This window comes from Bremerella cremea (assembly GCF_039541315.1).
Classification (GTDB): Bacteria; Planctomycetota; Planctomycetia; order Pirellulales; family Pirellulaceae; genus Bremerella; species Bremerella cremea.
Map to the genome: position 1 here is coordinate 1,959,085 of NZ_BAABFZ010000003.1, position 57,022 is coordinate 2,016,106.

Annotated in this window: 50 protein-coding genes and 1 tRNA gene (2 of these 51 running past the window's edge); 33 read left to right on the plus strand and 18 right to left on the minus strand. The window is 57.5% G+C overall.

The genetic code is table 11. The features are described 5' to 3' along the window. The 4 genes from ABD890_RS10150 to ABD890_RS10165 form a co-directional block, all read left to right on the plus strand. On the plus strand, nt 1-1,234 hold the 3' portion of the coding sequence (locus ABD890_RS10150; RefSeq protein ID WP_345088430.1) for an alpha-amylase/4-alpha-glucanotransferase domain-containing protein. 941 nt of this gene lie to the left of the window's left edge; the window shows 1,234 of its 2,175 coding nt (coding positions 942-2,175); its start codon lies off the left edge, out of view; it ends in the stop codon at nt 1,232-1,234. A gap of 264 nt (nt 1,235-1,498) precedes the next feature. Beyond that, complete coding sequence (locus ABD890_RS10155; protein ID WP_345088431.1) at nt 1,499-2,698, plus strand: TlpA family protein disulfide reductase; 1,200 nt, start codon at nt 1,499-1,501, stop codon at nt 2,696-2,698. Nucleotides 2,699-2,813: 115 nt separating this feature from the next. Next, entirely contained in the window at nt 2,814-3,947 is a 1,134-nt protein-coding gene (locus ABD890_RS10160; protein ID WP_345088433.1) for a TlpA family protein disulfide reductase, read from the plus strand. A 193-nt stretch (nt 3,948-4,140) separates the two neighbouring features. Then, the gene (locus ABD890_RS10165) at nt 4,141-5,301 is read left to right on the plus strand and encodes a TlpA family protein disulfide reductase (protein WP_345088434.1); all 1,161 of its coding nucleotides are present in this window, start codon (nt 4,141-4,143) and stop codon (nt 5,299-5,301) included. Nucleotides 5,302-5,521: 220 nt separating this feature from the next. On the opposite strand, the gene ABD890_RS10170 is transcribed toward ABD890_RS10165, so the two are convergent. The 4 genes from ABD890_RS10170 to ABD890_RS10185 form a co-directional block, all read right to left on the minus strand. Further along, nucleotides 5,522-5,794 carry a hypothetical protein gene (locus ABD890_RS10170; RefSeq protein ID WP_345088436.1) on the minus strand — a complete coding sequence of 91 codons (273 nt, stop codon included), beginning with the start codon at nt 5,792-5,794 and terminating at the stop codon, nt 5,522-5,524. Between the two features lie 133 nt (nt 5,795-5,927). After that, nucleotides 5,928-7,397 carry a DUF1501 domain-containing protein gene (locus ABD890_RS10175; RefSeq protein WP_345088438.1) on the minus strand — a complete coding sequence of 490 codons (1,470 nt, stop codon included), beginning with the start codon at nt 7,395-7,397 and terminating at the stop codon, nt 5,928-5,930. An 84-nt stretch (nt 7,398-7,481) separates the two neighbouring features. Next, nucleotides 7,482-10,247 carry a DUF1553 domain-containing protein gene (locus ABD890_RS10180; RefSeq protein WP_345088440.1) on the minus strand — a complete coding sequence of 922 codons (2,766 nt, stop codon included), beginning with the start codon at nt 10,245-10,247 and terminating at the stop codon, nt 7,482-7,484. Nucleotides 10,248-10,402: 155 nt separating this feature from the next. After that, a complete protein-coding gene (locus ABD890_RS10185) occupies nt 10,403-11,236 on the minus strand; it encodes a TerC family protein (protein WP_345088442.1) in 834 nt (277 codons plus the stop codon). Nucleotides 11,237-11,450: 214 nt separating this feature from the next. On the opposite strand from ABD890_RS10185, the gene ABD890_RS10190 reads away from it, so the two are divergent. Continuing rightward, the gene (locus ABD890_RS10190) at nt 11,451-12,404 is read left to right on the plus strand and encodes a sugar phosphate isomerase/epimerase family protein (protein WP_345088444.1); all 954 of its coding nucleotides are present in this window, start codon (nt 11,451-11,453) and stop codon (nt 12,402-12,404) included. Between the two features lie 99 nt (nt 12,405-12,503). Here the strand turns inward: ABD890_RS10190 and ABD890_RS10195 are convergent, their stop codons facing one another. The 5 genes from ABD890_RS10195 to hisF all read right to left on the minus strand — a co-directional run bounded on the left by ABD890_RS10195 (nt 12,504) and on the right by hisF (nt 17,717). Continuing rightward, nucleotides 12,504-13,256: a DUF4190 domain-containing protein gene (locus tag ABD890_RS10195; RefSeq protein ID WP_345088445.1), complete on the minus strand. Its 753-nt coding sequence runs from the start codon at nt 13,254-13,256 to the stop codon at nt 12,504-12,506. Nucleotides 13,257-13,298: 42 nt separating this feature from the next. After that, a complete protein-coding gene (locus ABD890_RS10200) occupies nt 13,299-13,868 on the minus strand; it encodes a hypothetical protein (protein WP_345088447.1) in 570 nt (189 codons plus the stop codon). An 83-nt stretch (nt 13,869-13,951) separates the two neighbouring features. Beyond that, a complete protein-coding gene (locus ABD890_RS10205) occupies nt 13,952-15,652 on the minus strand; it encodes an ATPase, T2SS/T4P/T4SS family (protein ID WP_345088449.1) in 1,701 nt (566 codons plus the stop codon). Between the two features lie 80 nt (nt 15,653-15,732). Beyond that, nucleotides 15,733-16,881 (minus strand): type IV pilus twitching motility protein PilT, encoded by a 1,149-nt coding sequence (locus tag ABD890_RS10210; RefSeq protein WP_345088451.1) that lies wholly within the window; start codon nt 16,879-16,881, stop codon nt 15,733-15,735. Nucleotides 16,882-16,949: 68 nt separating this feature from the next. Continuing rightward, the gene (gene hisF, locus ABD890_RS10215) at nt 16,950-17,717 is read right to left on the minus strand and encodes an imidazole glycerol phosphate synthase subunit HisF (protein ID WP_345088453.1); all 768 of its coding nucleotides are present in this window, start codon (nt 17,715-17,717) and stop codon (nt 16,950-16,952) included. Nucleotides 17,718-17,957: 240 nt separating this feature from the next. Here hisF and ABD890_RS10220 point away from each other — a divergent pair, with 240 nt between their 5' ends. The 3 genes from ABD890_RS10220 (at nt 17,958) to ABD890_RS10230 (ending at nt 21,239) form a co-directional block, all read left to right on the plus strand. Beyond that, nucleotides 17,958-18,617, plus strand: coding sequence for an FMN-dependent NADH-azoreductase (locus tag ABD890_RS10220; protein WP_345088455.1), 660 nt, complete (start codon nt 17,958-17,960; stop codon nt 18,615-18,617). A gap of 125 nt (nt 18,618-18,742) precedes the next feature. Next, the gene (locus ABD890_RS10225) at nt 18,743-19,828 is read left to right on the plus strand and encodes a hypothetical protein (RefSeq protein WP_345088457.1); all 1,086 of its coding nucleotides are present in this window, start codon (nt 18,743-18,745) and stop codon (nt 19,826-19,828) included. A 607-nt stretch (nt 19,829-20,435) separates the two neighbouring features. Beyond that, entirely contained in the window at nt 20,436-21,239 is an 804-nt protein-coding gene (locus ABD890_RS10230) for a hypothetical protein (RefSeq protein ID WP_345088459.1), read from the plus strand. A 29-nt stretch (nt 21,240-21,268) separates the two neighbouring features. Here ABD890_RS10230 and ABD890_RS10235 read toward each other — a convergent pair whose 3' ends face one another. Continuing rightward, complete coding sequence (locus ABD890_RS10235) at nt 21,269-23,293, minus strand: ATP-dependent DNA helicase (RefSeq protein WP_345088461.1); 2,025 nt, start codon at nt 23,291-23,293, stop codon at nt 21,269-21,271. Nucleotides 23,294-23,493: 200 nt separating this feature from the next. Between ABD890_RS10235 and ABD890_RS10240 the strand changes: the two genes are divergently transcribed. The 7 genes from ABD890_RS10240 (at nt 23,494) to ABD890_RS10270 (ending at nt 29,982) form a co-directional block, all read left to right on the plus strand. Continuing rightward, nucleotides 23,494-24,186 carry a hypothetical protein gene (locus ABD890_RS10240; protein ID WP_345088463.1) on the plus strand — a complete coding sequence of 231 codons (693 nt, stop codon included), beginning with the start codon at nt 23,494-23,496 and terminating at the stop codon, nt 24,184-24,186. Nucleotides 24,187-24,237: 51 nt separating this feature from the next. After that, nucleotides 24,238-24,975, plus strand: a complete 738-nt coding sequence (locus ABD890_RS10245; RefSeq protein WP_345088465.1) for a hypothetical protein — start codon at nt 24,238-24,240, stop codon at nt 24,973-24,975. Between the two features lie 33 nt (nt 24,976-25,008). Next, nucleotides 25,009-25,737 (plus strand): hypothetical protein, encoded by a 729-nt coding sequence (locus ABD890_RS10250; RefSeq protein ID WP_345088467.1) that lies wholly within the window; start codon nt 25,009-25,011, stop codon nt 25,735-25,737. A 76-nt stretch (nt 25,738-25,813) separates the two neighbouring features. Continuing rightward, nucleotides 25,814-27,010: a Gfo/Idh/MocA family protein gene (locus tag ABD890_RS10255; RefSeq protein ID WP_345088469.1), complete on the plus strand. Its 1,197-nt coding sequence runs from the start codon at nt 25,814-25,816 to the stop codon at nt 27,008-27,010. Between the two features lie 93 nt (nt 27,011-27,103). Further along, complete coding sequence (locus ABD890_RS10260; protein ID WP_345088471.1) at nt 27,104-27,493, plus strand: VOC family protein; 390 nt, start codon at nt 27,104-27,106, stop codon at nt 27,491-27,493. Between the two features lie 98 nt (nt 27,494-27,591). Continuing rightward, a complete protein-coding gene (locus ABD890_RS10265) occupies nt 27,592-28,797 on the plus strand; it encodes an FG-GAP repeat domain-containing protein (RefSeq protein WP_345088473.1) in 1,206 nt (401 codons plus the stop codon). Nucleotides 28,798-28,974: 177 nt separating this feature from the next. Beyond that, complete coding sequence (locus ABD890_RS10270; protein WP_345088474.1) at nt 28,975-29,982, plus strand: Gfo/Idh/MocA family protein; 1,008 nt, start codon at nt 28,975-28,977, stop codon at nt 29,980-29,982. 116 nt (nt 29,983-30,098) lie between these two features. Here the strand turns inward: ABD890_RS10270 and ABD890_RS10275 are convergent, their stop codons facing one another. The 3 genes from ABD890_RS10275 to ABD890_RS10285 form a co-directional block, all read right to left on the minus strand. Then, nucleotides 30,099-30,569 carry a hypothetical protein gene (locus tag ABD890_RS10275; RefSeq protein ID WP_345088475.1) on the minus strand — a complete coding sequence of 157 codons (471 nt, stop codon included), beginning with the start codon at nt 30,567-30,569 and terminating at the stop codon, nt 30,099-30,101. Between the two features lie 111 nt (nt 30,570-30,680). Then, complete coding sequence (locus ABD890_RS10280) at nt 30,681-31,721, minus strand: DUF1559 family PulG-like putative transporter (RefSeq protein ID WP_345088478.1); 1,041 nt, start codon at nt 31,719-31,721, stop codon at nt 30,681-30,683. A 406-nt stretch (nt 31,722-32,127) separates the two neighbouring features. Beyond that, nucleotides 32,128-32,649 carry a hypothetical protein gene (locus tag ABD890_RS10285; RefSeq protein WP_345088480.1) on the minus strand — a complete coding sequence of 174 codons (522 nt, stop codon included), beginning with the start codon at nt 32,647-32,649 and terminating at the stop codon, nt 32,128-32,130. Nucleotides 32,650-33,006: 357 nt separating this feature from the next. Between ABD890_RS10285 and ABD890_RS10290 the strand changes: the two genes are divergently transcribed. Then, complete coding sequence (locus ABD890_RS10290; protein ID WP_345088482.1) at nt 33,007-34,515, plus strand: WD40 repeat domain-containing protein; 1,509 nt, start codon at nt 33,007-33,009, stop codon at nt 34,513-34,515. 16 nt (nt 34,516-34,531) lie between these two features. Here the strand turns inward: ABD890_RS10290 and epmA are convergent, their stop codons facing one another. Further along, on the minus strand, nt 34,532-35,515 hold the full coding sequence (epmA, locus tag ABD890_RS10295; RefSeq protein WP_345088484.1) for an EF-P lysine aminoacylase EpmA: 984 nt from the start codon (nt 35,513-35,515) through the stop codon (nt 34,532-34,534). A gap of 140 nt (nt 35,516-35,655) precedes the next feature. Continuing rightward, complete coding sequence (locus tag ABD890_RS10300; protein ID WP_345088486.1) at nt 35,656-36,432, minus strand: NRDE family protein; 777 nt, start codon at nt 36,430-36,432, stop codon at nt 35,656-35,658. 258 nt (nt 36,433-36,690) lie between these two features. Here ABD890_RS10300 and ABD890_RS10305 point away from each other — a divergent pair, with 258 nt between their 5' ends. The 9 genes from ABD890_RS10305 (at nt 36,691) to ABD890_RS10345 (ending at nt 44,914) form a co-directional block, all read left to right on the plus strand. Next, nucleotides 36,691-37,812 (plus strand): Gfo/Idh/MocA family protein, encoded by a 1,122-nt coding sequence (locus ABD890_RS10305; RefSeq protein WP_345088487.1) that lies wholly within the window; start codon nt 36,691-36,693, stop codon nt 37,810-37,812. Between the two features lie 152 nt (nt 37,813-37,964). Beyond that, the gene (locus ABD890_RS10310; RefSeq protein WP_345088489.1) at nt 37,965-38,324 is read left to right on the plus strand and encodes a DUF2750 domain-containing protein; all 360 of its coding nucleotides are present in this window, start codon (nt 37,965-37,967) and stop codon (nt 38,322-38,324) included. 121 nt (nt 38,325-38,445) lie between these two features. Then, nucleotides 38,446-39,507, plus strand: a complete 1,062-nt coding sequence (locus tag ABD890_RS10315; RefSeq protein WP_345088491.1) for a beta-ketoacyl-ACP synthase III — start codon at nt 38,446-38,448, stop codon at nt 39,505-39,507. A 208-nt stretch (nt 39,508-39,715) separates the two neighbouring features. Next, nucleotides 39,716-41,545 (plus strand): oligoendopeptidase F, encoded by a 1,830-nt coding sequence (gene pepF / locus ABD890_RS10320; RefSeq protein ID WP_345088493.1) that lies wholly within the window; start codon nt 39,716-39,718, stop codon nt 41,543-41,545. Between the two features lie 137 nt (nt 41,546-41,682). Then, nucleotides 41,683-42,087 (plus strand): hypothetical protein, encoded by a 405-nt coding sequence (locus tag ABD890_RS10325; RefSeq protein WP_345088495.1) that lies wholly within the window; start codon nt 41,683-41,685, stop codon nt 42,085-42,087. Between the two features lie 269 nt (nt 42,088-42,356). Next, nucleotides 42,357-43,460, plus strand: coding sequence for a cis-3-hydroxy-L-proline dehydratase (locus ABD890_RS10330; protein ID WP_345088497.1), 1,104 nt, complete (start codon nt 42,357-42,359; stop codon nt 43,458-43,460). A gap of 118 nt (nt 43,461-43,578) precedes the next feature. Beyond that, a complete protein-coding gene (locus tag ABD890_RS10335) occupies nt 43,579-44,082 on the plus strand; it encodes a hypothetical protein (protein ID WP_345088499.1) in 504 nt (167 codons plus the stop codon). 106 nt (nt 44,083-44,188) lie between these two features. After that, the gene (locus ABD890_RS10340) at nt 44,189-44,464 is read left to right on the plus strand and encodes a hypothetical protein (protein WP_345088500.1); all 276 of its coding nucleotides are present in this window, start codon (nt 44,189-44,191) and stop codon (nt 44,462-44,464) included. A 249-nt stretch (nt 44,465-44,713) separates the two neighbouring features. Beyond that, a complete protein-coding gene (locus ABD890_RS10345; RefSeq protein ID WP_345088502.1) occupies nt 44,714-44,914 on the plus strand; it encodes a hypothetical protein in 201 nt (66 codons plus the stop codon). 129 nt (nt 44,915-45,043) lie between these two features. Here the strand turns inward: ABD890_RS10345 and ABD890_RS10350 are convergent, their stop codons facing one another. Next, a complete protein-coding gene (locus tag ABD890_RS10350; protein WP_345088504.1) occupies nt 45,044-46,504 on the minus strand; it encodes a hypothetical protein in 1,461 nt (486 codons plus the stop codon). Nucleotides 46,505-46,622: 118 nt separating this feature from the next. After that, nucleotides 46,623-47,651, minus strand: coding sequence for a hypothetical protein (locus ABD890_RS10355; RefSeq protein ID WP_345088506.1), 1,029 nt, complete (start codon nt 47,649-47,651; stop codon nt 46,623-46,625). Between the two features lie 220 nt (nt 47,652-47,871). Between ABD890_RS10355 and ABD890_RS10360 the strand changes: the two genes are divergently transcribed. From ABD890_RS10360 to ABD890_RS10380, 5 genes are all read left to right on the plus strand, one after another. Further along, nucleotides 47,872-48,876, plus strand: a complete 1,005-nt coding sequence (locus ABD890_RS10360; RefSeq protein ID WP_345088508.1) for a sugar phosphate isomerase/epimerase family protein — start codon at nt 47,872-47,874, stop codon at nt 48,874-48,876. Nucleotides 48,877-49,076: 200 nt separating this feature from the next. Then, complete coding sequence (locus ABD890_RS10365) at nt 49,077-50,894, plus strand: hypothetical protein (protein WP_345088510.1); 1,818 nt, start codon at nt 49,077-49,079, stop codon at nt 50,892-50,894. 58 nt (nt 50,895-50,952) lie between these two features. Then, on the plus strand, nt 50,953-51,762 hold the full coding sequence (locus ABD890_RS10370; RefSeq protein ID WP_345088512.1) for a creatininase family protein: 810 nt from the start codon (nt 50,953-50,955) through the stop codon (nt 51,760-51,762). A 91-nt stretch (nt 51,763-51,853) separates the two neighbouring features. Then, nucleotides 51,854-51,927 (plus strand) — tRNA-His (locus ABD890_RS10375). 64 nt (nt 51,928-51,991) lie between these two features. Continuing rightward, nucleotides 51,992-52,231 (plus strand): DUF1653 domain-containing protein, encoded by a 240-nt coding sequence (locus ABD890_RS10380; protein WP_345088514.1) that lies wholly within the window; start codon nt 51,992-51,994, stop codon nt 52,229-52,231. Nucleotides 52,232-52,401: 170 nt separating this feature from the next. Here ABD890_RS10380 and ABD890_RS10385 read toward each other — a convergent pair whose 3' ends face one another. Then, nucleotides 52,402-53,826 (minus strand): hypothetical protein, encoded by a 1,425-nt coding sequence (locus tag ABD890_RS10385; protein ID WP_345088516.1) that lies wholly within the window; start codon nt 53,824-53,826, stop codon nt 52,402-52,404. Between the two features lie 374 nt (nt 53,827-54,200). On the opposite strand from ABD890_RS10385, the gene ABD890_RS10390 reads away from it, so the two are divergent. From ABD890_RS10390 to ABD890_RS10400, 3 genes are all read left to right on the plus strand, one after another. Continuing rightward, nucleotides 54,201-55,055: a sensor histidine kinase gene (locus tag ABD890_RS10390; protein WP_345088518.1), complete on the plus strand. Its 855-nt coding sequence runs from the start codon at nt 54,201-54,203 to the stop codon at nt 55,053-55,055. Nucleotides 55,056-55,151: 96 nt separating this feature from the next. After that, on the plus strand, nt 55,152-55,901 hold the full coding sequence (locus ABD890_RS10395) for a (Fe-S)-binding protein (protein ID WP_345088520.1): 750 nt from the start codon (nt 55,152-55,154) through the stop codon (nt 55,899-55,901). Next, nucleotides 55,898-57,022, plus strand: the 5' portion of a protein-coding gene (locus ABD890_RS10400; RefSeq protein WP_345088522.1) for a LutB/LldF family L-lactate oxidation iron-sulfur protein. It continues 273 nt past the right edge of the window; only the first 1,125 of its 1,398 coding nucleotides appear in the window; the start codon lies at nt 55,898-55,900; its stop codon lies beyond the right edge, outside the window. Before ABD890_RS10395 ends, ABD890_RS10400 begins: the two co-directional genes overlap by 4 nt.

Consider the following 57,022-nt stretch of genomic DNA (forward strand, 5'->3'; position numbering starts at 1 on the left):
TTACTGGCGTAACTTCAAGGTTCGCTATCCCGAAACGGACGAAATGTACTGCCGTGCCTTGGGCATCAGCAATCGTCTGGCCGCTGCCGAAGCCAACGGCTGCGACGCGCAACTGCTGGCCCAGGCCAAGACCGAGCTGTATCGCGGTCAGTGCAACTGCAGCTACTGGCATGGTGCCTTCGGTGGCACCTACCTGCCGCACCTTCGCAACGCGGTTTACAAGCATCTGATCGCTGCCGACAACCTGCTTGATCAGGCCGAACACAAGGGCGGCAACTTTATCGAAGCGGAAGTCGCCGACTTCAACCTCGATGCTCGCCAGGAAGTTCGCCTGGAAGACGACAAGCTGATCGCTCTGCTGGCTCCGGCCACCGGCGGCATGCTGTACGAGCTCGACATCCGTTCGATCTGCCACAACCTGCTGGCCACCTTGTCGCGTCGTCCTGAAGCGTATCACCGCAAGGTGCTCGCTGGTCCTTCGTCGGGCCATGGCGAAGTCGCGTCGATCCACGATCGCGTGGTCTTCAAGCAGGAAGGCCTCGACAAGATGCTGCAGTACGACAACCACCAGCGCAAGATGTTGGTCGATCACTTCTTCGACAACAACGCTTCGCTGGAACAAGTCGCGCTGAACAACGCCATGGAACGTGGCGACTTTGTCGGATCGCCGTTTGAAGCGAAGATCCGCCGCAACCCTGATCGGATCCAGGTCCAGATGTCGCGTAGCGGCAATGCCTGGGGCATCCCGCTGAAGATCACCAAGGGTGTCACCATGTCGGCCGGCAGCAGCACGCTGGAAATCGCCTACATGCTGGAAGGCCTGCCGCAAGATCAGGTCCTGCACTTCGCCGTGGAAATGAACATGGCCGGTCTCCCATCGGGTGCCGACGATCGTTACTTCCACCAGGCCAACGGCAACAAGCTGGGTCACCTCGGTACCAACCTCGACCTGCACGAAGTCCAAGACCTCGGTCTGAAGGACGAATGGCTTGGCGTCGATTGCCGCTGGAGTGCCGATCGCCCGACCAGCGTGTGGACCTTCCCAATCTCGACCGTCAGCCAATCGGAAGGTGGCTTCGAGATGGTTCACCAGAGCGTGTGCATGATGCCTCACTGGTGGGTCCAAGGCGATGCCGAAGGCCGCTGGAGCGTGGTGATGCAGTTGGAAATCGACACCGCTCTGGCCGAAAGCCGCATGCCACAAGACGTCCGCGAAAGCGTCAACGCCGGCTAATCGCTGCTTGCCGCCTGTCAGGGGGAACCCACCCCGCTCGAAACGACCAGAACATCCCATCCATCGTGGTGGGATGTTTCGTTTCTTGCGATCTTGAATTGGCCACCAAGGTGAAACAGGACACCTTTCTGGCATGACTTACGCAAAATCGTAAATATCGTAGTTGGTATCCAGGCCAACCACTTTTACAATGTCGTGTATTAAATAGCGCGAGGGCGGACGCGTTCGTACTCTTAGCCAGAAACCAGAAACAGGGAGTTAGCGATGAAGTTCGCTTGGAAATTGAGTTGGTCCACGACGCTGGCCATCGGTCTGCTGGGTAGTGCCAGCCTTGTTCACGCTGCCGAAGAAGATGCCAAGCCGGCAGCAACGGTCGAAGCAAAGCCCGAAGCGGCCGCCGAAGCTGATTCGGAAGAAGCCAAGAAGCCTATCGACGTCATGAACGAAGCCTTTGCTGTGGCCCGCACCGGTGGCCCCGATAAGCTCCCGATTCCAGCACGTTTCGCCAAAGCGGCTGAAATGTTCGATGAAGTCTGGACCATGGATCTGACGCCGGATGAAAAAGTCCGCGCGATGAACATGAACGTCAGCTTGCTGATGGCGCTGAAGAACTCTGGCGATGCAGAAGCGGGTAAGAAGGCGATGGCCATGCTCGAAAAGTTCAGCACCAGCGAAGATGAAAAGGTCGCCGCATCGGCTACGACCGCGCTGATGAACATGAAGCTGGGCATGCTTTCGGAACTGCCACCAGCCGAACGCGAAGAAATCATCAACGGCATCAAGAAGCCAATCCTCGAAAGCGAACCATCGCCAGCAACCGCTCAGCAGGCCGCTCAGTTGGCTCGTGCTTTGTCGCGTGGCATGGAACCAGCCGCCGCCGCCGCGGAAGTGCTTGTCCTCGCCGACCACTTCAAAGACGCCGACGATCCGAAGCTGGCCAAGGCTTACCAGCGTCTGGTTGGTCTGAGCAACCGTCTGCTGCTGCCAGGCAACCCAATCGAAATCACCGGCACCACGCTGGATGGTGAAGACCTGGCGTTTGCTTCCAAGTTCAAGGGCAAGACCGTCGTCGTCGACTTCTGGGCAACCTGGTGCGGTCCTTGCATCGCCGAGTTCCCAAACATGAAGCGTCTGTACGAGATCTATCACCCACACGGTTTTGAAATCGTCGGCATCAGCCTGGACGACACCCGTGAAAAGGTCGCGACCTTCGTCGAAGAACGCGAACTGCCATGGACCATCGTCTATACCGAACGTGGCGAAGGCGAACGTGGCTGGGACGACAAGAACGCCGTGTTCTACGGTGTCGACGCGATCCCCACGATGATCTTCGTCGGTAAGGATGGCAAGGTGCAGTCGCTGACCGCTCGTGGTCATCAGCTCGACGAACTGCTGGCCGAAGCCTACCCAGACGTCGAAGTTCCAGCCGAAGAAGAAAAGAAAGAAGAAGCTGCCAGCGAATAAGCCTGGCTTCCGTCGCCCAATTCGTTGAGTGACGACGCTTTCCCCGATAAGCTGAATGGCTGCTTGAGTTTTCAAGCAGCCATTTTTCATGCCTCGATGGAACCGAAGGATCGTCATGATGTTCGGCCTCTCTCCCCTGCTCCGAGTCTTGCTGACCGGTTGGATCATCGCGTTTTCGTCCGTCGGCTTGTCGGCCGAACCTGCAGCCGACCAGCCCGCCGCCGAAGAACCTTCGCCAGTCGAAGCCGTTTTAATCAAGGCCCGCCAAGCCGCTCAGCCACGCACCGGCGACGACCTGCTGGAAGCGGCCAAGCTGATCGATCAGGTCTGGGACCTTCAACCGACGCCGGAAGAAGAGATTAAGGCGATGAAAACGAAGGCTCGCTATCTCTATCAGGCCGGCGTGGCGGGCAATCAGGGAGCCCGTTTCGACGCGAAGAACTTCCTGGACCAGAAAAGCCACAGCAAGGTTCCACAAGTCGCGCTCGCCGCCCGTAGCTCGCTACTGGAATATCAACTGCAAGAGATCATCACGCTGCCCAATCGCGAGAAGCAGTTCTACTTCGATCAGGCAGAGGCCTGCGTCCTCGAGAACCCTCCGTCGACCGCCACCGGCGATCTTGCGTTCCTGCTGATCGATAGCGTGCATGGTGTGCATGGCCCGGTCGTTGCCGGCAAGCTGGCCTCGAAGATTGCCAAGCACTTTGCCGGCATCCAAACGAAGCCGCTGGCAACGTACTCGCAGTTTCTCGCAGGCATGGCCAATCAACTTGCCTTGGTTGATACACCGATCGAAATCAAAGCGACGCGGCTCGATGGAACCCCGCTCGATGTCGCCCAAGACCTGCAAGGCAAGATCGTGCTGATCGACTTCTGGGCGACCTGGTGTGGTCCTTGCATCCGCGAGTTCCCCGAGATGAAACGCCTGTACGAGATCTATCATCCGCACGGGCTCGAGATCGTCAGCATCAGCCTCGACGACACCCAAGAGCCGGTCACGCAATTCGTGAACGAGCGCGAGCTGCCATGGACCTTCGTCTGGGATGCCCCTCCCGAAGGAATGCCTGGCTGGTTCAATCCCAATGCGATGCGCTACGGTGTGCGCGGCATCCCTGCGATGTTTCTGCTGGGGAAAGATGGCAAGGCGATTGCGCTTTCTGCTCGCGGACGGCGGCTGACGAAGCTGCTGAAAGAGGTCTTTCCTGACGTGGAAGTACCTGCCGAAAAGCCCGCCGACGAAACACCTTAAGTGCTTCCGATGCCGACGTTTGGTCGCGGCAATCAGGGACCGACACAACCACCCGGCGTGCAACAATTTAATAACCACGATGGCTGCATATGAAAATAGGCAGCCTTTTTTCGTGGTCTAGAATAGAACCGCAGGCATGGATTTCCACGAATTTGGGAACCATCACACAGTGCTAGGAACTGAGGAGAGGTGGATGAAAGCTTGGTGGAAGGTTTCGGTCGCATTGGTTCTTTCCCTGGCGGTAATTGCTCCGGCAATTGCTGACGACGCGAAAGATGCCGACCCGGCGACCCAGCCCGCGGAAACCACGTTCGCCCCAGCCAACGCCGAAGAAGGCTGGAAGCAGACCGACGCTTTCATGCGAGATCAATCCAATCCGCTACCGGCCAACGAGCGTCTGCTGAAGGGCATCCAGATGATGGATGTTGTCTGGGAGATGCCTTCCGACGCCGAGCTGAAAAAGAAGATGGTCTGGATGCGGTTCTCGCTTCGCCTGACGCTCGCCAACCTGGGCGAGAAGGATAGCGTCGACCTGCTGAAAGAAGACCTGCAGAAATACGCCCAGCACGAAGACCTGGCCGTAAAGACCGAAGCGGTCGACGGCCAACTGACGCTGGAACTGCTGCTGGCTCGCTCGCTGGACGCCGATGCCCGGACCGAGTTGTTGCAGCAGAAGCAGCAAGAGATTGAAGCGATGCCGGTCGGACCTTTGTCGACGCGACTGGCAACGACGCTGGCCAAGAACCTGAGCATCGTGTCCGACAAAGCGGTCGCCTCCAAGATTGCCGATGGCCTCGCTTCGCACTTTGCTGAATCGTCCGACGAAAAGGCCCAGGCCATCGCCGAAGAGCTGAAAGGCTTCTCGCGCCGCATCAACCTGGTCGGCAATCCGATCCGCGTGGTGGGCAAGAAGCTGGATGGCCAAGACCTCGACTTCGCCTCGCTGAAAGGCAAAGTGGTCCTGGTCGACTTCTGGGCGACCTGGTGTGGCCCATGTATCGGCGAATTCCCGGACCTGAAGAAGCTGTACGCCGCCTATCACCCGCACGGGTTCGAGGTGGTCGGCATCAGCCTGGACGATACCAAATCGATTGTCGACACTTTCGTGTCGCAGCGCGAGCTCCCTTGGATTGTCGTCTGCAACGCCGAAGGAGACGACTACAAAGGTTTCCGTGACGAGAACGCCGTCTACTACGGCATCAACGCGATTCCGCAAATGATCCTGGTCGATCGGAATGGCATTGTCTTGGATACCGAAGCCCGCGGCGAGAAGCTGGCCGAACTACTGGCCGAGATGTTTCCCGACGTGGAAGCCCCGAATTTGAAGGAAGCAGAAAAGGACTCTACACCGTAGCCCGTCGCCCTGTAGCTGCCGCTTAGGCGGGCGCGGTGTGGAACCCTTTCTCCCGGAACAGTCTCCCAGAACGCAGAGCGTATCCGGCGGTCTTGTGTCGAACGATAGATCAGGCCAACCAGTCTGATCGTCGCCAGCCACACGGCTGTCTCCCCCTTAGTGCCCTCTGCGTCCTCGGTGGCTGCTTCGAGAAAGAAACACTCGCTGCAACTCGCAGCTTCTAACAGCGGACCCGTTTCCGCTTCCAGGTAAGATAGTTCTCCATCTCTGGATGAGCCGACAACGTCTCGATGGTGTTGTACTGGCGACCCAATTCTTTCTCGTCCGGAATCAGGTGATGGATCATCTGGTGGCACATCGCGCAGACATCGATCGTCTGCTGCATCTGCGTTTTGCTGAATCGGCTTTTAAACCACGACTTGCGATGGCAATGCCGCGGGATCAGATGATGATCGTTGAACGCCTCGGCGCCGCAGAGTTCGCATCGTGCCATGACTTAGGGGCCTTGGTAAGAACCGGGAAAGCAACAATCCCCGACAAGACACGCCGCACGGCAATCGGTTCGCGACCGGTTGGCTCGGCACTGCCTTCCAAGAGCGTGGCAGTGCCGGAAAGCCGATTCGCGATTACGCCAACAGCTCGTGGACGACGTTGCCATGAACGTCGGTCAAACGATAGTCGCGGCCAGCATAGCGGTACGTCAGCTTCTTGTGATCGAAGCCCAACGCGTGCAGCATGGTCGCGTGCAGGTCGTGGACATGGACCGGGTTCTCGGCCGCTTTGAAGCCCGTTTCGTCGGTCGATCCGTAGACCTGGCCACCCTTGATACCGCCCCCTGCCAGCCAGCAGGTGAAGCCGTAGTGATTGTGGTCGCGGCCGTTGATCTTGCCGGCGTTCGAGCCAGGCTTCGGCAGTTCGACGGTCGGCGTACGACCGAACTCGCCACCCCACAGGATCAACGTTTCCTCGAACAAGCCAAGTCGCTTCAGGTCGGCAATCAGCGCCCCGATCGCCTTGTCGCACTGACCCGCCAGGCGGCGGTGAGACTTCTCGAGGTCGTCGTGGCTGTCCCATGGCTGCCCTTGATCGTGGAAGACCTGGACAAACCGCACACCTCGTTCGACCAGGCGACGAGCGATCAGGATCTGGCGGGCCTGGATGCCATCGCCGTACGCTTCCAGGACGTTCTTTGGTTCCTTGGTCACGTCGAACGCGTCGGTCGCTTCCATCTGCATGCGATAGGCCAGCTCGAACGACTGCACGCGGGCATCGAGGGCCGGATCGAATCCGCGCTGCTGACGATGCATCGAGTTCATCTTCTGCAGCAGGTCGACCTGTTCGCGCTGCTGGTCGAGCGGCAGATGCGAGTTCTTGACGTTCTCGATCAGCTTTTCGACTTCGGTGTAACGCGTATCGACGTAGGTGCCCTGGTAGACGCCCGGCAGAAAGGCCGACTGCCAGTTCTGGGTCTGCTTGGTCGGATAGCCGTGTGGGCACATGACCACGTAGCCAGGCAGGTTCTGATTGACCGTCCCCATGCCATAGGTCAGCCAGCTACCGAAGGCAGGACGGACCGCCACCGAGGCACCGCAGTTCATCAAACCGAGCGATGGTTCGTGGTTGGGAACTTCGGCCTGCATCGAACGAATGACGGCGATGTCGTCGATGTGCTGAGCCGTGTGATGGAACAGCTCGCTGACTTCAATCCCGCTTTGGCCATACTTCTGAAACTTGAACGGCGAAGCGAACGCGGCACCCGTCTTGCGTTCGGTACGGAGGTTCTCGCCCCCTGGCAGTGGCTGGCCATGGTACTTGGTCAGCAGCGGCTTCGGGTCGAAGGTATCGACGTGCGAAGGACCACCGGTCATGAACAAGTGGATGACATGCTTCGCCTTGGCTGGGAAGTGAGGCGACTTGGGAGCCAGTGGATTGCCATACGAGCTGGCCTGAGCGGCGGACTCGGCATCGGCGGCCAGCAGCTTTTCATCACCGAGCATACCGGCCAGTCCCATCATGCCGAGACCGGTTCCCATCCGCGTCAGAAAATCGCGACGATTGTGGCAAGCTTCTGGATGATGTGAGTATTGGCTGTTCATAGTGATCTTTCGATTTCAATTGCGATGTCGCCTGCTGACAAAGTGGGTGGGTGCCAGCAGGAGCACCCTTCGTCGCGGCGAACGTTAATCGACAAACATGAACTCGTTGGAAACCAGCAGGACCTGGGCAATGTTATCCCAAGCGGTCCAGTCTCCATTGTTCGGAGCTTTCTCGGCATAGGCCAGGAACAACTCGGTTTCGTCTGGTCGCGGTCCGCGCTGCAGCACCGCATGGAAAAGCTGCTGGAGCTTCTTCTGGTTATCAAGCTGGTCGTTCTTTTCGAGGTCTTTGGCCAACGCGGCGGCCTGACGCTGCACGAACGCACTGTTGAGCAGGTACAACGCCTGCTGCGGAACGCTCGTCTTGGAACGTTCCGGGCTGGTGGCATCGGGGCTCGGATAATCGAACGCCCGGTACAAGTTCGGCAGGTCCTGGCGATCGACAAACCCGTAAACCGTGCGGCGTGGCGGGAACGGATCGTCGAGGATCTTCACCGCGCGGCCGCCGAGCGACTCGTCAAGCTTGCCACTGACCGACAGCATGCCGTCTCGCATTTCCTCGAAGGTCAACCGGCGACGGTTCATCTTCCAGTTCAAACGATTTTCGGGGTCTTTGGCCCGGGCATCCTGACGGTCTTCGCTCGACTGCTGATAGGTTGCCGACAGCATGATGTGCTTGTGCAGCTTCTTCAGCGACCAATCGTTCTTCTGCAAGTAGCTGGCCAGGTGGTCCAGCAACTGTGGGTTGGCAGGCGGATCGCTGCGAACACCAAAGTCGCCAGGAGTCAGCACCAGCGGCTGATCGAAGTGCCCCATCCAGACTCGGTTCGCGATGACGCGCGAGGTGAGTGGGTTGTCGGCCGAGACGAGGTCTTCGGCCAGTTCCAAGCGGCCACTGCCCTTGGTGTAAATCTGCGGTTCCGATTCGTCCAGCACGCGAACGAACTGACGCTTCACCTTGTCGCCACGTCGACCTGGGTCGCCGCGCAGATAGATGACCGGATCGCTAACGTTCTCACGTTCGGCGACGGCCATCGCTCGTGGAGGGGAACCGGCGGCGTCGATCTCGTGACCTCGGATCTTGCCTTCCAGCTTCTTCTTGTGGTTGTTCTCGCTGGTATAGGCGGCACGGCGAACGTCGTTGTCGTCGAGCACGATCGGCGAGAACCGACCCAGCAGCGACTTGGCAATCTCGGCAGTCGGGCCCTCCGGCTTAACGGCATCTTTGTTGTAGCCTGCTTCGCGATAGGATTGCCCCAGCGGCTTGAGCAGTTCGTCGTAGGTATCGACCAGGGCTGGTAGCGTGGCAGGACGCTTCTCGGCCAAGGCGGTGCGGATCGCTTCGTTCAGCTTGCTTCCTTCACCGGTCCATTCACCCAGCAGCGCTTCGTGCTGCTCGGCATACGCTTCTTCGCCCATATCACGGGCCTTCCACAGTGGACCCCAGATCGGATCTTCCGGCTTCCACAGACGGTCGGCGAACTGCTTCCACTTGTTGACCAAGTGCGGACGCACACTCTTTTGATCGAGTTCGTTTTGCTCGTACTTGGCGATCTCGACATCTTGCTTCTTCGAGACGGCGCGAACAACGAAGTCGAAGAAGTTGGTCGTCGATTCGGTCCGGACGGCGGTCTCGACCTTGGTGTTGTGCTCGTCGAGTTCCTTCTGCAGTTCGTCCAGCTTCTGCTTGAATTCTGGGTACTGCGGATGCGCGTCGATCGGACCGACCAGCGGCATCGTTTCGTTGATCTGATCGAAGATGCCATACATGCCGTAGTAGTCGGCCATGCTGATCGCGTCGTACTTGTGGTCGTGGCAACGGGCACAGCTGACCGTCAGCCCGAGCACGCCACGCGTGACGACGTCGATGCGGTCGTCGATGGTGTCTTGATGTTTGAGGAACTGGCGACCGATACGAATCAGCCCGAGCCCTGCCAGGCGGCGGTCTCCTTCTTCGGCGAAGTAGTCGGCAGCCAACTGCTCCTTCAGGAATTCGTCGTATGGCGTATCGAGATTGAACGAGTCGATCACGTAGTCGCGATAGGCGTGGGCATACGGAAAGCGGCGATCCTGGCCGTCGTTCAAGTAACCCCGGGTATCAGAGTAACGGGCGACGTCCAGCCAGTTGCGTCCCCACTTCACACCGTACTGCGGCGAAGCAAGCAAGCGATCGATCACCTTGGCGAAGGCGTCGGGGCTTTCGTCGTTCACAAACGCATCGACTTCGGCCTGGGTCGGCGGAAGGCCGGTCAGATCGAAGGTGGCACGACGGATCAACGTCGGACGGCTGGCCATCTTGGAAGGTGCCAGGTCGGCCTCGGCCAGGCGCTTCTGCACGAATCGGTCGATCTCGTTGTGGGCCCAATCGCCCGAGACTTCCGGAGCGGGCGGATCCTGGATTGGCTGGAACGACCAATGATGCTGTTTATCGTTAACCAACCGATCGTCGAACGACATCGGCTGCAGGGCCTCGTCTTCTTCAGGCCAAGGCATCCCCAGCTTCACCCACTTTTCAACCGCCGCGATTTCTTCGGCAGGCATCTGGGCAGCAGGCGGCATCTCGTAGGTTTCGTAACGGATGGCTTGCACCAGACCACTGTCGTCTGGCTTCCCTTCCACTACCACCTTGCCGGAGTCGGAACCTTTGAGGATCGCCGAGCGCGCATCGAGGCGGAGGCCAGCCTCTTGCTTTTCAGGGCCGTGACAACTGACGCAATGCTTCATGAACACTGGGCGCACCGACTTCTCGAAGAACTCGACATGCTCAGGGGGGAAGTTGGTCTCGGCCAATGCGATGGCAGGCAGGCACATCGTCGCCGTAGCGACCAGTGACAACGCGATAATTCGCATAGATTCGTAACGCTGCTGGTAGGTGGGGGTAAAAAATAGGCGGGAACACGAAATTTCGTGCTCCCTCCATTCTACCGTAACGGCTTGGCTAGGGCCAAGTGGATTTGCCAGAGCGAGACCTTAAATTACCCCCAAATTCAGGGTAGAAGATCCGATTAAGAGCCCTCCGCAGGCCCCACTGCGCTAGTCCCCTTCTTTTGGCGGAGTTCGACCGGCTTGCGGCTGACACTTCGCATCCGCAAGTTGAGGAACTCGACCACCAGGGCAAACGCCATCGCGAAGTAGACATACCCCTTATCGAAGTGCGTGCCAGCCCCTTCGGCCACCAACATCACGCCGATCAAGATCAGGAAGCTGAGGGCCAGCATCTTGATGGTTGGGTGCTTCTCGACGAACTCGGAAATGGAATTGGCAAAGGTCATCATCACGCCAATCGAGATCATCACGGCAATCACCATCAGCCAAACCCCCGAGAAGGTCACGCCGAAGGCGGTCACTTCGCTCTGCACCATCCCGACGGCGGTGATCACCGAATCGAGCGAGAAGATCATATCGAGGAACATGATCTCGAAGATCACGCGGCCAAAGGTGGCGTGTTTGACCTCTTCTTGCGAATCTTCGTGCTCTTCCCCTTCCAGCTTCTCGTGAATTTCGATCACGCTATGCCGGATCAGGAACAAGCCACCCACCAGCAAGATCAGGTCTTTGACCGAGATCGCATTGATCGATTCGTGATGCTGCAGGTACTCGATATCGCCCAGCAAGGACGTCCAATAGAAGAACGGCTCGTCCAGGCTCATGATCCACGAGATACCGAACAGCAGCACAATGCGCGAAACCAAAGCGGCCAGCAGGCCCAAGCGACGGGCCCCAGAGCGTTGTTCTTCCGGAAGCCGAGCCGAAACGATCGCGATGAACACGATGTTGTCGATGCCAAGAACGATTTCCATGGCCGCCAAGGCTACGACCGCAATCAACGCTTCCAACATGGTGCTACTCTTTGGGTATCCAAATGCGGTGTAAAACCGACAGAAATCTCAGACGGGCAATACCTGATTGTCAGTCGCATCATACCCCACCGCCAACTCGCCAACCATGCCGTTTTCCCGAGAGAAATTGGCACTTTCCGCCGTTGCGTGGCGCCCTGAAGGCAAGCACAATGAATCGACCTGCATATTCCTTCCCACCTGAGGACTTCGGCCCATGAGCTCGTTTATTGATCGTCGACACCTACTTTCTATGTCCGGAGCAGCCGCGTTCGCGACACTTAGCACCGGGCTGGTCGGTCAGACGACAGCTTCCGCCGCCGACCAGTCGACTCCGAAGCTCCGCTACTGCTTTAACACCAGCACGATCCGTGGCCAGAACCTGCCAATCGAACAAGAGGTCGAAATCGCCGCCAAGGCAGGCTACACCGGCATCGAGCCATGGATCTCGAAGATTCAGGACTACAAAGATTCCGGCAAGAGCCTGCACGACCTCGGCAAGCGGATCGCCGACCTTGGCTTGAAGGTCGAAAGTGCGATTGGCTTCGCTCAGTGGATCGTCGACGACCCCGAGAAACGCAAGACAGGTCTCGAGACCGCCAAGCGTGATATGGACCTGGTGGCGAGCATCGGTGGAACGCGGATCGCGGCCCCTCCGGCTGGTGCCACCAATGGCCCCAAGCTCGATCTGCTGGAAGTCGCCCAGCGCTACAACGCCCTGCTGCAAGTCGGCGACGCGGCCGGCGTGGTGCCCGAGCTCGAACTGTGGGGCTTCTCGACGAACCTGAACCGTCTGGGCGAAGTCGCAATGGTCGTCACCGAAGCGAATCACCCGAGTGCCTGCATGATGCCAGACGTGTATCACATTTATAAAGGTGGCTCTTCGTTCAGCGGGCTGGAAGCGATCAGCGGTCGCGTGATCCCGGTCTTCCACATGAACGATTACCCGGCCGAGCCGCCGCGTGACAAGATCAACGACAGTGCCCGCGTCTTCCCTGGCGATGGCGTCGCTCCGCTGAAGTCGATGATCCAGACGCTGGTCGGCAATGGCTTTCAGGGGGTCTTCTCGTTGGAACTGTTCAACCCTGAGTACTGGAAGCGCGATGCGTTGGAAGTCGCTAAAGAAGGTCTCGACAAGATGAAGGCAAGCGTCGAGTCGGCACTGAGCTAAGCGGACTGGCTGCATCAAGAAACGAACAAGGTCCGTCGCCAAGATTGGCGGCGGACCTTTTTTTGTGGGAAGGTTCCGGCGTGGGTTTTGTTCCGCTGGTTACTTGCGGGCGGCCGGATAGGTTTCCGTCACCGAGACCGAACCCGCGACCCAGTGAAAGACGTTCTGCTCTTCGCCGAAGCCGGCCTGACGCTTCATCATGACTTGCACCTGCCAGAGCCGTTCGCCCGAGTCTTTGTCAATCACATCGAACAAATGGCGACCGTAATAGACGGTCTCGTCATGCGTGGTTGGTTCGTCGGCGACAAACTTCGACTCGAGCGGACCACCGTTCCAGGCCTGAATCTTCTCGAGGAACTCCTGCGACTTGAACCCTTCGAGGCTCTCTTTCTGGAGCTGATCGTTCTGGTAGTGCCCTTCCAGCGAAGCACTCGCCGGCTGGCGGCCTTGGGGCGAGAGGGTGAGCTGATGCGATTCCAGGATCTTCCCTTCCAGCATCATGTCGAGCCAGGCCTGGGCCAGGACGCGTGAGTTCTCGCGCATGATCCGGTCGCGAACAACACCTTGGGTGACGCCAATGCCCAGCCAGATGGCGGCCAGCCCGATACCGGCCAGGGCCATCCCTTTGCCGGTCAGCACTTCCGACCTGGTGATCTGAAAGTACGAGACCAGGCCGAGGATGATTGCCAGGACCGGCAAGATCCAGAGGACTGGCGTGAAAATCGACAGCACCGAAAGAACGCCCAGCACCATCGCGGCAATCGCCAGGCGGCTTAGCTCGCGGTACTCTAGCAGGTCTTCGTTTTCAGCCGAAAAACGGGACTCGGTCGAATGCTCGGTGGTCTCGGTCATGCAACTTGTATCGAAAGAGAAAAGAAACGTCGCGATTCAAACTTACTTCGAGACGTTGTTCACTTCGTCTCGGGCACGCTCGAGGCGGCTCTTGGCCCACTTGGTTGGATCGAACGGCTGGCTGCCGGTCATCCCCAGATGCGATGGCAACCCGATGACCGAAGCGCCATACATCATGCCCATCATGTTGGTCGGGGTGCCGCGGCTGGCCATCATGTTGATGAAACCAGGATCGCCGATGGGGGACGCGAAGAAGGTGAAGCAGATCCACCCATACATCAGGTTCATCACCCACACGCAGCCGATGAAGTCGAACCAGGGATCACGCTTGCCACCAAACCGCACCGGGTACTTGGACAAGGTCATCGTCAGGAACTTCGAGCACGAGAAGATAATCCAGAACAACAGCCACATCACTCCGAACTCGGTGAAGGCGCTCCATTCCGGGGCTTGCTTGTTGATCATATCGGCCAGCAACTGGGCATAGTTAAATGCCAACGCGCTCGACAGAACAATCAAAAGACCGTTGATCAGGTTCGTCCAAAAGCACTGACTCCACGCCACCGCGAAGATCACGACCGGCAGGAGAAAGAAGAATACAAACGAGTACATGGTATTGTTGTCGATTCTTGGATGGATAGTCGGCAGAGGCGAAAGGGAATGCCGGCAGCGGCCGTTCCCAACGATAACACCGCTTACTCTTTGAAGACGCGGCTGATCTCTTCCAGCGAGGTTACCCCGCTGGCCACTAACCGAATGGCTTCTTCCTGCAACGTGTGGTTGCCGGCCTGCTTCGAGGCGGCACGAATCGCTTCCAGCTTTGGCGTCTTGGCGATTGCGCGACGAACCCCTTCATTCACCTTCATCAACTCGAAAATACCAACGCGGCCATGGTAGCCGATGCCACCGCAAAGCTCGCACGGGGGCTTCTTCGGATCATCGGGTCCCGGAGGTGTTGGCGTCTTATAGAACTTCTCGACCTTGTTGGCCGGAATGCCCAATCGCTTGAGCAACTGCACGCTTGGCTCGAACTCTTCGCGGCAGCCTTTGCACAATCGGCGGCAGAGTCGCATGTACAGCACGCCATGCAGCGCCTTGGCATATTCGTCGGCCGGTACCTTAAGCGACAACAATCGCAGCACCGCTTCGGCCGCATCTTCTTTCGAGTTGATGCTGGTGAAGCAGATACGCTTGTCGTTGGCTTGTTCCAGCAACACGTTGAAGATCGCCGGAGTTTCAATCCGCCGGACGACCAGGGCATCGGGCTGGTTGCGGATCACACCGGCCAGCATCTCTTCCGGCTTATCACCGGCGGCCGTGTCGTACATCTTGATGGCAACATTCATGATTTCCGGTTCGCGCGAGCTCTTCGCTTCGATCCCGGCAAAGTCACGCATCAGGCGGTCGGTGGAAGAAAGCCCGACGCGAGTCAGCGTCGTCAAACCACCTTCAGGACGCGCGGCGAAGACGAACAAGCCGTTCTGCTCGCCCATCAGCCCCTTCACTTCCTGAATCATGCCTTCCCGCATGCCGAGATCTTCGAGCGTCTCGAGCTTGCCGAGCGAAACCGGCACATGGAAGATCACGCGTTCACCGGTCTGCGTTCCTTGCGACATCATGTCGCAGTTGAACTTCTTGCCGTCGTACTTCACGAAGAACTCGCCGGCCTGACGGGCACGACGTTCGTTCGGGTTCAAGTTGCACAGCAGCTTCAGCACGGCCAGCATCTGATCGCTCGATTCACGATCGCGGTTCTCGCCTGCCAGCCAGACACCATCGATCTGGTAACGCATGGCGACCGTGTCTTTGGTGTAGTCCATCATCACCTTCAAGGCCCGTCGCGTGACCATCTCGGCGATCAGCTCTTTCACCCAGACGTAAGCGTCCGGCATCTTGCGAGCCGTGTACAAGTTCTCGGTGTTCTTCGTTTCGTCGGCAGCGCCGAGAGCTTTGATTTCCATCTGCGGGCCAACAGCCCACGCATCCTTGATTTCGGCTTGCATCTTGCCGCCGGACATCTTGGCCAGGACGAAGCGGATGTGATCTTTGGTCATCACCCGCTCGTGCGGATCGACCAGGGCGTTGCGGGTTTTGATGTACAACATCAATGGCACGCCCCACGCCGCGATCGCCAGCAAATAGCCGAGGAAGAACGGTACCGAGGCGCATAGCCACCAGAACGTGATCGCGAAGATCAACGTGTTGGGCATCACCCATGCCGGCTGCGACAGCTTCCGATCGATACAGTCCTGGCCGACCCAGTCGGTCGTGAAGACCCACAGGAAGAAGAGCAGAAAGACCGGCACCAGCTTCAAGGGGCTGATGTAGTCATACTCTTGTTCGGCGAACTTGTATTTCTCTGGATGCGTCGCGACGGAGGTTTTGTCTTGCGCCAAGAGTTCGGGCTCGAAACCACCCCAACTCAAAGCGAGCGCTAGCATAAGAAGGCAAAAAGCCAGTAGAGCGAATCTTCGCATTAAACCATCCCAGGTTGTGCCACATTGATGCCTTTGAGTGCCATCTTCAGCGCTTCGACGTTTGGTGCCACGGCGAAAGCGGTTTCGCGATCGATCAGTTCTTTGTCGATCAACGACTTGAGGCTCATCGTGAAGTCTTGCATGCCGTCGTCTTTACCGATGCGGATCGCGTCAGGCAGCTTGCTGTCTTTCCCTTCCAGAATCAGCTTCTGGACGGTTGGATTCATCGTCATGATCTCGACGGTGGGCACTCGGCCGACGCCCGGCTTGATCGATTTGAGCAGTTTCTGGGCGACGATCCCCTTCATATTGAACGCGATGGCACTACGAATCGAGCCATGCATTTCTTCGGGGAACAAGTCGAGAATACGACCGATGGTGCTGGAGGAGCTCGAAGCGTGGATCGTTCCGAACACCAAGTGCCCCGTTTCAGCCGCGTGAATCGCCGTAAGGAATGTTTCCTGATCACGCATTTCACCGATGAGGATGATGTCGGGGTCTTCACGCACGGCGTGCCCCATCGCGATCTCGAAGTTCTTCACGTCCTGCCCGATCTCGCGCTGATTAATCAAGCACTTGTCTTCGGTGTAGACAAATTCGATCGGGTCTTCCAGCGTCAGGATATGCTTCGAGTATTGGCGGTTGATCCAGTTGAGCATCGACGCAATGGTGGTCGACTTACCGGAACCGGTCACCCCGGCCAGCAGCACCATCCCCTGGTCGAACTTGCAAAGGCTTTCCATCACCGGCGGCAGGTTCAGCCCTTCGAAGTTCGGAATCCAGTTGTTAATACGACGAGCCACCAGCCCGACGTTACCCAGCTGGGTGAACATGTTCACACGGAAACGCCAGCGTTCGCCATCGACGTCGACCGTATGGGCAAAGTCGGCCCCGCCATTTTCCTGGAAGATCTTCGTGTTACGTTCGTCCAGCAGAGGCCACAGCAGCCGCAGCATTTCTTCGGCCTCGACCGGTCCCCGGTTCAAGTTCCGCAACGTGCCGTTCACGCGGACGATCGGCGGACGCCCCACCTTCATGTGCAAGTCAGAACCTTCCAACTTGACCAGAGCCCGGAAGATCTTGTCGACTTCGTATTCTTTATCCGCACCGAGAAACTTCTCGGCTATCGCTGCGTCGATTTCAGCCATGACTCTTTATCCCTCTGTTCCTGAAAAGCAGGGCAAGCCCTTTAGTTTGATTCGCACCAACCCCAGAATCAAAGCCTGACACAAATTCCTCGGTCACGCATCAATTCTTTGGTTTCCTGAATCGTGAACTGGCCAAAGTGGAAGATACTCGCCGCCAAGGCCGCATCTGCTTTGCCTTGCTGGATTGCATCGGCCAGGTGTTCCGGGTGACCGGCTCCGCCACTTGCCACCACCGGGACGGTCACGGCTTCGCTGACAGCTCGGGTCACTTCCAGGTCGTAGCCATCTTTGGTTCCGTCGCGATCCATGCTCGTCAGCACAATCTCGCCGGCTCCCAGTTCTTCGACCTGCTGGGCCCAACTCACCGCTTCCAACCCGGTTGGCTTGCGGCCGCCATTGATATGGACCTCCCACACTTCGCGACCATCTTTCTGCACCCGCTTCGGATCGATGTTCACCACAATGCACTGGCTGCCAAAGCGTTTGGCGGCCTGACGCACGAACTCGGGATCTTTACAGGCCGCCGAGTTGATCGAAACCTTGTCGGCACCCGCGTTCAGCAGCGAGCGAATGTCTTCCATCGTCCGAATGCCACCACCAACGGTCAGTGGCATGAAGACCACTTCCGCCGTCCGAGACACCACATCCAGAATGATGTCGCGCTGTTCATGACTGGCAGTGATATCGAGAAAGACCAGTTCGTCCGCCCCTTCACGCTCGTAGCGCGCAGCGACTTCGACCGGGTCACCGGCGTCGCGAAGTTGAACGAAGTTCGTTCCTTTAACGACACGACCCTGGTTCACGTCCAAACAAGGAATCACACGGCTGGCCAACATCGATGCTAACCGCAGCTTTCAGAAAGGGTTGCAAGGTGGACTTCGAACCCAGAAAAGGGCCCGTAGATAGGCAAATCTACTGTAAGCCGGACAAACGCCAGGGTCAACTAACCCCACCTGGGCATGGCCAGCAATCGTCGGTAATCGCCCAGTTTGAAACCGACGCCCCTGCCTTGGCATCGGAAAGGCGAAACAAACAACCCTTCCAATCGTTAGTTTTCGCGGAAAAGAGCCCCACTCATGAGCCATATCCTGCTGATTGAAGCCAGTGCGCGAAAAAACCGATCCCTCAGCCGAGAACTGGCCCAAAGGTTCGTTTCTGCCTGGAACTCGCAGGCCCCCGGCGACCCGATCGTCCGCCGAGACGTCGGCAGCACATCCCCGCCGGCGATTGATGAAAACTGGATCTCCGCCGCTTTCAAGCCGGCAGAGGCCCGGTCCGCAGCCGAGAACCAGGCCCTCGAGCTCTCGGACGAGCTGATCGCCGAGGTCCTTCAGGCCGACATCCTGGTCGTGGCGACCCCGATGTACAACTACGGCATGCCTGCGGCGCTGAAAGCCTGGTTCGACCAGGTGATCCGAGTTAACAAGACTTTCACGTTCGACCTGGCCCGCGGCGACGAGCCGATCGAGCCGGTCCAAAGCGGCAAGACCCTGGTCATGCTGACCACCGCTGGCGAAGGTGGCCTGCTCGGCAGCTACGCTGCGCACAAGAACCATCTGCATCCCCACATCATCGAGGCCTCGCGTTTGCTCGGTGTCGACCGCCACGAGACGATTCACATCGAATACCAAGAATTCGGCGACCAACGCTTCGCCGACTCCCAAGCGAAAGCCATCGCAGCCATCGCCCCGCTGGTCGACCACCTGCTAGAAACATCCAGCTGCCCGAACGCTTGACGCGAGTGCAGATGTGTGGGGAGGGACTGAAGAGAGACTTCGCTCTGGCTGCAGACCTGTGACAGGCGGTAAGATGGGAAGTTGCCGTTTCGCGGGTGCCAGTGCTTAGTAGCCGAAGTTTGATAATGTTGATTCGCTCGATTGTTTGTTTTTTCCTCGGAGCAATGCTGCTCCCCGATCTTACTGCTTCTCAAGAGATCCCGGATGAATCGAGCCTTTATCAAATCCAGACGAAACTCATTCAACAAAACGCGGACGCTTGGCGTGCATCGAATTTTGAGGAGTCGCAAAAGATTCTTAAGAGGCTACGCAAGGTTACTCAAGAGAAACAAAACGAACGCAAGCACTTAGACTTGCCGGAGATTGATTTCATTCTGCAAGACAGTGAGAAGTTTGCTTCTTTTTCAGATGAGCAGAAACAAGTTGCAATCCAGTTCCTCCAAGAAAAAGTGCGAGGTTCCGAAAAGAGCGACCAAGGTCGTCCAGCCGAAGCCATTCTCCATCACAAACGCTCCCTCGAATTAGCCAGAACGCTGTTCAGTGATGATTCGTACTCCGTGCTTGAATCGCAGATTCGGATTTCTGCCACCCTACTGAGCGCCGACAGCCAGGAAGGATATACGGAAGCCATTGACACGGCATTGTCCGTAAAGAGATTGCTTGAAGCACGAAACATGCAATCATTTTATCACTATAGACAGATCATGGATGTCATAACGAGGCTCTATTACAGGCAACGAAACTACAAGAGTGCGGTAGAATTCGGCAAGCAGACGGTCAGTCTGTACGAAACACACGACGCCACTCAGACACGTTCCTACGCTCTTCTGACGGGAATTTTCGTTGAATGTTTGAACCATCAAGGCGAGTATCAACGGGCACTTGAATATGCACGCCAAGGTTTGAATAACATTCCCCGTACCCACGATGTCTTCGACACCAACCGAATACGGTTGTTGCTGCAATACATCGAAGCCAAGAAAGCCCTGGAGGATCTGGAAAAGATTGACCTGGCTTTTGTCGAAATCCTCGAGATATCGGATTACTTGTCGCCTCTCGGTTATCCATCAGACTTACGCTTGCTGTATCGCAAGCAATTCCTCGCACATCTGAAGAAAACAGGAAAGCTGGACGAAGCGAAAGAGTTGCAAGCCAAAATCGACCTAATGGAGTTGCGGTTGCCTCTGCAAAAGAGTCGATTCTCTAACTAGACGCCAAAGTGCGAAGTAAGGGCCCGTTGCCACCAGTGGCACACGGTCGGAAGAGCAACGCATCGGGAGCATCTGATTTCCAATCCCTACGAGTCGCCGCAAACCAACAGCAACGAGGCACCGCAACCTCATGCTTCACATAATCAGCGGCACGTTCGCTGGGTTGGACTTGGCTTTTACTTACTCCGTGCTGGATTGATGCTCGCCTATGGTCTATCGATCAATCCGGTCCCAATTGGCGGCCCTGATGTCGACTCAGGAGCAATGGTGTGGATGCCATATTACCTGGCCGACTTTCCGTGGAGTACGTTTTTCGAGGCTCCCACTTACCCCACAAACGCCGCCACATTGGCAGTCTATGCTTTTATCATTGGCGTCCCTTGGATCGTATATGGTTTTGCAACAACGCTTATCGGGAAATGGGTCGATCGAAAGTGCGGCCAGCGGTTTCGACTATAGCGTTGGGTGCCATGCCTAAAAACAGCCCTAGGGCTTCGCATTAAGCCTATCGCACTCTCACGAGTTTTTGCCAAGCAAGCGGAGCTCTGGTTTAATTGCAGATTTCACCCTGCTTGAAATTGCTACTCTCGAGAAGCTGCCGATGCCCATGAACAGCGTTCCAAAAATCTCGCGATCGCGTGGCATCCTCTTCTTGGTGGCCTTCTTTCCCGTGGTCATTGCGGCGGCTGGAATACGTCCTCAACCTGCGTGGAGCGAAGGTGCGAGAAAGCTTGATGAAGTGGATGCCACGATTAAGTACCTTGAATCCAAGGGGCATACGGTTCATCGGATGGCGGATGGCACCCTGACGATCTCCCTTAGTGAGAACGTGGATCATGGGAATGGAATCTTTTACAGCCTGCCTAAGCTTTCCCCGGTGTCGTGTCTCATTCTGGATGGCTATGTGCTAGGTGCGGATGAGATCCGGCTCCTTTCAACTTCCCACTTGTCGGGTGAATTGAAGTGCTACGACTGCAAGTTGTTAAGTGGAGACCTGGGCACCTTGAGAAATGTGAAGTCGCTCGAGTTTTTTCGATGCGATTTTCGTGGCGATTTGCTTTCGGGTTTAGGAAAATGCCAGAAACTCGAACTGCTTCGCTTGCACTCGACCAAGCTTGCGGCTGAAGGTGTATTGAATTTACCGAAGCAAATGTCGACCAAGATGGACGTTGTCGTGGATGATACGAATTTGAATTTCGATAGCTTTCGGAATATTTGCACTCGGCCCTACGTCAAGCAGATCAACATCTCGGAAGCCGGGATTGTCGACGACTACGTTGAGAATTTGGAGCTCGGCGAAAGCCTGACATCCCTTTCCATTGGCGGAAAGCTATCGGACAAGCCAATCCAAAGACTGAAAGATGCCAATCCGGAAGTCCACATCATCTGGGGTCGCGAGGACGACAAGTAGCCCAAATATCAGCCACTCTTGAGACCTTCTTAAAAATAATCGTCCCACTCTGATCGGGCCGAGCCGGCTCCGGCGAAGTTGTCTTCGACGATGTCGCAGTCGGGGAGCGACTTGAGGAACGCGCGGCCGTAGCCTTTGGTTTGCACGCGTGGGTCCAGGATCACGACGATCCCTTTGTCGGCGTGGCCGCGGACGAGTCGGCCGAAGCCTTGCCGCAGTTTGATGATGGCCTCCGGCAGTTGATATTCCGAGAAGGGCTGCCCGCCACGCTGCTTGATTTGATTCAAGCGGGCCTGAAGCAGCGGATGATCTGGCACGCTGAACGGCAGCTTCGTGATGATCACGTTCTGTAGGGCATCTCCCGGAACGTCGACTCCCTGCCAGAAGCTATCGGTTCCGAACAGCACCGAGCCAGGCGTCTCTTTAAACTTCTGCACCATCTGCCCGCGTGGCATGCCGTCGGACTGGCTGAAGAGCGTGTACCCGTTCTGCCCCATCCAGCGAGACACTCGAGAGGCGCAGTTCCGCAGCATGTCGTAGCTGGTGAACAACACGAAGGCGTGCCCCTGGGTTTGCTCGACGTAGCGTTTGACCATCTCGCCCAGGGCCTGGTCGTAGTCGCGGCGGTTGCTGGGGTCAGGCATCCCTTTGACCAGCACCAGTTTGACGTTCTTCTTATAGTTGAACGGACTGCCGACGGTCAGCTCTTCGTTGCGAGTCATCCCGATGCGGTCTTTGAAGAAGTCGAACCCTTGATCAGGCGACGAAGACAACGTGGCACTGGTCAAGATCACGCTGTCGACCTTCTGGAACAACTCTTCTCGCAGCACCGGCCCCACTTCGATCGGCGTGGCAAATAACTTCACGCGGCGATAAGGGCCTCGCTGCTGACTGCTTTCGACCCAATAGACCGTGTGCTCCATCTTCTGCATCCGCCAGGCTTCGATCGAGTCGGCCATCAGGAAGATGCGATCCGACAGCGAATGGAAGTCTTGCCGGGTTCCTTCTTCCTCGAACCGATCGCCCGCCTGCTTGACCATCGAAGCCAACTTGGCCATCGCCGGCGAAAGAACGTTCGGGATCAGCTCGGGCACATTGACGCGGCCATTGCCGCCTGGGTTTTCTTCGAGCCAGGCATCCAGTTCGTCGAAAAACTGTTGAGCTCGATACCGGGTATGCACGACCTGGTTCATCGCATCGCGGCAGTCGTGATGGACCAGCAGGCCTTTCTGGGTTCGCTCGTTGAACAGCTTGTTCAACGCGAAATCGACCTGGGTTGACGTGACCGACATGCCGAGGTGATCTCCGGCGACACCTTCCAACGTGTGGGCTTCGTCGAAGATGACGGCGTCGTACGAAGGCAACAAACTGACACCGCTACGGCGAAGTGCCAGGTCGCTGAAGAACAACGCGTGGTTCACGATCAGTAGTTGAGCGTTCTGCATCCGGCGACGTGCTTTGTAGTAGAAGCAGTCGTCGTAGCTCGGACACTTTCGGCCGAGGCAGTTGCCGCTATCGCTGGCGATCTCGTCCCAGACCCGAACGGCCGGGCGAAAATCGAGATCGCTGAGCGAACCGTCGGTCGACTTCTTCGACCAATCTTTGAGGGTCCGAAGTTGGGCGGTCTCGTCATCTTTGTCGAACAGGCTCGCACTCCGCAGCGAGGCCGCACCGAGCCGACGCAGACTGACGTAGTTGCCCCGGCCCTTGGCCAGCACGGCCGTGAACTCGAGCGGCACCGAGGCGTTGATCAGCGGGATGTCCTTTTCCAGAAGCTGCTCTTGCAGGCTGATCGTATGGGTCGAGATCACCACCCGCCGCGACTTCTCTCCGCTGCCTTGATGACCACATGCCCACAAAATGGAGGGGACCAGATAAGCAAAACTTTTGCCGACGCCGGTGCCTGCTTCGACCACCAGATGCCGATTCTTGGCCAGCGCCGTCCCGACAGCCTTGGCCATGGCCATCTGCTCAGGGCGTTCCTCGTATTGCTTTAATCGCCGAGCAATCAGCCCCTGGGGGCCGAGAACGTCGTCGATGCTCAGGTTTTCCATCCGTGTTTGCTTGACTGATTGTGACCGTTTGCCGTTTTGCCCGATCCTTCACTCTATCGGGATTCGGGCTGACTGCCCACCACAAGCGGAAAAGTCGGGCCGCTAAGCTGGAGGAACCGCGGAAATTGGAATAGACTGATTCAGCGTCGTCTGGCGACCTGCTTATCTTCATTCCGTTTGCTTCCAGAAAGCTATTCCCGATGCCGATCGACTTCGATTGCGCTGTCTGCAAACACAGGATTCGTGTTCCCGACGGAAACGAAGGCAAGCGGACCAAGTGCCCCAAATGCCACGCGATCCAGCCGGTTCCGTCAGAAGCGGACGAATTGAAGCTGAAAGATTCGCTGGAAGAGCCGGCCCCGCCGAAAAGTTCGCCGCTAGACGATGTCTTCCAGCCGATGTCGACCCCCACCGAGAACGTTTCGCGCAATCCTTACGCCGAAGAATCGAGCCAGGCCCACGATAATCCGTACGCCGCTCCGCAAACGCCAGGCAATCTGGCAGCCGCCAATTCTTCCCGCATGGAAGCGATGAGCAAGCTTCAAACGCCGATCCTGACTTGCCTGGGGCTGCTGGCGCTGGGGATTGTGTTCAATATCATCTCGCTGATCACCATGGTCATCCAGGTCAACGGCGAAGGAGCTCAAGGCGCCAACTCCGTCGTCGCGTTGGCCACCTATGCGATCACATTTGGCTTCGCGGTTGGGCTGCAAGGTTTCGGTTGTTTTGGACTTTTGCAGGCCCGTGACCTAAAGAACTATGGCCTGGCATGGGCCGGCTTCATTATTGCCGCCCTTCCCTGCTCGTGTTGTTTTGTGGTGTCGCTACCGATTAGCATTTGGGGAATGATGCTTCTGGCCGATAACAGTATTCAGAGGCAATTCAACGGATAGCGGGACAAAGGTTCTCGCTGTGGGCAAATTCGCACCTGAGGGCTCGCTTCCATGTCGATTGATTTTTCCTGTTCCAAATGCCAGCGTACGATCCGCGTTCCTGACGGAACCGAAGGAAAAAAGACCAAGTGCCCGCAGTGCCAGGAAATCCAAGCCATCCCCAACGCTCCGGCTGGCGGACTGCCACCAGCCGGGCCACCTAAGCCGGAGCCATCGTCCGAGAAAAGCGACTCGCTGTGGGATTCGCTCAGCAGCGAAAAAGATATGTCACCAGCTGGCGGCGCGGCGGCTCCTTCCAATCCATTCGGCGAAACGAACGATCCTTTCGGACCGCCTGCCCGCAATCCTTACGCTTCACCCTCGAGCGGTGGACAAGTCTACGGTCAGCAAGCCGTCTCGCGATCGGCTGCTCGCGCCCAACTGATTGGCCCGGCGATCGGCGTGCTGGTCTCGACCCTGCTTGGTCTGCTGCTGAACATCGTCTGGTGGATCGCCTCGATGATGCAAGTCGAGAACGATGCCGGCATCAACGACCCGGAAGAACGCGTTGGCGTGTACGTGGTGCTGTGCATCATGTTCGGCCTGCCAACGCTGCTCAGCTTGTTCACTTGCGTGGCGATGGTCCGCGCGATGCAGGTCCGCACTTATGGCCTGGTGATGTGCGGCTTCGTGCTGTCGCTGACGCCGTTCTCGGGCGGTTGCGGCTGTATCCTGGCGATGGCGTTTGGTATCTGGGGAATCGTCGTGATGTGCAACGAGTCGGTGAAGGCCGCCTTCCGTCTCCCTTAAGCCTGTTGAACGATCGAAGCGGAACGAACCGGTATGGCTCTCAGTTTTCAATGTGGTATCTGCCGAAAGGTCATCCATGTCCCGGATGGATCGGAAGGTAAGAAGACCCGTTGCCCTGGGTGCTATTCGATTATCAAGGTTCCCTTCAGCGGCAGTGTGCAACTGATCGATCCCGATCAGGTCGCTCCGCTGGAAGATGCCGACGACCCGTTGGGGATCAGCGGCAAGACAGAATCGCGGTGGGAACCTTCCGAATCGGAGCCGGCCGTCGGCAGCAATCCATTCGCTGCCGACCCGGTGGCTCTGCCTCACGCCGAGGCCCCGGTCGATACCATTGAGATGCGGCAAGCGATGCTCCGCCGTCGCCGCTCGACCTTGGCGACGCTGTCGATCGTGCTCGTTGCGATTGGCCTTCTCTTCTTGATCTTCAATGGTCTGAGCGTGACCATGCAGCTGATTCGCCTGATCGACGAATCCTCGGACGACATGGGGCGGATCGCCGCCTTGTGCGGGTCGATCGTGATTCTGGGGGCTCAGATCATCACGCTGTTCGCGTTGAACGAAGTCCGGCTGTTCCGTAGCTACAGCACGGCACGGACCGGCATGATTCTGGCGATGATCCCCTTCACCTATCCGGCGATGTGCCTGGTTCTGCCACTGGGATTGGCCGTTTGGGGGATGATGCTGCTCAGTGACAACGACGTCTGCGAGTCGTTCCACAGCGAGGGGGGCCCGGGACGCCTGAATGACACGCCCTCGTAGGTGTGTTAAAACAAGCGTTCCCTATCGGATTAACCTCGAAGCTTAGCCCATCCCATTCTGTGAGGAGCGTGCCCCCATGGCTACCAACGGTGACTTGAATCGAAAACTTCGCATGGCCCTTGTCGGTGGTGGTTCTGGCGCCTTTATCGGCCGCGTGCACGCCACCGCCGCCGTGCTGGACAACCGCGCCGCCCTGGTCGCCGGTGCCCTCAGCTCGAATCCCGAACGTGCCAAGGCTTCTGCTCCTGACTACGACATTCCTGAAGCGCGCGCTTACACCAGCTACCAGGAACTGATCGAAAAAGAACTCGCACTGCCAGAAGACCAGCGGATCGACTTCGTCTCGGTCGCCACGCCGAACCACATGCACTTCCCAGTCGCCAAGGCTGCCCTGGAAGCTGGTTTCAACGTGATGTGCGACAAGCCAATGACCTTGGACCTGGCCCAGGCCGAAGAGCTGTACGAAACCGTGCAGAAGTCGGGCGCCGTCTTCGCCGTCACGCACAACTACACCGGCTATCCACTGGTTCGCCAGGCTCGCGAGATGATCCTCAATGGTGACCTGGGCGAGATCAACGCGATCCGCGTTCAGTACATCCAGGGCTGGCTGCGAACCAAGCTGGAAGACACCGAACAGAAGCAAGCCGCATGGCGTAGCGACCCAGCCAAGAGCGGTGCCGCTGGTGCTTACGGCGATATCGGGACCCACGCCTATAACCTCGGTCGCTTCATGACCGGTTTGCTGCCGGACAAGGTCAGCACCAACCTGGCCACGTTTGTGGAAGGCCGTCGCTTGGATGACTACGGTACCACCGTCATTCGTTACGAAAACGGTGCCCTCTGTACGCTGACCGCTTCGCAGATCAGCCATGGTCGCGAGAACGATCTGACGATCGAAATCGACGGCACCAAGGCGGCCCTGAGCTGGCGTCAAGAGAACCCGAACGAAATGATCGTTCGTCAGAATGGCGAGCCTCACAAGATCTATACCCGTGCCCCAGGTGCTTCGTTCATGAAGCCACTGGCCGACGCTTCGTGCCGCATTCCTGCGGGTCACCCAGAAGGTTTCTTCGAAGCCTTCGCCAACGTCTATCGCGCTGCCTACGACGCGATGGCCCTGCGTGCGACCGGCAAGGACTTCGAGAAGAAGGACACCATCTACCCGAACATCCACGACGGTGTCGAAGGGATGTACTTCATTCAGCAGTGTGTCGCCAGCAGCCAGCAAGATGGCGCCTGGTTGCCACTGAAGCACGAAGCGGCCCGTCGTTAATCGACCGCCCGGTTTGTTGAGATTCAAGAGCCGCTGTCTGGCAATCAGGCAGCGGCCTTTTTTTATCGCTACCCTCCCACCGCAGATATCGCCATGAAAATCGAACACTTCGCCCTTCAAGTCGCCGACCCGGTCGCGATGGCTCGCTGGTACGTCGTGCACTTGGGCATGACCATTCAGCGCGGCAGCAAGCAGCCTCCCTTCGCTCACTTCCTGGCCGATGACGGCGGGCAGATGCTGATCGAGATCTATCACAACGAGCAGTTCGACGTGCCTGATCAATCGGCCGTGCCGCCAGCCCACTTCCACCTCGCCTTCATTAGCGACAACATCGAGGCCGATCGAACCCGTCTGATCGAAGCAGGTGCCAAAGAAGAAGGCCCGATCAACACCCAGCCCAACGGCGACCTGGTTTGCTTCCTCCGCGACCCATGGGGTTTGACGCTGCAACTGGTGACGCGCGTCGAGAAGCTGCTGGCATAGCTTGCCGGAAGTTTTCGGTGAAACCAGGCCACCGTTTCGGTACGATGAAGTACCCCTCGTGGCCAACCCAACTTCCTCGCCTTCAACGAGAACGCACCATGCGGACCGCACTCGCCTGTTTCACCTGTCTAGTTCTGCTCGCCGGCAACAGCTTCGCGGGCGAGATCCAGTTTGAACCGCAGCAGCTCGATACCGAGCTCGGCGTCGGCTATGCGGTTCGCTTGATCGACATGAATGGCGACGACAAGCTCGACATCTGCATCGTCGATCAGCAGCGCATCGTCTGGCTCGAGAACCCGACCTGGACCGAGCACCAGATCCTTGGGCCTGGCCAAACCAACGCCGACAACGTGGCGTTCGCTCCGGCCGACATCGATGGCGACGGCAAGCTCGATTTCGCGGTCGCAGCCGGCTGGGGAGGTGGCAAAACGCAGCGTGGCACCATCCAGTGGATCACCTCTAGCGGTAGCCAGGACCAGCACTGGAGCGTCTATCCGATCCGCAACGAGCACAGCACGCATCGCATCAAGTTTGCGAACGTGATCGGCGACGAACGCCCTGAGCTGATCGTTGGTCCTCTATTCGGTCCCAACACGACCGCGCCGCACTTCGCCGAGCAGCCGGTTCGCCTGCTTGCTCTCGAAATCCCCGAGAAACCGCAGACCGATCCGTGGCCCGTCCACATGATCGATAACTCGCTGCACGTGATGCACAACTTCCTGCCGATCGACTTCACCGGCAACGGCAAGACCGACATCATTTCGGCCAGCTACGAAGGTGTCCATCTTCATGAGCAGCAAGAGGATGGGACCTGGAAGAAAACCCAGCTAGGCTCTGGCGACCAGGTTTCGAGCCCCAGCCGCGGTGCCAGCGAGGTTAAAGTCGGGAAACTGGCCAACGGCGATCGCTATATCGCCACGATCGAACCTTGGCACGGCAATCAGGTGGTTGTCTATACGAAAGAGAAAGGCCAGCCGATTCATAGCCTTTGGAATCGCCACGTCCTGGACGACCAGCTTCGCTGGGGTCATGCGGTCTGGTGTGCCAATATTGATGGGGATGCGGACGAAGAACTGGTGATTGGCGTTCGGGACGATCAGCCTGACAGCTCGCGTCGCGGTCTGAGAATTTTTGATCCGACAGCGGCAGATGGGACGTCGTTCAAGCGGTATGTTATCGACCCAGGTGCGGTCGCCATCGAGGACTTGGCCGTAGCAGACCTGGACGGAGACAATCAGGCCGATATTGTCGCGGTTGGACGCCAAACACATAACGTGAAGATCTACTGGAATAGATCTCAATAGCTGGCATCAACATTCTCAAATATTGCCTTTATCCGGGGATGTTTATAGGATTTTTTATCGCAATATTTCATTGTCGCTGGGTCTTTTGCCAGGCGCTCGTTACACTGAAATTGGCCTCGCCAACTCCCAAATCTCGTCTCCCCACACATCAATGCACAACAGATAGGAACAGGCCCGATGAGTAAAGTTCGTTGGGGTGTGCTGAGCACCGCGAAAATCGGTACCGTGAAGGTTATTCCCGGCATGCAGCGCGGAACCTATTGCGAAGTTACCGGGATTGCCTCGCGCTCGCTCGAAAACGCCCGCACCGTCGCGGACAAGCTGCACATTCCGAATGCCTATGGTTCGTACGAAGAACTTCTGGAAGACCCTAATATCGACGCGGTCTACATCCCGCTGCCCAACCACATGCACGTGCCATGGGCCATCAAGGCGATCCACGCCGGCAAGCACGTCCTGTGCGAAAAGCCGATCGGATTGAACGTCGAAGAAGCCCGTCAACTGGCCGACATCGCCCACCAGCACCCTAAACTGAAGGTGATGGAAGCGTTCATGTATCGGCACCATCCTCAGTGGCAGAAGGCTCGCGAGATCGTTCGCAATGGTGGCATCGGCACGCCGGTCAGCATTCAGAGCTTTTTCTCTTACTTCAATAACAACCCTGGCGACATTCGCAACAACGCCGAATGGGGTGGTGGCGGCATGATGGATATCGGGTGCTATCCGATCTCGCTATCGCGATTCATCTTCGAGGGCGAGCCTGAAAAGGTGATTGCCTCGGTGACCCGGGACGAAGAGTTCAAGACCGACGTCGTCGCTTCGGTGATGATCGACTTCGGCGGCATCATGAGCACCTTCACCTGCGGAACGAAGCTCGCCCCTTACCAGCGGGTGCACATCCACGGCACCGAAGGCCGCGTGGAAATTGAAATTCCGTTCAACGCTCCGCCCGACAAGCCATGCATCTTGTGGCATCAGCAAGGGGAAGAGATCACCGAGATCGAAGTCCCAACCGCCGACCAGTACACGGTCCAAGGCGATCTGATGTCGCAGGCGATCCTCGAAGACACCGAGGTCCCGACGCCAATCTCGGATGCAGTGGCCAATATGGAAGTGATCGAAGCAGTCTTCCGCAGCGAACGCAGCGGCCGCTGGGAAGCCGTCAGCCACATGCTGGTCGAGTAACCTCGCCCTGCCCTCTAAGAATTAAAACAAAGGCCTGACTCGCCACGGCAAGCCAGGCCTTTATCATGCGCCGTGTTTGCTCGCAAGACTCAAGCTTGCGATGCGAAGCCATCGACTCATTTGCTGCTGCTTAGGTCGAGCGTTACTTCGTTCTCGACGCCCGCCTCGACGATGGTGCTCAGCCCCGACGTGCTGGTGCTGATGTACTTTTCTGGCACCAGGTACAACTGCTTGGCATACACCGGCCGGCCGCGACCTTGCATCTCGTGCTGATCTTCCGCCGGCGAAGGAGTGCTGTTGGGATCGTCGATCGATTTGACGACCACAATCTTGTACTCGCCTGGGAAAACGCCGTCAGCGTAGTTGGAAGTGCCCATCTTGGCGATCCCTTGGGCATCGGTTCGCCCGACCCCGGAGCGGCCTCCACCGACCGGCGTGAAAACGACCGCGGCATCTTCGACTGGCTGACCATCGAGCGTGACCGAGACCGTCGTCTTGGCAGCACCTTCCAGTAGCGGTTCTGCCGCACAGCCAGCCAAGGTCAATGTGAAAAGGCAAAGCAAGAGAATGCGAGTGGACGTGAGCATGGGGCGTGGTTCCATCATGTCGACCAGAAAGAAAGTGAGTTCGTTGGGGGCAAGTCGACCGCACCTTCGCAGGCCGACTTACGATTCACTGAGCTATTTCAGGCAGGCACCTTAGTTGGCGACCTGGGCGAACTCGCCCGCCGACTTCGATCCCATCGCGCCCCAGACTCCGTACGGCGAAGGCCCGTTGCTCGGTGCGACCTGCGACAGATCGCCGGTGTCGATCGTTTCAGGAATGAAAGCGACCGAACCATCGCTCATCGCCGCGTTGGCTCCGCCGGGGTGATAACTGGAAGCCGAGATGATGCCTTCCGACCAGTCGTTAGTCTTTCGCGAACAGCTTGGAGCGTTCGGCGGAAGGATCGTGCAGAAGCCTTGCAGGTTGACCGCACCATCGGTCCAGCGACGCCCGTTGAAATCGGCGAACGCAACGCTGTTGTCGTACGTGCCACCGAGCGGACGCATCGCCAGGCAGATGCCCGGGTTAATACCATCCTGCTGATTGACCACCCATGGGCTGCCGGTCACGACGATGCCGCCGATCAGCTTCTTCTGGTCTGTGCCCAAGGCCTTTTCGCCCAGCAGCACCGTGTTGCTCAAGCCGTCGGTGATGTCTTTGAAATTGCAGTACTTGTAGAACGAAAACACGCCACGCGATTCGTACGCCTGGTGATCGAGCGTGTATCTCGCACAGTCCCCAATGCTGAACGCGTAGTTTGAGCTACCCTTGCCGCCATACTTGTTTGGGTCGATGCCTTCCGCCGAATCGGACGGGCACAGTAGCTTCTGAACTTGTACGTTGAACGGAGCGAAATCCTGCCAAGGCTTGATGCCGAATGGAGGTGCGGTGCCGTTGCCACTGGCGATTTGATCGTATAGCGGCTTCTCTTCCAGAAACGGCAGCAGCCCGATCCAACCACTCAAACGCTGCTGGTTCGACAGCGTGCCACCAACCCGCGCCGGCAAGGCCTGGAAGGTGTCGTGATAGTTGTGCATCGCGAGTGCCAACTGCTTCAAGTTGTTCGAGCACGACATGCGACGGGCCGCCTCACGCGCCTGCTGCACGGCTGGCAACAACAAGGCGATCAGAACGCCAATGATGGCAATCACAACTAATAATTCGACGAGAGTAAAGCCAAAACGCTTTCGCATGGGGATGACTCCAGGGGCAGGATCGCGCGGGTGAGGGTCGGACCAAATGAACCGGTCCCCGTTACTCTAGTCGAGGGAGTTACGCCGCAACAGGGAGCCACTTCGAGCCACCTCTTGGCCATTGTTTTTTCCCTGTTTTTTCGACATTTTCAGCCAACACAAGCAACAGCCAAGATCGCTGCTCAAACGCAGCAATAAGGTCGCTACAAACTCGCTTTCCCTTTCAAGCCAACCCTCAATAATCCCCTTCCCCCCGCGAGACACCAGACAGCAGCGATTGAAAATGAACCTAATCTTCACAGTCGTCCGCCCACCCAAAACAGACACCACCCACGCAACACTCAATTCGCCTGAGATTGATTTTCACGCGGTTTCAACTCAGGGTCGCGTGGCGATTGAATCAACCTTACCCCGGCACGTCGTATTCGTCGTCGATGTCGATGCGGCGGTCGAGCCAGTAGTCGGGGTTCGATAAGATTTCGTCCACGATGGCGGGCTTGGCGAGGGCTTGGACCTGGGGAACCCACAGCAGCTTGTGCTGCGAGAACATGCCGTCGAAGGCGAAGTTCTCGGCATCGACCGGGATGGCATAGAAATCGAGATAGACGTACTGCTTCCCTTCTTCCAGATCGCCCACGACCGACTTCATGCAGTCGATCCACATTTCGACTTCTTCGTCGGTCGGAGGTTCGGAGTAGCGAGTCTTCAGATCGTGCCAGGCCAGCTCTTCCCAGGTCAAATCACATGGCTCGGCCACGGCGAAGGTGAATGCCCGGCGGCACTGAGGACAGATGAAAAGCCAACCACAACCACACCAGGGACAATCAAGCTGCCCTGGGCCGGCGATCCAGACCGACGGCGAACATTTGCAATGCGAGACAAGGTCGTCGTTCGCCTTCTTGAGAAACAGGCCGGGCTTGGCACTCATAGATGATCTCGGCTGAAAGTCGTTTCTGGCAAGCTGCCAGCAGCATCTCCTTCGTTCGGTATAACCCAAGAATCGAACCGGCTCCAGGAAACGGTAGCTCGAAATGAGCCAGTTCACTCACACCGCGCAAACCACCGGTCCTCACGTGAATTCAATGGAGAAAACAGACGTTTCGACAGGTATCACAAAACGAGAACGATTTGTTCGCGAAGTTCGTCTAACAAGTATTCCACCGCGCGAAAGGTTGGATGAAAGTAGCCCGCCTACGCGTTTTTCGCATTCCCCTCCCTAAGCTGGGTATGCATAATCGTAGCCAGAAACAGACTTGCCAGCTCACCCAATCACTCGACTGAAGTCATGCCTTTTTCGGTACGAATTTCCCTGATCGCGTGCCTCGCCACGCTGCTTCTGCCTGCGATGTCGCTTCACAGCACGCAGTGCTTCGCACAACTCGAAAAGTCTCCCTGGATTGAAGCGGCCGACATTCGCATTCCTGCGGACAAGAAAGCTCAGATCACGACCGGTCCTCCTGGTTGCCCGGTGGTGATCGTTAACCACGACGTCTGGCATGTGAAGTCGAAGCGGGTCGTTCAAACGCTGCCTCAATCGCCCGAGATCGGCGACTTCCGTTGCTTGAGCGCCAACGGCATGTACTTCGCCGCCTATGGAGGCAGCCACTTCGACAAAGGCAGGTCGGTCAACGTCTGGAATCTGGTCAGTGGCGAACTGGTCGCGACCGTGCCTGGTCAGTCGCGTTATAGCTATCCGGTGATGAAGATCATGTACAACCGCTACCTGCTGGTGGCTCCGGATGGTGGCGAAACGTTGGTGATCTGGGATCTGCAAGAGAACCGCCGGACGCGCGACATTAAGGTTCGCACCACCAGGATCGAAGAAGGCCAGCTGACGGTCTCGCCCGATGGTAAGTACCTCGCACTGGTCGAAGGGGATCGAGTCTCGGTGCTAACGCTGGCCGATGGTCGCTATGCCGGCAACCTGGCCGCACCGATCAAAGATCCGACAGCACGCTTTCAATCGACGCTGGGTGCGAACTCGATTGAAGACCTCGAGTTCTCGCCCGATGGCCAAGAGATGGCGGCGATTTACAGTTCGTTCGACGTGCAGCGGCTGATCGTGTGGGATGGCAGCGGACAGATCAAACACGATATTCCGGTGAACATTCCGTATGGCCGCTTCAACGAATACAGCCTCGCCTGGCTGCCCGATGGCAAAGGCTGGATCGTTGATGGCAACGTGATCCATCGCGAGTCCCGCAAGATCACCGCTCAGATCAAACGTCCGCAACGCGAATCGGATCAGATCGCTGTGCTCGATCCTTACTTCGTGCTGGGCCGCTTTGGCGAAGACGCCGACGTGATCACGATGATCGCGATTCCGTGGGAAGAAGTCGAGCGTTCGTTGGAAGCCATGAAGACGCCGGAGAACTGCATCGTCGGCCCTGGCGTGAAGGCTTCGCTGCTGGTGTACATGCGCGGCGAGTCAGGCGAATCGATCGAGAAAGCACGCACGCAAATCGGCGACGCGATCGTCCAACAGCTTCGTCAGTATGGAATGTCGTACGCGGCAGACCAGGACATCACGTTCCGCTTCAATGTGGAACCGGCATCGCTGGAGCATCGCCTGGGCCAGGCCAAGCTGGCGCTGCTGCGCGATGGCAACAACGATCCTATCTGGGAGCACACCTTCAGCCCGAGTAGTTCCAACGGCTTCCTGGATGGACTGAACAAGAAGCAATTGAACGACGCCGAGATTCGCTCGCTGGCCCGCGAGATCGCGCAGCTTCAGATTCCGTACTTCATCCCACGGGCACCAGAGTACCTGCCGCTTCCGCTGGTCGTCGAATAACGATCGGCGGCAGCGACTACGCTTGCCGCGTTGGAAACGGAATCACCTCATCGATCGAGCGCGCTTGCAAGGCGGCCATCAGCAATCGATCGAGCCCCAAGGCACAGCCACTGCATGCCGGCAATCCGGCCTGCATGGCGCTGATCAGCTGGCTATCTTTTGGCAACGTTGGCTTGCCCAGCGCCGCGCGGGCCGTGTTATTGGCCCGGTTTCTTTCGACCAGGATCGCCGGGTCGAGCAGTTCGTCGTACCCGTTGGCAAGCTCCATCCCGTCGACGAACAGTTCGAAGCGACACGCCACGCGGGCATCGTCGGCATCGATCCGAGCCAAGGCGGCCTGGGATGCGGGATAGTGATACAAGATCACCGGCTGCAGCGTGCCAAGCTTCGGTTGAATCAACTCGGACAATAACAGCTCGAGCAGTGCGTCGCGATCTTCGTCGCTGAAGGAGTGCGGCACGTCGACGTTGTGTGCCTCGGCAATCGCTCGCAACTGTTTGCCGGATGCTTCGAGCGGGTCGCAATCGAGATGCGTTTGAAAGGCTTCGCGGTAGCTAAGCTGATGGGCCGGTCCGCGCTGCAGGACTGCTTCCGCCAGATCGGACAGCAGCTGTATGCCAGCCGCCAGGTCGTCGCCAACGCGATACCATTCGACGAGAGTGAACTCGACATTATGGTGCGCGCCGACCTCGGCCAGGCGAAACGCTTTGCAGATCTGAAAGATCGCGTCGGCACCAGCCGCGACGAGCCGCTTCATGGCGAACTCCGGCGAGGTCTGCAGATAATAGCGATCTCCCTGGTCTGGCCGCGCCGGATCCCAGGCCAGCGTGACCGGCACCGGATCGAGATGCGTGTCGATCACCGTGTCGCGTGAGAGAAGCGGAGTCTCGACTTCCCAGAAGCCTTTCCCCAGAAAGAAACGCCGCAAGGTCTGGGTGACCTGGTTGCGGTGTTTCAGATTTTCGAGCGACGCTGTCGGTCGCCAACTGCTTGTTTCCATCCGATCGCCTGCGAAGGACACCTGGCCGCTTGCTTCCGCAAGCCCTCTGGCATCCTGGTACTGAAACCAAGGGTACGAAAAAAGGGCACCTCACCACAGTGAAGTGCCCTTTCAATTGTTTGCATTGCGTCCAGCGGAGACTAGGCTTCGGCTCGCGAGGCACGTGCTTCGCGGAGACCGCGGCTGAGGATGTCTCGCAGCAGTGGCGAGTAATCTTCGTAGCCAACCTTGGTCGGTGCACCTTCTGCGTATTGGAAGATGGCGTCGCGAGGTTTTTTGCCCAGCGAGATCAGCGTGGAGCTGACCGTTCCCCATTCCTTCCCTTCGATGACCATGCCAGGACGGCCTTGAGCTGCTGGTGGGCGTGCGAACACCTTGCTGGAGACGGCCAGAAACTTCACGGCCGAGTCCAAGGTCTGCAGCGTCATCAGGCGATGGGCCAACTGAACACGTTCGTCGCGTGGATCGTTCAGATCCATGCCGCCGATCAGGTTCAAGCCATCTTCCAGACGCTGGGCATTCACGTCGTCGCCACCATGCACGACCCAACCGCTGTCAGCGTCGGCCATGATGAAGTTGACACCGTCGTATTGTTCCGACATCAGCCCTTCCATCGCCACTTCGACCGCAGCCTGAGCGCTGCTGGCCCGCAACAATTCACGACAAAGCAGCCCACGCGAACGGGGGACAGCAGGTCGTTTCATTTTGCGGCGATTGGTGCATCCGACAACGAGCCCATGCTGATTGACACCGAGCCAGGTACCCCCGGCTTGTTGATCAATTCCACACAAAGCTCGAGGCTTCCCCGATTGAATCGAAGGGGCCAACGTGGGACGATCGTAAAACTCTTCCCGGTTTGCGGCGAGGAGAATCGGCGCCTCGGGAACGCTTCGGTATTGGATTGCCAATAGGCACATATTGTTAAAGAGCGGGGCTAGAGGTTAGAAAAAGTCGGTACCCTGGTCACGCCCCAAGGCTGATCTAATCCTTTTGAGTCTATTCTTTTTTCACCTTTCGGACACCCTTTAATGGGGGTCGAGTACCTAAATTTTTGTTAAAACAACTTTCCCGGAGGGCTCCCTGAAGGTGGTGTGAAACCAGTGGCTAAATCATGCCCATTGGCCCCACTTTTAAGGAATCCGTCCTATCTGACCTAATCCCAAGAGATTGCCCCAATGTCCCAGCATTCTGCCGAAAACCCCGTCAAAATCGCTATTATCGGCGCCGGCGCTGTCAGTCACTATCACCATGTCCCTGGTATCAACATCGACCCGCGGGCCACGCTGGTTGCCGCTTGCGATACCAGCACCGAGCTTCTCGAGCAGCGAAAGAAGGACTGGGGAGTCGCCAAGACCACCACAAGTGTGGAAGAGATTTGTACTGATCCGGAAGTCGACGCCGTGATCATCGCGACCCCGAACTTCACCCACCGAGAGATCTCGCTGCTCGCCTCGCAGAACGGCAAGCATGTCATGGCCGAGAAGCCGCTCGGTTTGAACGCCGGTGAAGTACGCGAGATGTATCACTCGGCTCGCGACAACAAAGTCGTTCATATGACCGCGTTTACGTACCGTTTCGCTCCGTCGATGCGGTACCTGCGAAGCCTGTTGAAATCGGGCCAACTGGGCGAACCACGCCACTTCCGTAGCCAGCGATTCCTCGATTGGCCGGAGACGAGTTGGGGATGGCGTCAGTACAAAGACAAAGCAGGTGCCGGCGACCTGTTCGACATGACGATCCACCGTATCGACTTCGCCCGCGACCTGCTGGGTCCCATCAAGAGCGTTTGCGGCGCGGTGGCTCAGTTCACCAAGCGCGATGTCACCGCCGACGGCAAGCCATGCCCGCCTAGCGAAGTGGATGACTGGTCGTCGCTGATTGGTGAATTCGAGTGCGGCGCGGTGGGTGTCTGGGAAGGCACGACGCTTGCCAAAGGCTATCACCGTAATGGTTTCGGTCACGAGTGGGCCGAGATCAACGGCAGCGAAGGTTCGGCCGTCTATCAGCTTCATGAACCGAATACCATCTTGCTGGGCAAGACAGGGGACGACCTCCACCCGGTCACCGTGCCGGAAGAGTTCCTGACCCCTGAAGGGAGCCCTCGCACCACCGATATGGGTGAAGCGGCGACCATTTTCCGCTATGATCTGATCTGGGAATTTGTCTCGGCCATTTGCGAAGGTCGCGAAGCGGTGCCGAGCTACTACGAAGGTTTGATGGCGCAGATCGTGGCTGACTCGGTGCTCGAGTCGCACGAAAAGCGGGCCTGGGTCGATATCCCGAACGAACCTGTGTAGCAGTCGGTTCTCAAATCGACTACGAAATGTTTCCCTTTTAACGCGGCACGATCCCCACCGTGCCGCGTGATGGCCAGCGTTGCCCGGAGAAAGTGGCAAGTTCTCCGGATCTTTTCTCAGCAAATAGCAAGCAACAAATTGGGAGAGGCCCCATGTTCTCAAGCAAGAATGCCGGCATGGTCGACCTGAGCGGTCCTGATCGCCTGCAAGTATTCATTCGCAAGGTATCCGAGACGCAAGAGTTGTGGGGGCTGTATGTCGACGGCTGGGCGGAAGCCTCCGACGACAATGGCAAGAAAGGGCTGGTCGTTTGGCCCGATGAACAGCACGCCCGCCTTTGCGCTACGGATAAGTGGCGACAACATGCCCCTAAGGCCATCAAGCTTTCCAGTTTCAACGAACGCTGGGTCGACAAACTGACCCGGATGCGGATGAAAGTGGCGGTCTTCCCCACGCCGTTTGACGGACCTGTGTTTGTCGATGCGGTAGCTTTGCGGGCCGAACTTCTATAATTGCCAAGCCGGTTCTCCTGCTACTTTCAGCGCAACGCCGCTCGAAATAGGCATGAGGGCCAATGGCAATTGTGGTACATTACACCGTTTTCCCGCTCCGGTTCTCTCAGTAAACGACAGCATGGCGACGGCGCAACCTAATTCCTCTCCCCGTAGCGAAGCCAACTCGACGCGTCCGGTTCCTTCCGACCGGAGCCACCTTCGTTCGTTGATGGGTTTTCAGATTCTCGGTACCGGCAGCTACGTGCCAGAGACCGTAGTCCCGAACGAAGACCTTTCGTCGCTCGGCTGCGATCCGGAATGGATCATCCAGCGCACCGGGATCCAGGAACGTCGGCATGCACCTGCGGACCTGGCAACCAGCGACATGGCGTACGAAGCGGCGATCGCCGCGTTGGAATCGGCCGGTGTCGATGCCAGCGAGATCGACCTGATTGTCGTAGGTACGTTCACGCCTGATTCGCTGACCCCATCGACCGCATGTCGACTGCAGCAGCGTCTGGGGATTCGTGCGGCGGCCATGGATGTCAGCGCTGCGTGTGCCGGCTTTCTTTACGCCATGATCACCGCGGCCCAGTTCATCAAAACGGGAACCAGCCGTCGAGCGCTCGTAGTCGGTGCCGACCTTCTGTCGCGGATCGCCAATCCAAAAGACAAGAAGACCTATCCCCTGTTCGGCGATGGTGCCGGCGCGGTTGTCCTGGGGCCTGGCTCGGAAGAGCAAGGCATGATCTCGTACACGCTCGGCAGCGAAGGCGAAGGGGCCGAGATGCTGTGCGTCCCTGGCGGTGGCTCTCGCGAACCACTAACGCCGGAGAACCTGGCCGAAGGAAAGCAGTACCTCCAAATGGATGGCCGCGGGGTCTTCAAGTGGGCGGTACGTGTGATCGAAGACTCGATCCGCGACGTGCTGCATCACGCGAACCTGACCGTCGACGACATCTCGCTGGTGATGCTGCACCAGGCAAATGTCCGCATTATCGACGCCGCGTGCGAGAATCTTGGCTTCCCGCGCGAGAAGATGATTGTGAACCTCGACCGCTACGGCAACACGTCGGCGGGCAGCGTTCCGATTGTGCTCGACGAAGCCATGCAGAAGGGACTCGTCCAGCCAGGCGATCGCATTCTGCTGTGCGGCTTTGGCGCCGGGCTTTCGTGGGGCACGACCGTCTTCCAGTGGTAAGTGTCCTGGCAGCGACACCTCGGCCGGGCCGTTTCTTAACGGAAGGCTTTCGCCACGTCTGGTTAGGCCGAAGATCAGGCCCTTCGGCCGTCTGAATACCCCTCAGCGGTACGCTTTTCGCCCCACATGCTCGTCTTTAATCGTATGCTTTAACGCGTTACGATTGCGTGGAAGCATGCCGAATGAAGAACCCCTAAAAGGAACCAACATGGCCACCACTGGCAAAGCCGCGAAGAAGTCTGTCAAAAAGACCCTCACTCGAGAGGAAGTCGCCGCAGGCGATACCTGGGATCTGAGTAGCCTTTACCCAGATGCCGACGCCTGGGAAAAAGACTTCGCCAAGCTGGCCAAAAAGGAAGCAGGCTTCGACAAGTTCAAAGGGACACTTGCCAACGGCGCTAAAGAACTGCTGGCCTGTTTGAAGTTCGATACCGAAGTCGATCGACTGGGCGAACGCCTGGGCGTGTATGCCTACCTCCGCACCACCGAAGACCAGGCCAACGACGAAAACCAGCGACGCATCGCTCGCTTCCAGTCGGTCGCCAGCAAGCTGGGCCAGGCCGCCAGCTACATCGCTCCTGAAATCCAAGCGATCCCCGCCAAGCGTCTGCAAGAGTTGATGGACGATCCGGTCTTGAAGGGCTATCGTCTCGTCCTCGAACGGATGACTCGCTACAAAAAGTACACGCTGAGCAAGAAGGAAGAACGCCTTCTGGCGATGCAAAGCGAAATGGCGGGTGCCTCGTCGAAGGCGTTTCGCCAACTGCTGGATGCCGACATGAAGTTTGGCACCGTCAAGAACGAAAACGGCGAAGACTGCGATCTGACCAACTCGACTTACATCGAGTTCCTGCTGTCGCCAGAACGCAAGGTTCGTAAGAAGGCGTTCGAGCAATACTTCGACCAGTTCCAGGCCCACGAGAACACCCTGGCCGCGACCCTTTCTGGTTCGATTCAGAAAGATGTCTACTACGCTCGCGTGCGTGGTTACGAGAGTGCGCGTCACCAGGCGATGTACAGCGACAACATTCCGGAAACGGTCTACGACAATCTGATCGATTCGGTCCATAATCATCTGCCGGCTGTCCACCGTTACCTGGAACTGCGCCGCCGCAAGATGAAGCTGAAAGACATCCACCACTACGATACCTACGTGCCGATCTTGAACCAGATCAAGAAGAAGCAGACGTGGGACGAAGCGGTCGATATGATTATGGAAGCGATGATTCCGCTTGGTCCGGAATATTGCGACGTCCTGAAGGATGGCCTGACCAAGGCTCGCTGGTGCGATCGTTATCCGAACGCCGGCAAGCAGAGTGGTGCCTTCAGTTGCGGAACGTTCGACGCGGCTCCGTTCATCTTAATGAACTACAAAGTCGACGTGCTGGACGACGTCTTCACGCTGGCTCACGAAGCGGGCCACTCGATGCACAGCTATTACTCGGCCAAGACGCAGCCGTATCAGTACTACAACTACACGATCTTCGTCGCGGAAGTTGCCAGTACGTTCAACGAACAGCTGCTAAGCCAGTACCTGCAAGAGAACGCCACCAACGATCTGGAACGGGCCTATCTGATCAACCGCGACATCGATGCGATTCGTGGCACGATCATCCGTCAGACGATGTTCGCCGAGTTCGAGAAGATCACACACGCCATGTGTGAAGCAGGCGAACCGCTGACCTCGAAGTCGCTACAGGAAGTCTATCGCGGCTTGCTGGAACGTTACTTCGGTCCCGACTTCGCGATCGACTCGCAGTTGCAGTTGGAGTGTCTCCGCATTCCGCACTTCTACCGCGCGTTCTACGTGTACAAGTATGCGACCGGTTTGTCGGCAGCGATCGCGCTGAGCATGCGAGTGCTCAACGGCGGCAAACAGGAACTGACCGATTACTTGTCGTTCCTGAAGGGTGGTTGCTCGAAGTATCCGCTCGACTTGCTGCGAGATGCCGGCGTCGACATGGAAAGCCCCAAACCAGTCGACATGGCACTGAGCCACTTCGAGAGCCTGGTCGATCAGTTGAACGACCTGCTGTAGTCTTCATCGACTCTTCGCATAAAACTTCAAAGGGCACGGAGTGAAAACTCCGTGCCTTTTGTATTTCCAGGCGGTCGGTTTCCGTATGATGCTGTTGGGTTCGCTTTCGGACGTGCGGCAACGAAGGAGACAACCACGTGGGATTCGCCTATTCCTGGCTCGCGGTGCGCGGCGCTAGTGCGTCGAGCGTGCTGCGGCATATCGATCTTCAGCCCACCGATCAACAAGGGACGCACCCCACCTGGCCGCTGGCCGGCATACAGCTGCGCGACGAATGGTATGTGGTGGTGGCGAAGGATGCCGACTTTGCCGCGGCGCAAGATCTGGCCGGGCTGTCGCAGTTTGGTGAAGTGATTTGCTGTGCGGTCGAAGAACACTTGATGATCGCGACCTCGGCCAGTTGGCAGTATGGACAACCGCTTTGGCAGATCCATCACGACAGCCACCAACCGGCGGGGCATCATCATCTCACGACATCGGGCCCCCTTCCGGCGTGCTACCGACAGGTATGCGAAGAGTTCGTCGCAGCAAACGATCTGTGACGATCAGCAGCCCGAGGTCGACTGCATTCTGGAAGTTCCCCTGGAAGTCGCTCGGCAGTTGACGGGCTTCGCGATCTACGAAGAGCCCACCGAAGACCATCCGCGAAGCTTCGTCGAGCTTCGCCCCACTGCCAAATGGTGGCAGTTCTGGAAACGATAAGCTCTCCCTGCCTCACGCAAATGAGAAAATTTGCGCAGCCAAGTATTACGAGGGGTCGCGTTGCCTTAAAATCAACCGATCGCAACCACACTTCCGGGAACGACTCCTCATGAAAATCACCCGCATTTCCGCCTACCAAATTGATCTCCCTCTGGTCGAAGGTAACTACGCTTGGAGCGAAGGCAAGAGTGTCACCACCTTCGACAGCACCGTCGTCCGGGTCGAAACCGACGCCGGCGTGGTGGGTCACGGCGAAGTCTGCCCGCTCGGTCCGGTCTACTTGCCGGCATACGCGAAAGGTGTTCGCACCGGCTTGCAAGAGATCGGCCCACAACTGCTGGGCGTCGATCCGACACAGCTTGGCCCGCTCAATCGCCGGATGGATTATCTGCTGAAGGGTCACCCTTATGTGAAGTCGGCGATCGACATTGCTTGCTGGGACATCCTGGGTCAGGTCGCCGGTCTGCCGGTCTGCGAACTGCTTGGCGGGCGCTACGGCGAAGATTACGTTCTCTACCGAGCGATCTCGCAGCAGTCGCCCGAACAGATGGCGGCCAAGGTGGCTGGTTATCGCGAAGAAGGTTATCGCCGCTTTCAGTTGAAGGTAGGCGGTCAGGCCAGCGACGACATCGCCCGGATTCGTGCCGTGGCCGAAGTGCTGGGACCGGGCGACAAGTTGATCGCCGACGCCAACACTGGTTGGCTGCCGCACGATGCCTTGCGTGTCGTGAACGCCGTCCGCGATGTCGATGTCTATATCGAGCAGCCTTGTGCGACCTATGAAGAGTGCCGTGTCATTCGCGAGAAGACGCCGCTGCCATTCGTGCTGGATGAAGTGATCGACGGGCACGACATGCTCGTCCGTTGCATCTCGGAACGAGCTGCCGATGCGGTGAATATCAAGATCAGCAAGTTTGGCGGGCTGACCAAGGCGAAGCTGGCCCGCGACCTGGCCGTTTCGCAGGGACTAGTCGTCACGATCGAAGATAGCTGGGGTGGCGACATCGTCACGGCGGCGATCTCGCACCTGGCCCACAGCACGCCGACCGAACATCTTTTCACTTCGACCGACTTCAACAGCTACGTCACCACCAGCATCGCCGAAGGTGCCCCGCAACGGGTGCATGGCCGGATGCAGGCCTCGCAGCAGCCAGGTCTCGGGATCTCGCCACGCATGGACGTTTTAGGCGAACCGGTCGTCAGTATCAGTTAAGCTTTTCCTTAGAAGGATCCAGCGATCAGGGCATCGCCTTCAGCAAGCGATGCCCGATTGCGATCCGCGCACCGTGACATCCCGCAGATCGAACACCACGCGTAGGGCAAGCAAACGCATGAGTGGCATCGTCAAAACGATTCTCCTGGAGACCTCCGGCCTGGGGATCATCTTTTATTCGCCCGGCAGCGTCGAGCATATCGAGCAAGGTGACGACTACTTTGGTCGTCATTACATGGAGGCCCACGACGTCGAGCGTCATGTTCGCGAAGGATCGATCGTTGGCTTCTGCACCGGAACCGCCGGTAACTTCGAGCTCCGCATTTTGCGCGACGCCCCAGATCTGGAAGCGACCGACGAAGAGTTTCAGTTGAAGCTCGCTTTGAATTGCCAGGGAGGCCGCGTCTGCTTTCGAGACCTGAATGATTTAGCCGACTGGGAAACAGATTGTCCCAAGTCGCAGCAGTTGCTGCTGGAAGATGGTATCTACGAAGTGACCATCACCTCGAAAACGCCCGCATCGGGAATCCTGGGAGATCACCAGGTCGTCGACATCTATTTCGAGCAGGTCGAATCGCTGCCGCAATTGCGTTTGCGTGGGGCCCCCTATCTATGCCCTTAGCGGGATGCGGCCAATTTCCGGGCCGCTTGGCATGGCAACTGCTTGTTAGTGCTTTAGTTTTTGGGGGAGGCTCACCAGTTATCTCTCAGCACTAAGGAGAATTATCATGTTTCGAACGCTTTTGTTGGCTGCCTTGGTTACTGCCGGTTTTATGTTTGCGAACACGTCGCAGGCCGATGCCGGCGGACGTCGTTTTTACCGAGCCCCTGCCGTTCGCGTCGGTGGATACTATGGCTATCCGGCCCGTCGTTCGGTCTATCGTGCTCCCTATTCCCGTGCCTATTATGGCCCACGCTACTACCGTCCAAACTACTACGGTCGCAGCTATGGATATCGTAGCTATGGCTATGGTCCAGGCTTCAGTATCGGCATCGGTTTCTAACGAACCGGTCGCCTGAGGGGAATGATGCTCTGGGTGGCTGCCGCTTGCCGACACCAGAAGAACGCCCCGTGAATAAGAGCAAGTCGACCTGAGTTGGCTAAATGTCCAACCGCTGTCAGGCATAAACGACGGCTCTTAGCAAGGTTTCCTAGAGCATCTGGCCCCAGCCGCGAATAATAGCGGCAAGTACTTGGGATTTGTGGGGAGGAATCGTTTACGAGATTTCACGAATCTTAAGGAGACTTCAAGATGTACCGCACTCTGATGTTGATGGCTGTTGTTTGTGCTGGATTAACGTTCGTAGCTTCTGCCGACGCCGGCTGGGGACGCGGACCTCACTATCGCAACGTCAGTTATCATCCTCAGCACGCAACCGCTCATGACTATTACACGGCACGCTACGTGTCGCCGTATCATGGCGGACTTCGCTGGCTGAACTTCGGAAACTAGGATTGCGGAACGTCGTTTGGCTCGCCCCAAATTTACGAGCCCACTCGACACCCCATCCCGTAACCATCATCGACGCACCTGAGGCGATTGTCTCAGGTGCGTTTTTTCTATGGCAACCATCGTCAAACCTTATGGCTTGAGGATGCTCTGAACGGTCGTAATGTTACCACCCTGGTCGATTACGCGAGCCTGGATTCGGACTTCGTTCTTTTCGCGATCGGTCTGAAACTCGAGTTCCATCTCGTCTTCCGCTTCCGTTCCTTCCAGTCCCTTCCCCTCGGCAACACAGCCTCGCACGTCGTCGTAGTAAAGAACGGCTTTCACGCCGCGATCATCTCTGGCCAGCACATGGACTTTGTAGAGATTCGGCTTGTCGGTCGGCTCTACCTTTAGTTCGACTGTCGGAGGAACCTCGTCGGTCTTGTCGACTTCCGGATTGAGCAGACGGGAAGACGCCAGGATACGGGCATTCGCGTCGGAGAAACGTGCTCGATCTTTGACCGGCGTCTTCGGATTGAGGTTGGCTCTCAGCGTGCGGAAACCATTCCCCATGATGTAATGCTGGTCGTCACGTTGATCGTGCGGCAACCCCAGCGCGTGCCCTACTTCGTGCACGACAGCGCCCATACCATCTTCGATAAACTCGAAGCGTGGCGAATTCTTGCGACCATGTCCCAGCGCGGTGCGGCCTTCGATCGGCGTGCGATCGTTGAACAACTTGCGCTGCGCTTCGACGGTGGTCGCACAGAACATATCTTGCAGCACCCAGGCCGAGAACGTTGCCGTGCCGCCATCCGGCGAACGCCAGCCACCCAGCGCGATCCCGCCGGGCCATTCAACACGGTTCGGACCTGGATCGTACGTTTCCGCAAAGGTCACTAGCAGATGGGTCTGCTCGGAACCGATGCTGTTGGGGATCTCTGGCAAGATCTGTCGCAACTGGTAGTAGGTGTCGTAGTTCGGCGCGCCGTTGTAATGCTGCGCCGGATGCTTGGCCCGCACCAGATGCACGATCGGCTGGCCATCTTCATCCAATTGAAATTCCAAACCACGATCGGGCAGACCGCGACGTTTGAACTCGAACTTGTAGGTGTCGTTGACGATCGACATCAACGTGTTGATCTTCTCGCGATAGTTGGCGGTTGGCTCGCGATCGGTGGGCACGAAGTAAACCAGTCGCACCTTGTGATCGATCGGCGAGAACCGCGCGAACTCTGGCAGCTTCTTATAGTTCGTCCAACCACCGTTGAGCCAACGCGTGTAAGGCCGTCCCTGGTTCGATAGTTCGGCGTGGTCGCTATGCAGCTTGATCTTAATGTTGCGGCGGCGGTCGATCAGTTCGACGTTGCGGGCATCGCGCGAGAGTTGCTCGAACGGAAGAACGCGACCTTCTTCTTGGGCTTCCACCCACTTGCCATCGCCGATCTCGACGAAGTAGCTCGGCTTCTCTCCCGCCTTTTTCCAGGCAGCCAGATCGGCGGCAGATGCTTGCCCGGGGAAAGTCATTCCCCACGCGGCAGCCAACAACAGCAACAGTCCTGGCAACTTCATATAGAAGCCGCCCCCAAACAAAGATCGATGGGAAGTCATGGCAGAGTTCATTCAGAGGTCAACAAGGCAGGTCGATTCAGCACAACGATGTCGGTGACATCACGGTTGCGCTATTCTAAACAGCGCGAAGCGGACCTGCGCTAATTTGAACAAAGAATTACCCCCGTTTTGCGGAAGTCACCCACAGAAAGGGGGCTCCGGCTTCGTCCACTTTCAGGTCGATGCTGAGAAAGGCCTGGTACAGAATGTGGTCGAGGATCTTCTTATAGAACGTTTTGTCTTTGGGAAAACGGACATCGATATTGGTATCGATCTTGTCCTGAGCGATCTTGTAATGGTCGTAGAAGATCGGTGTCTTCAACCGGCCCCCGATCGCGCCCATCGCTTTTTCGAGCGGCGTGCGATTGATCTCGACATCGATAAACTGAAACAGCACCGGGCAAGTATCGGCTGGGCTGCGCGTCAGCGGCTGACCAATCGGCCACGCGTCTTCCGCGCTGCCAAGACTTACTACGTGTAGATTGACGGCGCCACCCACTTCACGCTTGGGCACCAGCGCGAAGCCATGCGCCCGCAGCAGAATGGCCATCGCGGCCCCTGCCGAGATCCCCTTCACTTCGTCTTCCGCTTTTTCCATTTTCACGCGGGCAATGGTCGCCGGCGTCGCGCGGAATTCGAGCCCGGTCAGCTCGCGCATCGAGCCGAGCAGATCGCCCATCGGCTGCCCCTTGGTCTCGAAGTCGACCACTTTCGCCAGGCTGTTCTTCACTTCGCCGCGTTCGGTTGAGGTCATGCCGTCGCCACCAGGGCGACGCTTCAGTTCTTCTTCGCCACCCACTTTGATCTTGTTGAACCACGCGGGGAGCTCGCCGATCGTTCGCTTGGTGAATTTCGTGCCGTCCGGCAAGTGCAGCGTTTCTTTCCGCGACAGAATCGCCGTCACGCGGTACGACTTGGAACTTCCCTGCCCTGACTCGACGATACCGACCTTCTCTCCTTCGCGACCAGAGCGAATCGAAACCGAATCGGCTCCTTTGCCGTTAAGCAGTTTGTTCCAGGCCTGCAGCGCGGTAATCGAGATCCCCTTTTCGGTGATCACTTCCAGCGAAACATGATGGTCCGCCAGGGCCGCGCTGGTGGTGGCGAGAAAAACAAGCGTAGTTAGCCAGGTACGAAGTGCCGTCATTGCCTCGGGTCCTCTTGTTCAGGTTCACGATTCAATATAGCACCCAGTTCGCCGCCAGCCCGGAAATCGGCAGAATCGCTACCCTTGGAAATCACCTACTGGCGTGGTCTGTCTGGTTGCAACTGGCAGCAGCAACCGACAAAATACCGATTCCGAATGTCCCCACAATTTTCAATAGACATTCCATCGACGCGTTTTCACCCCCGAAAAGGAGCACGGCATGGCTCGCCCAGTCACGATGTTCACCGGCCAATGGGCCGATATGAAGTTGGACGATTTGGCTAAAACGATGAAAGGTTTTGGCTTCGACGGTCTCGAACTGGCTTGCTGGGGGGACCACTTTGAAGTGGACCGCGCCGTCACCGAGGACGACTACTGCGACAAGAAACGCGAACAGCTCGACAAGTTCGACCTCGGCTGCTGGTCGATCAGCACCCACCTCTGTGGTCAGGCTGTCTGCGACATCATCGACGAACGCCACAAGTCGATTCTGCCAGAATCGGTCTGGGGTGATGGGGATCCGGCCAGCGTCAACGATCGCGCTGCCGAAGCAGTGAAGAACGCTGCCCGCGCCGCCCAGAAGTTTGGCGTGCCGGTGGTGAACGGCTTCACCGGTTCCAGCATCTGGCACCTGCTGTATAGCTTCCCACCGGTTCCTCCGAAGATGATCGACGACGGCTTCAAGTTGTTCGCCGATCGCTGGAACCCGATCATGGACGTGTTCGGCGAATGCGGCATCAAGTTCGCCCTGGAAGTTCACCCGACCGAAATCGCCTTCGATATCTATAGTGCCGAACGTGCCCTGGAAGCGATCGGTCACCGCGAAGAATTCGGTTTCAACTTCGATCCTAGCCACTTGCTGTGGCAAGGTATCGATCCTGTGGAATTCATTCGTTACTTCCCCGATCGTATCTATCACGTCCACATCAAGGACGCGATCACCACGCTCAACGGACGCAGCGGCATCCTGAGCAGCCACATCGATTTCGGCGATCATCGTCGCGGCTGGAACTTCCGCAGCCCAGGCCATGGTGGCGTGAACTTTGAAGAAATCATCCGCGCCCTCAACGACATCCAGTACACCGGTCCACTGAGTGTCGAATGGGAAGACAGCGGCATGGATCGCCTGCATGGTGCCGAAGAGTCGTGTGAATTCGTTCGCAGCATCGACTTCGCCCCCAGCGATGTCGCCTTCGACTCCGCTTTCGACAAAGAAAAGCAGTAAATCGCCTGTCGCCCCCGCTTTGGGCTGGGGAGACGACGGTCGAGCCGGTTTGCCACGGCAAGCCCTACAACCGAAAAAAACCGAGCAGGTCGAAATGGCCCGCTCGGTTTTTTCGTGCGCCGATGCCAATAATTGGTAAGAAACCGCCCCAGGGATCACACTAGACTATCGAGTCCGTTCTCCTCTTTCCGGAAACCATCGTGCATCTGACCACCGCCGCCATCCTGATCCTTTCGGCTGTCGCTTTGGATACCGCCGCGCCGTCGCGTAGCGAGATCGATTCGCGGATGCAGACCGAGTTGGAAGCGTTGGCCAAGAAGGCGGATGAAGTCGGCCTGCCGGCACAAGCGAAGACAACCCGCGACTGGCTGATTCCTGCGATGGGTGAAGCGAACGTGCTTTACCTGGTGCCAGAGTCCGATCCGCTTGAACCGAAGAGCAGCGCCCCGCAGCTCGAGCAGTTTTGGTATTCCAAGTTCCGCTCACTTCGTAACGCTTACGCGGATGCGTTGTTCGAGCATGCCCGCAAACTGGTCGACGCGGAACAAGGGGCGGCCTCGTATCAAACGTTGCACGAAGTCTTACGCAACAATCCCGATCACGCTGAAGCCCGGCGGATCCTGGGCTATGCCAACGTCAACGGCGCATGGCGTCGCCCTGGCGTAGTGACCCGCGCCAAGCAGCCCCGTTACGAACATCCCAAGCTCGGCTGGCCAGCGCGAAGTTATTGGCAGATCGATACGCCTCACTTCGAGATCCTGACCAACCACAGCGAAGCGGAAGGCTTGAAGCTGGGGGAACGGCTGGAAGTGGTTTACTCGGCGTGGGAGCAGATGTTCTTCTCGTTCTGGAGCAACCCTCGCCAGTTGGCCAGTTACTTTAACGGCAGCACGCCCAGCCCGGTGCGGAAGAAGTTTCAAGTTGTGCTGTTCAAGTCGCGTGGTGAATATGTCAGCTACCTGGAACCGGTTCAGCCGCGAATCGGTATCACGCTGGGGATCTACCAGTTCGATGACGAGAAGGTCTATCTGTTTCACAGCGAAGACGAAACGGCCCATGCGACCTGGCACCATGAGGTGTCGCACCAACTGTTTCAAGAGTATCGTTCGGCGAGCAAAGATGTCGGGCTGAACTTCAATGCCTGGGCAGTCGAAGGGGTGGCCATGTATCTCGAATCGCTGCGGATCTTCGATGGCTACATGACACTGGGCGGGCTCGATGCTTCGCGGCTGCAGTATGCCCGAAACCGCTATTTCGTCGGCAACTTTCACATGCCGCTGGCCGAGATCGTCGAGCTCGGCCGCGAGAAGCTACAGAAGCGCGAAGACATTTCGGCGATCTACAGCCACTCGGCTGGTTTGACGCAGTACTTGCTGGATGGCGACGAGCGTTCGCTGCGAGAGCCGTTCATCCGCACGCTCTACAAGATGTATCAAGGCAACGACATTCCGCTGACCTTGATGCAGGAAACCGGCCAGGAGTATCCCCAGATCGACGCCGGTTATCTCAGCTATCTGCAAGTGACCGACGAAGAAGTGCTGGCCCTTCCCGCTGATGGACCGACCACGGACCTATCACTATGCGGCGCGACGAAGCTGACCAACAAGGCGCTCGAGCACATTGGCAAGTTCCCAGAGCTTCGCTGGCTCGACCTGCAAGTCACTAACATCACCGACGCTGGCATCCCTTTCCTGAAAGATTGCCAGAAGCTGCGTGACTTGTGCGTTGCCTCGACCAGCGTCACCGACGCATCGATGGCAACGATTGGCAAGCTGAAGTCGCTCGAAGAGCTCGACATCAGCGGTACCCGGGTCACCGATGCCGGGATCGCCCAACTGCGTGGACTGTCGAACTTGAAAGTGCTGCGGATGGCAGTCACCCAGGTCGGCGACGAAGGTCTGCTTGGTTTAGCTCGGCTGAAGAATCTGGAAATGATCGATGCTCGCCAAACCAAGGTCACCGCGGACGGGGTGGCCCGGCTGAAGCAATCGTTGCCTGGCGTGGTAGTTCACCAATAGCTGGCCTCGTACAATCGAAAGCTCCTGCCACGTTTCTCTTTCTCGTTGGAGCTTCACCATGCCTGCCCCGCGTCCCTGGAAACTATCGGAAGTCCGTTATGGTCACGTGAAAGAGACTTCGTACGAGGTCGCCGTTCTGCCGCTGGGAGCTACCGAGCCGCACAACTTGCACCTGCCATACGGGACCGACGACTACGAAGGAACGATGATCGGCGAGCGGATTTGCGAAGCAGCCCATGCTCAAGGGGCGAAAGTGATCCTGCTGCCGACCATGCCGTACGGCACCGAGACCAACATGCGGAAGTTTCCGCTGGCGATGAACGTGAATCCATCGACGCTGTACGCGGTAGTGACCGATCTGGTCCAATCGCTGGTCGAAAGTGGGATCAAGAAGGTGGTGCTGCTGAACAGCCATGGCGGGAACGAGATGAAGCCGCTGCTTCGCGAACTGTACGGCAAAACCGAGGCACATGTCTTTCTGTGCAACTGGTTCAAAGTCCTCGACGGCGACGACTATCACCAGATCTTCAAGCACAACGAAGACCACGCCGGAGAAATGGAAACATCCCTAATCCTTGCCTATAACCCCGAGCTGGTCGCCCGACGATCAGATGGGTCGTTCGACGCTGATTCGGGAGCGGTCAGACCGATGCAATTCGAGGCACTGGAGAAAGGGTGGGTGTCGATTACCCGTCCCTGGCACCTGCTGACGACCAATTCCGGCTCCGGAAACCCTCACGAGGCGACCGCTGAAAAAGGGGAGCAACTTTTGCAGATCCTGGCGAACCGACTGGCCCCGTTCCTGGTCCAACTTTCCGCGGCGAACGTCGACGATTCGTTCCCGTTCGAGGTAAACGAAGGGCGGTAAGTGCCTGAAATTGCGAATCTTGCGAAAATCGCCCTTGGGGGCCGATTGACGAGATTCGGCCCGGTATTTAAGATAAGTCGCTTCGATCGTGGTGGGCGTAGCTCAGTTGGTTAGAGCACTGGATTGTGGTTCCAGGGGTCGTGGGTTCGAATCCCTCCGCCCACCCTTTCTTTCTTCCTTGCCATTGGCGTTTCTTCGCCTGGCGTCGCTTGAGAGGCACTTCTGCCCCATGTCGAATTTGCCCCCAGAAACTATCACTGCGGGACGTTATCGTCATTACAAAGGCCCCGAGTACGTCGTGCTGGGCGTGGCCCGGCATAGCGAGACTGAAGAGCCGCTGGTGGTTTATCGCAAAGACTACGGCGATCAGAGCCTCTGGGTGCGTCCTCTGACGATGTTTACCGAGACCGTCGAGATCGATGGTCAGCAGATCCCTCGCTTCGCCTACGTCGGCCCTGAGGCGTTCTAGAGCAGGCCTAACCGCCGGACTCCCCTCCCCTTCGGTTCTCCCGCAACGCGTGGCCCGGTGTGGCCTCCCTTTCGGCCGCTGAACCTCCGCGCATGAAAAAAGGCCCGCGATCTCTCGACCGCAGGCCTTTTCGTATTTAGCTTCAGACCGGCGAGGCCGGGTCGTTGGGCTTAGCCACCGCAACCGCAAGCAACCGGGGCACTGCCACAAGCTGGAACCATGATGGTCTTAGGAACCATCTTGCAAACCGGAACCTGAATTTCTTCGGTAACGGTGGTTGGAACCATGACGGTGCAGGTACGAACCTTGTCTTCGTAGACGGTCTTGTAGGTCGTAACCGGAACTTCCTTGGTGCGGGTTTCGGTCTTGCAGACCATGTACTTCACTTCCTTGGTCTTGGTTTCAGGAACCATCTTGCAGACCTGGTAGGTGTACTCGCGAGTTTCTGGCACGCAAACCTTGACCTTCACTTCCTTCTGCTTGGTTTCAGAAACCATATTGCAGACCTGGTAAGTGTATTCACGGGTCTCTGGCTTGCAGACCATGTACTTCACTTCTTTGGTCAGGGTTTCCGGAACCATCTTGCACACCTGGTAGGTGTATTCCTTGGTTTCCGGGACGCAAACCATGTGCTTGACTTCCTTCTGCTTGGTCTCGGTGACCATGTTGCAGACCTTGTAAGTCGTGGTGCGTTCTTCCGGCTTCATGACACACACCGTGTAGGTGTATTCCACTTGCTCGGTAACAGGCTTGCTAACGGTGCATTCGTAGGCTTCTTCGACAACGTTAGGAACCCAAACCTTGCAGGTCGTTGGGCAACCGCAGCAGTCGGTGCTGGTCTTGGTCTGCCAGCAGCCCTTGTCGATGCAGCGCGTCTTGGTGACGGTTTCAGGAACCATCTTGCAGACAGTCTTGGTACCGGTGCGCTGTTCCTGGGTAGGAACCATCACGGTGCAAGTCTTGGTCTTGGTTTCCCAAACTGGCTTGCTGACGGTGTAGTCGACAACCTTAGTTTCCCAGGTCGGGACCATCACGGTCTTGGTACCGGTCTTGGTTTCGTAGACTGGCTTGCAAACGGTGTAGTCAACCATCTTGGTTTCCCAAGTTGGGACCATCACGGTCTTGACGCCGGTCTTGGTTTCGTAGACTGGCTTGCAAACGGTGTAGTCGACCAACTTGGTTTCGTAGGTCGGAACCATAACCGTCTTGGTGCCGGTCTTGGTTTCATAGACGGGCTTGCAGACGGTGTACTCGACCATCTTGGTTTCCCAAGTTGGAACACTCACGGTGTATTCCTTGGTCACATAGTTGGTTTCCGGAACGCGCTTGCAAACCTTGTAGGTTTCTTCACGGGTTTCCGGCTTGCAGACGGTCTTGGTAACGGTGCGCGTTTCCATGACCTTGGTTGGTACCATGACGGTCTTTTCGACCATCTGGGCAGGTGCGGCTTCACCGCATGTCGAACAAGCAGCAGTGCCACAACCGTCGTCGCAGACGGATACACAGTCAGACTTGCAGTGGTGACGGCGACCAGCTTCCGCCAGTTGTGGCAGTGCTAAGAAGGTCATCGTCAGAATCAAACAAACACGAAGCATAGTCAATCTTTCCCCCAGATCACTCTGAAAAACAAATAGATGCGTATCGCCGCCGCTTCAGGCGACTCTTCAACAGTAGGACATTCTCTCAAAGTGGCTCGCAAGAGCCGATTTTAACGGCTACAGAACACTGGTTAAATTAGGTTCTTATGTATTTTAGGCAAATTATAACGACCGCCCGGCCATGCAACCTGAGGGAGGGGCTGTTTCTCACTTAGCGGGGTGTTATCACCATGCTTACTGACGATTCATCCTCGCATCTCGATGCACAGAGGTCTCATCTCGTGCTTGCCCACCGAAACTGCCATTCTGCTATTGCTGCCCTAGGAATTTTGACGGCCGCGTTGGGCCTCAGTGCATTCACCGTGCCAACCATGCTCTCAAGTCTTGGCCTGGTAACCTTTTTGGTAGGGCTTGCGATCACCGCAGCAGCTATCTGGCTGCTGGCTTTTTCCGCCGGAGCACAACAGAAACAAGACTCAACTGCCGAACTTCAAAATCAGCTCCGCCAGTTGCTGGAACAGTGCGATGCGTTGCGGTCGGCCCATGGCCATCTGTTGGAAGATAAAGCGTTCTTCCAGTTTTTGCGGGCCGATCAAGATCGTGAACGGCAATTGCTCGCGCTCGACCTGCACGACATGGCTTTGCCGAATTTGACGTCTGCGCTGTTTCACCTGGAAGGACTCAGCCGCCGGGGCCAGCTCAACGACGAGACCCTTCCCCAGGCCATCGACATGATTCGCGAGAGCCTGTTTCAAACGCGCCGGGTCATGAACTGCCTCAGCCCATCGCTGGTTCATGACGAAGGGGTGATTGGCAGCCTCGAACGTTTGTCCGAACAGTTGGAACAGTCGATCCGTACGGTTACCTTCCGGCACGATATCGACTTCGATCGGCTGACCCCGCTCAGCGAGTGTGCCGTCGTCCACCTGGTCCGCGAGGCGTTCGATCTGATTCGCCGCCATCGCCAGGCCCAACACGTGACACTCGACTTCCGGCAGAACGACGATCACCTGGTATTGCAGATTATGGACGACGGAACATGCGATCTGCTGCACGAGGAAGAGGTCGCCGGCCGACAACGAATCGACGACTGTGTCGAACTGTTGCATGGCCACTGCGAACTGCAATGCCAGGAAGATATCGGCACCACGCTGCGGGTTGAGCTATCCGTCACCGATTTGACCCAATCGGACACGCTGTCAGAAAAATCTCCGGCAATTGGTTGATCTGCGTCGGAAAGCCCGGCTAACCAGTTATAATGCTGGACTACACCAGCCCTGCTTTTGCTTCTTGGATCCCCCCTTCTCGCTGTTCAATTTGCCATGCGCGTTGCCCTGTTTGTTCCCTGCTATGTCGACCAGCTTTACCCGCGCGTTGCCATGGCGACTCTTGACCTGCTGGAGCAGCAAGGACTCGACGTCGAGTTCCCTGAAGCCCAGACTTGCTGTGGTCAGCCAATGCTGAACTCTGGTTGCGACCAGGACGCGTTGCCGCTGGCCGATCGCTTTCTCGACATCTTCTCAGGCTACGATGCGATCGTCGCTCCGAGTGGAAGTTGCGTTTCGATGGTCAAGAATCACTATGCCCACCTCGTGCACGAAGACGCTCGTTACGAAACGATCCGAACGCGGATCTACGAACTATGCGAGTTCCTGGTCGACGTGCTGAAGATTGAATCGCTGCCGGTCAAGTTTCCTTACAAAGTCGGGCTGCATTCCAGTTGCCATGGCCTGCGAGAACTTCGCCTGGCGAGCGACAGCGAACTGAATGCTCCCAGCTTCAACAAGCCGCTGCAATTGCTGGAACTGCTCGATGGTATCGAGATCGCCGACTTGAAGCGAAAAGACGAATGCTGTGGCTTCGGCGGAACCTTTGCGGTTTCAGAAGAGGCAGTCAGTTGCACGATGGGGCGCGATCGCGTTGCCGACCATTTGCAGGCCGGCACCCAGGTGCTGACCGCCGGCGACATGTCTTGCTTGATGCACCTCGCCGGACTGATTCGCCGTGACAAGCAGCCGATCTCGGTCATGCATATTGCCGAGATCCTTGCCGGATACGGAGTCCCCCAATGAGCGCCGTGAAAAGCTACGACCATCCCACCAACGCCGACCGGTTCAACAAAGACCAGTCGCGTACCCATTGGCACGACTCGGCCTTGTGGTTCATTCGCGAGAAACGCGACCGCATGGCCAACAGTCTGCCCGAATGGGAAACGCTGCGCGCTTGTGCCTCGCAGATCAAATCGCACACCGTCAGCAAGCTGGCGGACTACCTGGAAGAATTCGAGCGGAACGCGACCGCTCGTGGCGCGACGGTGCATTGGGCGAAAGATGCTGAAGAGCACAACCGCATCGTGCTCGAGATTCTGCAAAAGCATCAGGCCAAACGCATCGTCAAATCGAAGTCGATGCTGACCGAAGAGTGTCACCTCAACCCATGGCTCGAGAAGCATGGCATCGAAGTCGTCGACACCGACCTGGGCGAACGCATCGTGCAGCTGCGACAGGAACCTCCTTCGCACATCGTGATGCCGGCGATCCACCTGAAGAAAGAGGACGTCAGCAATACGTTCCACGAACATCTGCAGACCGAGGAAGGCAACTGCGATCCGAATTACCTGACCGAGTCGGCTCGGCAGCACTTGCGTCAAAAGTTTGTGCAAGCCGATGTCGGCATCACCGGCGTGAACTTCGCCATCGCCGAAACCGGCGGTTTTGTGGTTTGCACTAACGAAGGGAACGCTGACCTAGGTGTTTCGCTGCCGAAGGTTCACATTGCCTGCATGGGCATCGAGAAGCTGATCCCGAAGGTCGATCACCTCAGCATCTTTCTGCGGCTGTTAGCTCGCAGTGCGACCGGTCAGCCGATCACGACCTATTCGTCTCACTTCCATGGCCCGGTCGAAGGTGGCGAATTGCACATTGTGCTGGTCGACAACGGCCGCAGCAAGTTGATGGACAGCGACGACTTCCGCAACTCGCTGAAGTGCATCCGCTGCGGCGCATGTATGAACACGTGCCCCGTTTATCGCCGCAGTGGCGGGCATAGCTATGCCGCCACGGTGCCAGGGCCGATCGGTTCGATCCTCAATCCGCTGCGTGACGCCAAGCATCACAAGTCGCTGCCGTTTGCCTGCACGCTGTGTGGCAGTTGTAGCGATGTCTGCCCGGTGAAGATCAACCTGCACGAGCAG

What these genes read in the sequence shown, in the direction of transcription:
- ABD890_RS10395 (WP_345088520.1), top strand. Translation starts at nt 55,152, where the DNA reads ATGCGCGTTGCCCTGTTTGTTCCCTGCTATGTCGACCAGCTTTACCCG.
- ABD890_RS10340 (WP_345088500.1), top strand. Translation starts at nt 44,189, where the DNA reads ATGTTTCGAACGCTTTTGTTGGCTGCCTTGGTTACTGCCGGTTTTATG.
- ABD890_RS10380 (WP_345088514.1), top strand. Translation starts at nt 51,992, where the DNA reads ATGTCGAATTTGCCCCCAGAAACTATCACTGCGGGACGTTATCGTCAT.
- epmA (WP_345088484.1), bottom strand. Translation starts at nt 35,515, where the DNA reads ATGGAAACAAGCAGTTGGCGACCGACAGCGTCGCTCGAAAATCTGAAA.
- ABD890_RS10260 (WP_345088471.1), top strand. Translation starts at nt 27,104, where the DNA reads ATGAAAATCGAACACTTCGCCCTTCAAGTCGCCGACCCGGTCGCGATG.
- ABD890_RS10180 (WP_345088440.1), bottom strand. Translation starts at nt 10,247, where the DNA reads ATGCGAATTATCGCGTTGTCACTGGTCGCTACGGCGACGATGTGCCTG.
- pepF (WP_345088493.1), top strand. Translation starts at nt 39,716, where the DNA reads ATGGCCACCACTGGCAAAGCCGCGAAGAAGTCTGTCAAAAAGACCCTC.
- ABD890_RS10200 (WP_345088447.1), bottom strand. Translation starts at nt 13,868, where the DNA reads ATGTACTCGTTTGTATTCTTCTTTCTCCTGCCGGTCGTGATCTTCGCG.
- ABD890_RS10300 (WP_345088486.1), bottom strand. Translation starts at nt 36,432, where the DNA reads ATGTGCCTATTGGCAATCCAATACCGAAGCGTTCCCGAGGCGCCGATT.
- ABD890_RS10225 (WP_345088457.1), top strand. Translation starts at nt 18,743, where the DNA reads ATGTTGATTCGCTCGATTGTTTGTTTTTTCCTCGGAGCAATGCTGCTC.
- ABD890_RS10220 (WP_345088455.1), top strand. Translation starts at nt 17,958, where the DNA reads ATGAGCCATATCCTGCTGATTGAAGCCAGTGCGCGAAAAAACCGATCC.
- hisF (WP_345088453.1), bottom strand. Translation starts at nt 17,717, where the DNA reads ATGTTGGCCAGCCGTGTGATTCCTTGTTTGGACGTGAACCAGGGTCGT.
- ABD890_RS10265 (WP_345088473.1), top strand. Translation starts at nt 27,592, where the DNA reads ATGCGGACCGCACTCGCCTGTTTCACCTGTCTAGTTCTGCTCGCCGGC.
- ABD890_RS10305 (WP_345088487.1), top strand. Translation starts at nt 36,691, where the DNA reads ATGTCCCAGCATTCTGCCGAAAACCCCGTCAAAATCGCTATTATCGGC.
- ABD890_RS10250 (WP_345088467.1), top strand. Translation starts at nt 25,009, where the DNA reads ATGGCTCTCAGTTTTCAATGTGGTATCTGCCGAAAGGTCATCCATGTC.
- ABD890_RS10275 (WP_345088475.1), bottom strand. Translation starts at nt 30,569, where the DNA reads ATGCTCACGTCCACTCGCATTCTCTTGCTTTGCCTTTTCACATTGACC.
- ABD890_RS10195 (WP_345088445.1), bottom strand. Translation starts at nt 13,256, where the DNA reads ATGACCGAGACCACCGAGCATTCGACCGAGTCCCGTTTTTCGGCTGAA.
- ABD890_RS10175 (WP_345088438.1), bottom strand. Translation starts at nt 7,397, where the DNA reads ATGAACAGCCAATACTCACATCATCCAGAAGCTTGCCACAATCGTCGC.
- ABD890_RS10280 (WP_345088478.1), bottom strand. Translation starts at nt 31,721, where the DNA reads ATGCGAAAGCGTTTTGGCTTTACTCTCGTCGAATTATTAGTTGTGATT.
- ABD890_RS10170 (WP_345088436.1), bottom strand. Translation starts at nt 5,794, where the DNA reads ATGGCACGATGCGAACTCTGCGGCGCCGAGGCGTTCAACGATCATCAT.
- ABD890_RS10190 (WP_345088444.1), top strand. Translation starts at nt 11,451, where the DNA reads ATGAGCTCGTTTATTGATCGTCGACACCTACTTTCTATGTCCGGAGCA.
- ABD890_RS10330 (WP_345088497.1), top strand. Translation starts at nt 42,357, where the DNA reads ATGAAAATCACCCGCATTTCCGCCTACCAAATTGATCTCCCTCTGGTC.
- ABD890_RS10230 (WP_345088459.1), top strand. Translation starts at nt 20,436, where the DNA reads ATGAACAGCGTTCCAAAAATCTCGCGATCGCGTGGCATCCTCTTCTTG.
- ABD890_RS10355 (WP_345088506.1), bottom strand. Translation starts at nt 47,651, where the DNA reads ATGACGGCACTTCGTACCTGGCTAACTACGCTTGTTTTTCTCGCCACC.
- ABD890_RS10345 (WP_345088502.1), top strand. Translation starts at nt 44,714, where the DNA reads ATGTACCGCACTCTGATGTTGATGGCTGTTGTTTGTGCTGGATTAACG.
- ABD890_RS10385 (WP_345088516.1), bottom strand. Translation starts at nt 53,826, where the DNA reads ATGCTTCGTGTTTGTTTGATTCTGACGATGACCTTCTTAGCACTGCCA.
- ABD890_RS10235 (WP_345088461.1), bottom strand. Translation starts at nt 23,293, where the DNA reads ATGGAAAACCTGAGCATCGACGACGTTCTCGGCCCCCAGGGGCTGATT.
- ABD890_RS10335 (WP_345088499.1), top strand. Translation starts at nt 43,579, where the DNA reads ATGAGTGGCATCGTCAAAACGATTCTCCTGGAGACCTCCGGCCTGGGG.
- ABD890_RS10255 (WP_345088469.1), top strand. Translation starts at nt 25,814, where the DNA reads ATGGCTACCAACGGTGACTTGAATCGAAAACTTCGCATGGCCCTTGTC.
- ABD890_RS10290 (WP_345088482.1), top strand. Translation starts at nt 33,007, where the DNA reads ATGCCTTTTTCGGTACGAATTTCCCTGATCGCGTGCCTCGCCACGCTG.
- ABD890_RS10310 (WP_345088489.1), top strand. Translation starts at nt 37,965, where the DNA reads ATGTTCTCAAGCAAGAATGCCGGCATGGTCGACCTGAGCGGTCCTGAT.
- ABD890_RS10370 (WP_345088512.1), top strand. Translation starts at nt 50,953, where the DNA reads ATGCCTGCCCCGCGTCCCTGGAAACTATCGGAAGTCCGTTATGGTCAC.
- ABD890_RS10315 (WP_345088491.1), top strand. Translation starts at nt 38,446, where the DNA reads ATGGCGACGGCGCAACCTAATTCCTCTCCCCGTAGCGAAGCCAACTCG.
- ABD890_RS10240 (WP_345088463.1), top strand. Translation starts at nt 23,494, where the DNA reads ATGCCGATCGACTTCGATTGCGCTGTCTGCAAACACAGGATTCGTGTT.
- ABD890_RS10270 (WP_345088474.1), top strand. Translation starts at nt 28,975, where the DNA reads ATGAGTAAAGTTCGTTGGGGTGTGCTGAGCACCGCGAAAATCGGTACC.
- ABD890_RS10360 (WP_345088508.1), top strand. Translation starts at nt 47,872, where the DNA reads ATGGCTCGCCCAGTCACGATGTTCACCGGCCAATGGGCCGATATGAAG.
- ABD890_RS10155 (WP_345088431.1), top strand. Translation starts at nt 1,499, where the DNA reads ATGAAGTTCGCTTGGAAATTGAGTTGGTCCACGACGCTGGCCATCGGT.
- ABD890_RS10390 (WP_345088518.1), top strand. Translation starts at nt 54,201, where the DNA reads ATGCTCTCAAGTCTTGGCCTGGTAACCTTTTTGGTAGGGCTTGCGATC.
- ABD890_RS10245 (WP_345088465.1), top strand. Translation starts at nt 24,238, where the DNA reads ATGTCGATTGATTTTTCCTGTTCCAAATGCCAGCGTACGATCCGCGTT.
- ABD890_RS10285 (WP_345088480.1), bottom strand. Translation starts at nt 32,649, where the DNA reads ATGAGTGCCAAGCCCGGCCTGTTTCTCAAGAAGGCGAACGACGACCTT.
- ABD890_RS10350 (WP_345088504.1), bottom strand. Translation starts at nt 46,504, where the DNA reads ATGACTTCCCATCGATCTTTGTTTGGGGGCGGCTTCTATATGAAGTTG.
- ABD890_RS10160 (WP_345088433.1), top strand. Translation starts at nt 2,814, where the DNA reads ATGATGTTCGGCCTCTCTCCCCTGCTCCGAGTCTTGCTGACCGGTTGG.
- ABD890_RS10185 (WP_345088442.1), bottom strand. Translation starts at nt 11,236, where the DNA reads ATGTTGGAAGCGTTGATTGCGGTCGTAGCCTTGGCGGCCATGGAAATC.
- ABD890_RS10210 (WP_345088451.1), bottom strand. Translation starts at nt 16,881, where the DNA reads ATGGCTGAAATCGACGCAGCGATAGCCGAGAAGTTTCTCGGTGCGGAT.
- ABD890_RS10165 (WP_345088434.1), top strand. Translation starts at nt 4,141, where the DNA reads ATGAAAGCTTGGTGGAAGGTTTCGGTCGCATTGGTTCTTTCCCTGGCG.